At 41.5% G+C, this 57,671-nt stretch carries 40 protein-coding genes and 1 pseudogene (1 of these 41 running past the window's edge); 27 read left to right on the top strand and 14 right to left on the bottom strand.

Annotation, left to right across the window (positions count from 1 at the left end):
- Positions 1-122 carry the 3' end of a PLP-dependent cysteine synthase family protein gene (locus P6N53_RS15110; protein WP_304544632.1) on the top strand. 829 nt of this gene lie to the left of the window's left edge, so the window shows 122 of its 951 coding nt (coding positions 830-951); the start codon falls outside the window, past its left edge; its stop codon occupies positions 120-122.
- A 51-nt stretch (positions 123-173) separates the two neighbouring features.
- Entirely contained in the window at positions 174-410 is a 237-nt protein-coding gene (locus P6N53_RS15105; protein ID WP_304544630.1) for a SelT/SelW/SelH family (seleno)protein, read from the top strand.
- A gap of 320 nt (positions 411-730) precedes the next feature.
- On the opposite strand, the gene P6N53_RS15100 is transcribed toward P6N53_RS15105, so the two are convergent.
- Entirely contained in the window at positions 731-1,483 is a 753-nt protein-coding gene (locus tag P6N53_RS15100; protein ID WP_304544628.1) for a PRC-barrel domain-containing protein, read from the bottom strand.
- A 223-nt stretch (positions 1,484-1,706) separates the two neighbouring features.
- Between P6N53_RS15100 and glgP the strand changes: the two genes are divergently transcribed.
- The 7 genes from glgP to P6N53_RS15065 all read left to right on the top strand — a co-directional run bounded on the left by glgP (position 1,707) and on the right by P6N53_RS15065 (position 13,304).
- A complete protein-coding gene (gene glgP, locus P6N53_RS15095) occupies positions 1,707-4,250 on the top strand; it encodes an alpha-glucan family phosphorylase (protein ID WP_304544627.1) in 2,544 nt (847 codons plus the stop codon).
- A gap of 144 nt (positions 4,251-4,394) precedes the next feature.
- Entirely contained in the window at positions 4,395-6,281 is a 1,887-nt protein-coding gene (locus P6N53_RS15090) for a cell division protein FtsA (RefSeq protein WP_304544626.1), read from the top strand.
- A 48-nt stretch (positions 6,282-6,329) separates the two neighbouring features.
- On the top strand, positions 6,330-6,782 hold the full coding sequence (locus P6N53_RS15085) for a YaiI/YqxD family protein (protein ID WP_304544625.1): 453 nt from the start codon (positions 6,330-6,332) through the stop codon (positions 6,780-6,782).
- 318 nt (positions 6,783-7,100) lie between these two features.
- Entirely contained in the window at positions 7,101-8,480 is a 1,380-nt protein-coding gene (locus P6N53_RS15080) for an FAD-binding oxidoreductase (protein WP_304544624.1), read from the top strand.
- An 11-nt stretch (positions 8,481-8,491) separates the two neighbouring features.
- The gene (locus P6N53_RS15075) at positions 8,492-9,757 is read left to right on the top strand and encodes a (Fe-S)-binding protein (RefSeq protein ID WP_304544622.1); all 1,266 of its coding nucleotides are present in this window, start codon (positions 8,492-8,494) and stop codon (positions 9,755-9,757) included.
- Positions 9,758-9,993: 236 nt separating this feature from the next.
- Entirely contained in the window at positions 9,994-11,436 is a 1,443-nt protein-coding gene (locus P6N53_RS15070; RefSeq protein WP_304544620.1) for an amino acid permease, read from the top strand.
- 212 nt (positions 11,437-11,648) lie between these two features.
- Entirely contained in the window at positions 11,649-13,304 is a 1,656-nt protein-coding gene (locus tag P6N53_RS15065; RefSeq protein ID WP_304544618.1) for a Na/Pi cotransporter family protein, read from the top strand.
- Positions 13,305-13,408: 104 nt separating this feature from the next.
- Here the strand turns inward: P6N53_RS15065 and ehuA are convergent, their stop codons facing one another.
- The 4 genes from ehuA to thrC form a co-directional block, all read right to left on the bottom strand.
- A complete protein-coding gene (gene ehuA, locus P6N53_RS15060; protein ID WP_304544617.1) occupies positions 13,409-14,200 on the bottom strand; it encodes an ectoine/hydroxyectoine ABC transporter ATP-binding protein EhuA in 792 nt (263 codons plus the stop codon).
- Positions 14,201-14,212: 12 nt separating this feature from the next.
- Entirely contained in the window at positions 14,213-14,884 is a 672-nt protein-coding gene (locus P6N53_RS15055; RefSeq protein ID WP_304544616.1) for an amino acid ABC transporter permease, read from the bottom strand.
- 29 nt (positions 14,885-14,913) lie between these two features.
- Entirely contained in the window at positions 14,914-15,747 is an 834-nt protein-coding gene (locus P6N53_RS15050; RefSeq protein WP_304544615.1) for an amino acid ABC transporter substrate-binding protein, read from the bottom strand.
- 178 nt (positions 15,748-15,925) lie between these two features.
- Complete coding sequence (gene thrC / locus P6N53_RS15045) at positions 15,926-17,425, bottom strand: threonine synthase (protein WP_304544614.1); 1,500 nt, start codon at positions 17,423-17,425, stop codon at positions 15,926-15,928.
- A gap of 217 nt (positions 17,426-17,642) precedes the next feature.
- Between thrC and P6N53_RS15040 the strand changes: the two genes are divergently transcribed.
- The 8 genes from P6N53_RS15040 to P6N53_RS15005 all read left to right on the top strand — a co-directional run bounded on the left by P6N53_RS15040 (position 17,643) and on the right by P6N53_RS15005 (position 27,553).
- Positions 17,643-18,371, top strand: coding sequence for a hypothetical protein (locus tag P6N53_RS15040; protein WP_304544613.1), 729 nt, complete (start codon positions 17,643-17,645; stop codon positions 18,369-18,371).
- Between the two features lie 294 nt (positions 18,372-18,665).
- Complete coding sequence (locus P6N53_RS15035) at positions 18,666-19,178, top strand: hypothetical protein (protein WP_304544611.1); 513 nt, start codon at positions 18,666-18,668, stop codon at positions 19,176-19,178.
- Positions 19,179-19,327: 149 nt separating this feature from the next.
- On the top strand, positions 19,328-23,332 hold the full coding sequence (locus P6N53_RS15030) for a glycosyltransferase (protein ID WP_304544609.1): 4,005 nt from the start codon (positions 19,328-19,330) through the stop codon (positions 23,330-23,332).
- A gap of 16 nt (positions 23,333-23,348) precedes the next feature.
- Positions 23,349-24,416, top strand: coding sequence for a glucose-1-phosphate thymidylyltransferase (locus P6N53_RS15025; RefSeq protein WP_304544607.1), 1,068 nt, complete (start codon positions 23,349-23,351; stop codon positions 24,414-24,416).
- Between the two features lie 16 nt (positions 24,417-24,432).
- Entirely contained in the window at positions 24,433-24,894 is a 462-nt protein-coding gene (locus P6N53_RS15020) for a dTDP-4-dehydrorhamnose 3,5-epimerase family protein (protein ID WP_304544605.1), read from the top strand.
- Positions 24,891-25,745, top strand: a complete 855-nt coding sequence (rfbD, locus tag P6N53_RS15015; RefSeq protein ID WP_304544603.1) for a dTDP-4-dehydrorhamnose reductase — start codon at positions 24,891-24,893, stop codon at positions 25,743-25,745. The genes P6N53_RS15020 and rfbD overlap by 4 nt, the downstream gene beginning before the upstream one ends.
- Positions 25,742-26,731, top strand: a complete 990-nt coding sequence (gene rfbB / locus P6N53_RS15010; protein WP_304544601.1) for a dTDP-glucose 4,6-dehydratase — start codon at positions 25,742-25,744, stop codon at positions 26,729-26,731. Before rfbD ends, rfbB begins: the two co-directional genes overlap by 4 nt.
- Before the next feature lie 15 nt (positions 26,732-26,746).
- Positions 26,747-27,553 carry a class I SAM-dependent methyltransferase gene (locus tag P6N53_RS15005; RefSeq protein WP_304544599.1) on the top strand — a complete coding sequence of 269 codons (807 nt, stop codon included), beginning with the start codon at positions 26,747-26,749 and terminating at the stop codon, positions 27,551-27,553.
- A 565-nt stretch (positions 27,554-28,118) separates the two neighbouring features.
- On the opposite strand, the gene P6N53_RS15000 is transcribed toward P6N53_RS15005, so the two are convergent.
- The 4 genes from P6N53_RS15000 to P6N53_RS14985 all read right to left on the bottom strand — a co-directional run bounded on the left by P6N53_RS15000 (position 28,119) and on the right by P6N53_RS14985 (position 34,524).
- Positions 28,119-29,294 carry a glycosyltransferase gene (locus P6N53_RS15000; protein ID WP_304544597.1) on the bottom strand — a complete coding sequence of 392 codons (1,176 nt, stop codon included), beginning with the start codon at positions 29,292-29,294 and terminating at the stop codon, positions 28,119-28,121.
- Positions 29,295-31,253, bottom strand: a complete 1,959-nt coding sequence (locus tag P6N53_RS14995) for a glycosyltransferase (RefSeq protein ID WP_304544595.1) — start codon at positions 31,251-31,253, stop codon at positions 29,295-29,297.
- A 137-nt stretch (positions 31,254-31,390) separates the two neighbouring features.
- Entirely contained in the window at positions 31,391-32,281 is an 891-nt protein-coding gene (locus tag P6N53_RS14990) for a hypothetical protein (protein ID WP_304544594.1), read from the bottom strand.
- 113 nt (positions 32,282-32,394) lie between these two features.
- On the bottom strand, positions 32,395-34,524 hold the full coding sequence (locus P6N53_RS14985) for a leucine-rich repeat protein (RefSeq protein WP_304544592.1): 2,130 nt from the start codon (positions 34,522-34,524) through the stop codon (positions 32,395-32,397).
- Between the two features lie 255 nt (positions 34,525-34,779).
- On the opposite strand from P6N53_RS14985, the gene addB reads away from it, so the two are divergent.
- On the top strand, positions 34,780-38,238 hold the full coding sequence (gene addB, locus P6N53_RS14980; protein ID WP_304544589.1) for a helicase-exonuclease AddAB subunit AddB: 3,459 nt from the start codon (positions 34,780-34,782) through the stop codon (positions 38,236-38,238).
- Positions 38,231-41,929 carry a helicase-exonuclease AddAB subunit AddA gene (gene addA / locus P6N53_RS14975; protein WP_304544587.1) on the top strand — a complete coding sequence of 1,233 codons (3,699 nt, stop codon included), beginning with the start codon at positions 38,231-38,233 and terminating at the stop codon, positions 41,927-41,929. Before addB ends, addA begins: the two co-directional genes overlap by 8 nt.
- A gap of 60 nt (positions 41,930-41,989) precedes the next feature.
- Here addA and P6N53_RS14970 read toward each other — a convergent pair whose 3' ends face one another.
- Complete coding sequence (locus P6N53_RS14970) at positions 41,990-42,430, bottom strand: hypothetical protein (protein WP_304544585.1); 441 nt, start codon at positions 42,428-42,430, stop codon at positions 41,990-41,992.
- A gap of 57 nt (positions 42,431-42,487) precedes the next feature.
- Positions 42,488-42,763 carry a hypothetical protein gene (locus P6N53_RS14965; RefSeq protein ID WP_304544583.1) on the bottom strand — a complete coding sequence of 92 codons (276 nt, stop codon included), beginning with the start codon at positions 42,761-42,763 and terminating at the stop codon, positions 42,488-42,490.
- 196 nt (positions 42,764-42,959) lie between these two features.
- On the opposite strand from P6N53_RS14965, the gene P6N53_RS14960 reads away from it, so the two are divergent.
- The 5 genes from P6N53_RS14960 (at position 42,960) to P6N53_RS14940 (ending at position 49,699) form a co-directional block, all read left to right on the top strand.
- Positions 42,960-43,799 carry an AAA family ATPase gene (locus P6N53_RS14960; RefSeq protein ID WP_304544581.1) on the top strand — a complete coding sequence of 280 codons (840 nt, stop codon included), beginning with the start codon at positions 42,960-42,962 and terminating at the stop codon, positions 43,797-43,799.
- A 40-nt stretch (positions 43,800-43,839) separates the two neighbouring features.
- A complete protein-coding gene (locus tag P6N53_RS14955) occupies positions 43,840-45,636 on the top strand; it encodes a vWA domain-containing protein (protein ID WP_304544579.1) in 1,797 nt (598 codons plus the stop codon).
- 521 nt (positions 45,637-46,157) lie between these two features.
- A complete protein-coding gene (locus P6N53_RS14950) occupies positions 46,158-47,531 on the top strand; it encodes an IS1634 family transposase N-terminal domain-related protein (protein ID WP_304544578.1) in 1,374 nt (457 codons plus the stop codon).
- A gap of 171 nt (positions 47,532-47,702) precedes the next feature.
- Complete coding sequence (locus P6N53_RS14945) at positions 47,703-48,986, top strand: sulfite exporter TauE/SafE family protein (RefSeq protein WP_304544576.1); 1,284 nt, start codon at positions 47,703-47,705, stop codon at positions 48,984-48,986.
- Positions 48,986-49,699, top strand: coding sequence for a hypothetical protein (locus P6N53_RS14940; RefSeq protein WP_304544573.1), 714 nt, complete (start codon positions 48,986-48,988; stop codon positions 49,697-49,699). The genes P6N53_RS14945 and P6N53_RS14940 overlap by 1 nt, the downstream gene beginning before the upstream one ends.
- Positions 49,700-49,775: 76 nt before the next feature.
- On the opposite strand, the gene P6N53_RS14935 is transcribed toward P6N53_RS14940, so the two are convergent.
- The 3 genes from P6N53_RS14935 to P6N53_RS14925 all read right to left on the bottom strand — a co-directional run bounded on the left by P6N53_RS14935 (position 49,776) and on the right by P6N53_RS14925 (position 53,220).
- A complete protein-coding gene (locus tag P6N53_RS14935; RefSeq protein ID WP_304544571.1) occupies positions 49,776-50,564 on the bottom strand; it encodes an ATP-binding protein in 789 nt (262 codons plus the stop codon).
- Positions 50,565-50,585: 21 nt separating this feature from the next.
- A complete protein-coding gene (cooS, locus tag P6N53_RS14930) occupies positions 50,586-52,511 on the bottom strand; it encodes an anaerobic carbon-monoxide dehydrogenase catalytic subunit (protein ID WP_304544569.1) in 1,926 nt (641 codons plus the stop codon).
- A gap of 97 nt (positions 52,512-52,608) precedes the next feature.
- A complete protein-coding gene (locus P6N53_RS14925) occupies positions 52,609-53,220 on the bottom strand; it encodes a Crp/Fnr family transcriptional regulator (RefSeq protein WP_304544567.1) in 612 nt (203 codons plus the stop codon).
- A gap of 630 nt (positions 53,221-53,850) precedes the next feature.
- On the opposite strand from P6N53_RS14925, the pseudogene P6N53_RS18835 reads away from it, so the two are divergent.
- The 3 genes and pseudogenes from P6N53_RS18835 to P6N53_RS14910 all read left to right on the top strand — a co-directional run.
- Positions 53,851-54,040 (top strand): annotated as a pseudogene (locus P6N53_RS18835) (IS1634 family transposase N-terminal domain-related protein); the annotation flags it as partial.
- Positions 54,041-55,402: 1,362 nt separating this feature from the next.
- Positions 55,403-56,677: a sulfite exporter TauE/SafE family protein gene (locus P6N53_RS14915; RefSeq protein WP_304544564.1), complete on the top strand. Its 1,275-nt coding sequence runs from the start codon at positions 55,403-55,405 to the stop codon at positions 56,675-56,677.
- Positions 56,677-57,393: a hypothetical protein gene (locus P6N53_RS14910; protein WP_304544562.1), complete on the top strand. Its 717-nt coding sequence runs from the start codon at positions 56,677-56,679 to the stop codon at positions 57,391-57,393. Before P6N53_RS14915 ends, P6N53_RS14910 begins: the two co-directional genes overlap by 1 nt.
- Positions 57,394-57,671: the final 278 nt, after the last annotated feature.

The raw sequence follows: 57,671 nt of genomic DNA, 5'->3' as shown, positions 1-57,671 counted from the left end.
CTGCCGGAGGTAATGTAGCGGCTGCAATAAGGATGGCAGGATGGTGTGATCCAGGTACCAGAATAGCTACAATTCTCTGTGATAGTGGCATGAAATATTTGAGTACAGATTTATTTAAGTAATATTGTATAATGCAATAAATAAACATAATGAACTTTTGGGAGGGACTGGAAATGAACGAAATAAAACTATCTATTGAGTACTGCACTTCTTGAGGTTATTTACCCAAAGCGGCCAGTTTGGCCGAAACCCTGTTAAGGGCCTACCGCAATAGAATTTCTTCCTTTGAGCTTATTCCATCCAGTGGGGGAGTATTTGAGGTTAGGCTAAATGGTGAACTTATTTACTCAAAAAAGGAAATTGGTCGTTTTCCTGAAAAGATGGATATCATGAACAAATTAACAATTTAGTGTGTAACAAAAGGTCCTGGCAAAAAGCCAGGATCTCTGATTATTAAAAAGCTACAACTGGGTTTTAATAATCCCGAGCAGCGACATTCGGAGCAGTGGAAACAGCGCTTCGCGAAGCTGAGGATGCGAAAATGGGTGAGCGGACATGGACGTCCGCTCAAGCCTGAGGTAAACACGATGTTTACTCGAAGGCGGCCCATTTTCGCCCGAAGCAAGCGATTAGCGCTGTCCACTGCGGAGAGGGGAGTCGTGAGGGATTATTAAAACCCGAATATAGGTAGTTTCTCAGCAATCTGAGGTCCTGGCCAAAACCAGGACCTTTATTTATCCCGGGTATTTAGAGTCAGGTCAACATATTTGTCTGCCGCAACTGCCCGTTCAATCATCTCCTGGGTAACAACATCCCCTGATTGGGCAATTATATTACCATCCTCCGCAAGGATATCCGTTAGTACTAACCGGCCAACCAGGTAAGGTTTTGGCTTTGAAAAAGGGACAAGTTCTTTCACTTCAAGGGGGTTAAACCTGGATCCATAAGCCTTTTCTAGCTTAGTAACAACCTGAAGGGGAGCTATTTGATCAGGGGTGGTATTGGAGATAGATGACTCAAACTCATCATCAACAATTAGCAGATCCTTGCCAAAGTTAATAATAAGATTATTTGGGATAAAACCAGATTTTTTATTATCACTAATCCACCTGCATTCAGTAATCTTGCCGGAATTTTCGTCAATCAATATCTCATCAATTACACCGCTAAATCTGCCGCTGCGGGTCATCACCTTAGCCCCAACTACATTGACTCCATTATATAGCAGCCCTAAGGCATGTGGGTCGGAAGAAATATTTTTAACCTTTGCAGATGTTTCAACTGTTAAAGCATCTTGGCCAAAGCCAGCCACATCATTAAAAGCAACCAATCTATATTCAAGAAATTTTATTTCAGGCTCAATTACCAAGAAATCGATCATGCCACTGTCAGGATTTATCAACAAATCTGCAACTTTGCCCAGGAAGGCAACTTCTACAATGCTAAAAACTTCTAAGCCTGTAATCTGTCCCTTATATTTCATGCCAATACCCCTTTCACCCAAATAGGGCATGGTTTTTATAATACGTGATTTTATAAAATAATCCTGCGAGTAACACAAACATATTAATCGCCAACTTTATTTTTTATAATGCATAGCTTGTATATGTTCTTTGGCAAACTAGAAACGTATTAGTTTTTTGAAAAATAATAAAACATCATATAAAAACTTTTCCATTAAGAACTAAAGTATTGGAGGGGACGCCGTGTATTATTTTCGCACCATTACTGTAAGCCCAACCCTGCCTGACCGAATTGGAAGATTAAAGGAACTGTCATGTAACCTTTGGTTTAGCTGGAACCCCGAGGCCATTGAGTTATTCCAACGTATTAATAAAGACAAGTGGAAGGAGCTAAATCATAATCCGGTTAAACTGCTTTTGGAAGTAAATTCCCAAGAACTTGAAGGCGTGGCCAGTGACCCGGAGTATACTGCCCTCTATGATAAGGTTATAGCTGAAATGGATCAATATATGAAGGCTGATACCTGGTTTAATAATAAGTATCCAAATTTGTCAAATAGGGTAGTTGCTTATTTTTCTGCTGAGTTTGGCCTACACGAATCATTACCTATCTACTCCGGCGGGTTAGGAGTATTAGCAGGCGATCATTGTAAAGCCGCCAGCGATATTGGAGTTCCCTTAGTGGGGATCGGACTCCTTTATAAACAAGGGTATTTTACCCAGCATATAAACCGGGCAGGTTGGCAGGAGGCCCATTATCCCTTTCAAAATTATAACGAAATGCCTGTCAAGCCGTCCTTGAATGCAGAAGGAAAAGAGATCATCGTTGGAGTAGATTTGCCTGGTAAAACCGTATACCTTAAGGTATGGGAAGTTCAAGTTGGACGCATCAAGCTTTATTTAATGGATGCTGACATTACTTTAAACAAAACAAATGATCGGCAGCTAACGGCCCAGCTTTATGGAGGAGATCGGGATACACGGATTTCCCAGGAGATAATTCTAGGAATTGGAGGAGTAAAAGCCCTGAGACAACTGGGTATTAATCCGGCGGCTTGGCACATAAACGAAGGGCATGCGGCCTTTTTGTGTATAGAAAGGCTTAAGGAATTGGTGCAGTCTGGAGTACCTTTGGCAACTGCCAAAGAGGCTGTCAGAGCCAGTACAGTATTTACCACCCATACTCCGGTACCGGCAGGGCACGACGTTTTTGATACAGACAAGGTAAATTACTACCTTAACAGCTATTATGAACCCCTTGGTTTAGATAGGGAGGGGTTTATGAATTTGGGTTGGGACCCAAAACGACAGTCCTTTAATATGACTATTTTAGCCATGAATCTGGCCGCCTACTGCAACGGGGTAAGTAAACTGCACGGGGAAGTAACCAGAAAAATGTTTCACTACCTCTATCAAAGTATTCCGGTAGAGGAAGTACCGGTATTTTCAGTTACTAATGGCATCCACACCACCACATGGTTGGCCAAAGAAATCAGGGACTTGTTTGATTCATATTTAGGCCATCATTGGAGTGCAGATGTTAGTAATAAAAATACCTGGGAGTCAATAGATAAAATTCCCGATGAAAAGATATGGTCAACTCACCTAGATTTAAAGAAAAAAGCTATTAATTTTGTCCGGGGGATATTGCGTAATCAAAAGAACCGTAACCAAGAGTCTGCAGAGGAAATACGTGCTATAGAAGAGTATTTAAATCCGGAGGCCTTTACTATCGGTTTTGCCCGTAGATTTGCAACCTATAAAAGGGCTACTCTCCTTATGAGGGACCGGGAAAGATTAGCCAGGCTATTTTCTGACCCGGAACGTCCTATTCAAATTATTTTTGCTGGTAAAGCCCATCCAGCGGATCGCTCAGGCCAAGAGCTAATAAAACAGATTTTTGACTTATCCCGGGAAGAACCCTTTAAAGGTAAAATCATCTTTATTGAGAATTATGATATGAATGTGGCAAGGCATCTGGTACAGGGTGTAGATATGTGGCTCAATACACCCCGCTGGCCCATGGAAGCCAGTGGAACCAGCGGCATGAAAGCTGCTGCTAACGGTGTTATAAATTGTAGCGTGCTAGACGGTTGGTGGCCCGAGGCTTACAATAGGCAAAACGGCTTTTCCATTGGGGAGGAAACTGGTTATCGCACTGAGGAAGAACAGGATAGGGATGACGCCTACCACTTGTACTCAATCCTTGAAAATCAAATAATTCCAGCTTACTATAATAAATCCGATGGTTATCCCAGGGAATGGATAGGCATCATGAAAAACTGTATTAAAACAATAACACCTCAGTTTAGCACTGAGCGGATGGTAAAAGAATATACTGACCGTTTTTACAGCCAAGTGGCCAATCGAGGTGAGCAGTTTTCTGTAAATAATTTTCAGGTGGCCAGCCAACTACAGGATTATAAAAGGTTTATTAAGGATAATTGGCATTATGTAACGGTTAAATCTGTTGATGCTAATATTGATAAGAATATTAAAGTAGGGGAGACCTTGGATTTGGCGGCAAGTGTTTACCTGGGACCTATTCCGCCTAAGGATGTGGTGGTGGAAGTTGTGCATGGTTGTGAAGGAGATCATGCTCTAACTGAAATTAAAACCATTCCCCTTGATGTGCATGAAAAGTTTAGTGAAGGGGCCTATAATTACCGGGGGGGCTTTAAGCTTGACCAAGGAACCTGTGGCTTTACCGTAAGGGTAAGACCGGAAAATCCCTATTTAGCAACCAGATTTGAACTGCCCCTGGCAAGCTGGGCCAATAATTTTTAAAAGTTAAATTACAAGCTCCCTGGTCAGTGACCAGGGAGCTTGTAATTTAATCCTAACATTATCAAGGAATTTTTCTTTTTGGAAGGTAATATTTTAGAAATTGTCGAAACAATTTCTAATAAAATATCCGGAGAGGACTTTAGTATGCCTAAAATTAAGTATGATGAAGAAAACACCATATTTGCACTGGATATTGGCACAAGAACTGTAATCGGATTGGTTGGTTTGGTTCAAGAAGGTAGTATTAAGGTTTTACACCAGGCTATGGTGGAGCATCAAAGCAGAGCCATGTTAGACGGACAAATTCATGATATACCTAAAGTGGCCTCTGCTGTGGAAAAGGTTATAGCTGAATTAGAAAAAAAACTTAAATATAAAGTCAAAAGGGTAGCCATAGCAGCTGCCGGTAGATCCCTTAAGACTATCAAGTGCAGAGTAGACCAAGAGATACCAGATGCAGTTGAAATCGAGCCATTAATGATTAATACCCTTGAATTAACCGGGGTTCAGATGGCCCAGAGAATATTAGAACAAGAAGCCGAGCAAAGGGATAGTGAAAATTTCTATTGTGTAGGTCATAGTGTGATATCCTACTATTTAAATAATTATCCCATTGGGAATCTTGTGGGTCATCGGGGGAAAAACATTGCCGCCGATGTATTGGCTACTTTTTTACCTGCCTCAGTGGTAAATAGCTTGTATGCAGTGCTGGCCAGGGTTAACCTTGAGCCCCTATATTTAACATTAGAACCCATAGCAGCCTGTGAAGTGGTAATTCCCGAACAACTGAGACTTTTAAACCTGGCCCTGGTAGATATAGGGGCAGGCACATCCGACATTGCAATTACAAGTGACGGCTCTGTGAAAGCCTATGGTATGGTACCAACGGCTGGGGATGAAATAACTGAAATATTAATGGAAAACCTTATGGTTGACTTTATGACTGCAGAGCAAATTAAGAGGAGTATTAATTCCCAGGACAAAATAGACTACCAAGATGTACTGGGCCTGTCAATGACGATCAATAAAGAACATCTGCTTAATCTTTTGAGCCCTTCTATTAACAAGCTTGCCGAAGAAATAGCAGCCAATATAGTTACACTTAACGGGGGAGCAGCCCCAAAATCGGTAATGTGTGTAGGTGGTGGTTCACAGGTTCCTGATTTAACTAATAAGCTTGCAAATAAACTGGGATTGGCGCCCCAGCGGGTAGTCATTAGAGAGAGGTCCAACATTACTAATCTTACTGATGTAAAGAAAAATGTTTTGAGTGGACCTGAAGGAGTTACTGTGGTGGGAATTGCAGCAGTAGCTGCCAAGAAATTAGGCCGAAACTTTATAACAGTAACGGTGAATGAGAAATCTTTTACTTTATTTAATACAAGGCAGCTTAATGTGATCAATGCCTTAGCCTTTATTGAACTGAGCCCCAGGGAACTATTGGGGCAGAATGGTAAAGACATTAGGTTTACTCTAAATGGCAAGTCCCGAACTGTATATGGAGAAATGTCTAAACCTGCAGAAATAACAGTGAATAATAAACCGGCAAACTTACAGACACCTATATCCGACGGGGATATTATAAAGGTAGTTGAGTCTGTTAATGGAAAAGATGCCGTTGCTAAGGTGGCCGACTTTTTCAGTGAGATTTTTGGGGATATAACCAAATTGAATGTTAATGAAGTGGAATGTACCCTTAATGGGAATAGAGTTAATGGCGAACAACTTATAAAATTCGGGGATGTACTTGAATTAAACTTAAATGAAGTGCAGAAGCTTAAAAAAGATATCGGGACCAGTGGAAAAACAATTGAAAAGGCCCCTGGGAAAGATAATAAAATTCAGGTCACTGTAAATGGACAAAGGATAGAAATGAGCGGTGGTAAAGAATATATATTAATAGACATCTTTAACTACTTTAACATTGATTTAGCTAATTTTACAGGGAATTTTGAACTGAAACATAATGGGGAAAAGGCTGAATATACTGATGTGCTCCGGGATGGGGATAATATTGAGATTATATGGTAAGGTTTAAAGAGTGGTAAAACCAAGGCTGATAAAGAAGAGGAATACACCATGCTAAAAAAGGTAATTGTAGATGCAGATGCATGCCCAAAAAGTGTTTTGGCTAGTGCACAAAAGATTTGTCTGCAGGTTGGCCTGGAATTATGGACGGTAGCCAGCTTTAATCATAATATTTCTTCTGCAAACCATATAACGGTGGGAAATGCTTCCCAGGAGGCAGATATTCAGGTAATGAACTTAACCAAAAGGGGCGATATTGTAATAACCCAGGACTGGGGTCTTGCTGCTATGGTATTGTCCAAAGGTGCTGGGGCAATTTCACCCTGGGGAAAGATATTTAAAGAAGAAACCATAGACTTTATGCTGGAAGAAAGGGAAGCTAAGGCAAAATTTCGTAGAACTGGTGGCAGGACCAAAGGTCCTCGTAAACGGTCTGCCGAGGATGACCATCATTTTGAGTCGCAACTTAGAAAACTAATAAAAGAGATAGTTACTCATACTTAATAAGTTAAAGGGTATTATTGTTATTTGGTAGTATAATTATTAAAATTTGCCTGATAAATTTGATTAAGCAGGTATAGAAATTCTAAAACATCTATGCTAAGATTATTCTGAAAAATAAAAAGATACTAAAACAAAATTTTCAATTATTGAAGGTTTTGATATATTTATGTCGAAATCTTTGTTAGATTGTAAAAAATTAAGAAAATTGGGCAACGGTTGGGTCATACCACCATGCCGTCAGACAAATGGTTCCCTCCAACAAGTTGCCATAATTTTTTGATAAGATAGCAATAACTTTAATAAGTAGGGGGTAATGTTATGGTAAAGGCACAGGCTATGGAAGCATTAACCAAGGCATTGGGCAAAGAAAACGTAATAACTGAGGCAGAGGATTTGCTTTGCTATTCCTTTGATGCAACTGCGGATATGCCCAGTCAAGTCCCTGATGTAGTGGTAGTTCCCCAAAATATTAACCAAGTAGTTGAAGTAATTAAGGTTGCCAGGGAGTTTAAGCTGCCTATTTACCCCAGGGGTTCTGGGACCAACTTAAGCGGCGGAACCATTCCCCTTCAGGGTGGCATTGTCCTATCAATGAAGGGTATGGATAAAATTGTTGAAATTGATGCGGATAATCTTGTGGCAGTAGTTCAACCGGGAGTTATTATACAGGATCTTAATAATGCTGTAGCACCCTTTGGCCTAATTTATCCTCCTGACCCAGGCACTGTGGCCACCGCCACCATGGGAGGCAGTGTATCTGAGTGTTCCGGTGGTTTAAGGGGATTAAAATACGGAGTTACCAAGCATTATGTTATGGGTGTGGAAGTTGTTATGGCAGATGGAACTGTTGTCCGCTTTGGTGGCAAAACAGTTAAAAATGTAACTGCCTATGATATGGTTAAACTGTTCACCGGAGCAGAAGGTACCCTTGGTGTTATTACTGAAATTACCGTTAAGCTGATCCCGGCACCAGAGGCCAAAAAGGCTATGCTGGCCACCTTTGAGAGCTTGGCCGATGCTGGAAACGCTGTAACTGAAATCGTACGCAGTAAAGTAATTCCTGCTACCATGGAAATTATGGATAATGTAACCATACGTACCGTAGAGAACTTTGCCAAGATTGGTTTACCTACCGATGCTGAGGCACTGTTATTAATTGAAGTAGACGGCATTCCTGAAGTTGTGGAACGTGAAGCTGCAACTGTAATTAAGGTTGTGGAGAAGAATAAAGGTAAAATCAAGGTTGCTAAGGATGATAAGGAGCGGGATGGTCTATGGGCTGCACGCCGTTCGGCACTACCTGCCCTGGCCCAGGTTAAGCCCACCACGGTATTAGAGGATGCCACTGTGCCACGGAGCAGGCTGACCGATATGCTGGTTGCCCTTCAGAATATTGCTAAGAAATATAATCTCCAGATTGGTACCTTTGGCCATGCCGGAGATGGTAACCTGCACCCAACCATCCTGACTGATGCCAGAGATACCGAGGAAATGAAGAGAGTTCACCAGGCCGTGGATGAAATTTTCAAAGTAGCCCTGGAATTGGGTGGAACCATTAGTGGTGAACATGGAATAGGTATTGCTAAGGCTAAGTATCTACCCCTGGAATTTGGTGAGCAGGGTGTTGATGTTATGCGTAAAGTCAAGCAAGCCCTTGACCCGGAGAATATTTTAAATCCCGGCAAAATGTTTAAATAGGGGGGGAACATATGGCTATTTACGACGGAATAAAAGAGATCGAGGAAGAATTGCTAAAATGCATGAAATGTGGTAATTGCCAGGCTGTATGCCCCATATATAAAGAAACCAAAGCGGAAGCAAGTGTTGCCAGGGGGAAGATTAGACTGGCAGAGGCTGTATTAAAGGGAGAGATTGGATATACACCAGGCATAGCCAAACGATTTGATCTTTGTTTAACCTGTGAGGCCTGTGCGGCAAACTGTCCCTGTGGCGTTAAGCCCCATAAGATTGTCCTGGCAGCTAGGGCAGAGTTAGCACGCCAAAAGGGTTTGCCCACAGCAAAAAAGGCAGCCTTTACCCTTTTAAGACATCCCAAACTGTTTGATCTAGGCCTTCGAATGGGTGGAACCTTCCAGGGATTGGTCTTTAGTAAGAAAGACAAGGGCATGAGCCCGCGTTTTCCCATAGGTATTGAGTCACGCAGGGTCTTACCTCCCCTGGCCGCCCAACCCCTAAAGTCCCTGGTTGAGGAGAGTAATAAGGTAAAGAACCCACGTATGAAGGTAGCCTTCTTTAGTGGTTGTGTGACTAACTATATCTATACTTCTGTGGGTCAAGCAGTGATTGATGTGCTAAACCGTGAAGGTGTTGAAGTATTTTTCCCTAAGGGTCAGCACTGTTGCGGTGCTCCTGCGGTAATTAACGGGGATGTTGAGACCGGCCGGGAGATGGCCAAATCCCACGTTGATTTATTCAGTAAAGAAAAGGTAGATGCTATAGTTACAGTTTGTGGAACCTGTGGGGAATCCTTCAAACATAGATATGCTGAGCTTCTGGAAAAGGAAGGAGCATACCATGAAAAGGCCAAAGCCCTAGGAGCTAAGACCTATGATATTTCCCAGTTTTTAGTGGATGTGTTAAAGGTAGACTTCTCCAAGTTGGCCAATGTTCCCATGAAAGTAACCTATCATGAGCCCTGCCATTTAGGTAGAGGAATGGGTGTAACTAAGCAACCGATGCAGATTTTGACCTCTATACCTGGATTGAACTATCAAGCAATGAAGGCACCCAACAGGTGCTGTGGTGGTGCAGGTTCCTTCAGCTTAACAAATTATCCAGTATCCTACCAAATCCTTGGCAAGAAGCTGGATGATATATCAGGGACAGGTGCCAATACCGTAATAACTGCCTGTGGCTCTTGTCGGATGCAGCTGGAAGATGGTTTGACCCAAGAAAAAATGGGGCAAAATGTAATGCACATTATAGAGCTTGTACAAAAGGCATATCAAAAATAGTAAGTATTTAGTATTGAAGGGTCTAAAAGCACAGCCGTTTAGATAGCGGCTGTGCTTAATTATTTTCCTACATAGGTCGACAAGATAACGGAAAAATAGATTTTTAGCAAGAAGGATGATTGTAATTTAAGTCGAATAAATAATGGTATTTTGCCTAACTTTCCGTCTCAAACCGGGGCTAGGCTGGATTAAATTTAGTTAGCCCATTTGGAATGGGAAGGGAAGGGGAAAGGTATATGCAGGTCAAAGAAGCAGTACTTTTATCAAGGGACATGGTAGCCGGGCAAGAACTTCAGAGGGGTTTAAAGGCTAGGCATTTGCAATTGATAGCCTTGGGGGGAATTATTGGCAGCGGATATTTTTTAGGTACAGGTTATGTAATAGATTCTGTTGGGCCGGCGGCATCTTTGGCCTACTTACTTGGCGGATTGATTGTACTTTGTGTTATGCTCTGTTTGGGAGAACTGGCTGTGGCGGTACCTATTTCCAGTTCCTTTGTAACCTACGCCAATGATTTTATCTCACCCTCCTGGGCTTGTGGTGTAGGATGGTCCTACTGGCTTACCTGGGTCACCTATGTTCCTGCGGAAATGATTGCGGCAGGAATTATAATGAATTTCTTTTTTCCCTCTGTCGGAACCCTATGGTGGGCCGTATTCTTTGGTTTAATCATCACCATCATTAATTTATCCTATGTTGGCACCTTTGGAGAAATGGAATTTTGGCTGGCTATTATAAAAATAATGGCCATAATCATGTTTGTCATTATGGCGGGGTTAATTTTCCTTGGAGTAATTGGTAAAGAAGGTTTTATGGGCAGCTCTGTTTTATTAGGTGAAGGTGGCTTTATACCTAAGGGTTCCTGGGCCATATTTTTAACCATGGTGATAATTCTGGTTAATTTCCAGGGTTCCGAGATAATTGGCCTGGCCGCTGGGGAGAGTAAAGAGCCGGAAAAAACAATCCCTGTGGCCATTAGAAATGTAACCTGGCGAATTGTCGCCCTGTATGTTATACCGGTATTTTTATTGGTATGCATTTATCCTTGGAACAAAGCAGGTCTGGAAGAGAGTGTCTTTGCTGCAGCCCTCAATCACCACGGCTTTCAATGGGCTGGAGGATTGTTTTCCTTTGTGGTGCTTACAGCGGCTATCTCATGCTCCAACTCCGGTCTCTATGGCTGCACCAGGGCTGTATACGCACTGGCCCGTGAAGGAATGGCTCCTGCCTGGTTGGGCAAACTTAACAAGAACAGTGTACCGCAAAATGCCACCATACTTTCAGTCTTAGGCTGCTGGGTGGGTGTTATAGCCTACACCTTTGACACAAGTGAAGTAATCTTTACCTACCTATTGGCATTATCCGGCTTCACCGGAGCCATTGCCTGGATCTCAATTTGCTGGTCCCAGCTCAATTTCCGCCGTAGACTTGAAAAATCCGGCTATGATATTAATAAGCTCAAATATCGCACTCCACTGTTTCCTTATTTGACTCACTTTGCCATATGGATACAGGTAGCCTGTCTGGCAGTAATAGCCCTGAACGAGGAATTGCGTGCATCCTTTTATATCGGTGTGCCCCTGTTGATGATTCCGATCATCTGGTATAAAGTATGGGGACACAAACTCAAACCCATGGATGTAAAAAGGGTTAAGTACGAGGATTTATTTAAGGTATGATAATAGACTAAATGAGTCAAAGAACCGCCCCTGTCTCGTTTTTCACTAGATAAATTATTTATTACTTGCTTAATAGGTCTCATAAATATAAGGGCTGTGACGAAGCATAAACCTTCATCATAGTCCTTTTTCTATTTTAGTGAAAACTACTTTATTTATTTGCCTAGAAGAGATAACATTACCTAAAAGGTTTCTAATTGGAGGTGACAAAATTGAACTGGCATGAGGCGATTTTAAGTATGATTGGCGGAGTGGGATTATTACTTTATGGTATGTCGTTACTAAAAGATAATCTCCAAAAAGTGGCGGGGAAAAAACTTCGTGAAGTATTACTGTTGGTTACCAAGAATAAGCTCATAGGCGTTGCTTTAGGGACCTCTATTACATTACTATTTCAGAGCAGCACAGCAACAATGGTATTATTAGTGGGATTAACAAGTGCCGGGATTATTACCCTAATAGAAACACTACCGGTTATTTTGGGCGCTGACATTGGCAGCACTGTTACAGCACAATTAATAGCGTTAAAGGCTACTGAATTGTCATTGCCAATAATATTTATCAGCTCCTTTGTTTTTCTTTTTTCTAAAACAACTAAGAGAAAACGATTTGCCTTAATATTTTTGGGATTTGGACTCCTCTTCTTAGGACTTAAACTGATGGCTGACACAATGCATCCACTAAAGAATGATCCTTCAGTCAGTGCCATGTTACTTAAAGTTAGTTCATATCCGGTTTTAGACATATTGATTGCTGCAGTTTTTACTTTTCTTATCGCCAGCAGTGCTGCAACAATAGGGATTATAATGTTGCTGGCCATGCAAAATCTTATACTCCTCGATGCGGCCATATATATGCTATTAGGGGCTAATATTGGAACAGCCTTTACCGCTATACTCTCTAGCTTAGGGTCGTCGAAAGAGGCACAGAGGGTCGCTATGGCTCACTTACTGTTTAAGGTTACAGGGGTATTGTTGTTCTTGCCATTCATTTCTCATATAGGTACCATGATGCAAATGATCACACAGTCAAGGGGATTTCAGGTTGCCAACACTCATACATTTTTCAATGTAATAATAGCGACTCTTTTTCTTCCCTTTACACGGCAATTTGCTAGACTACTCGAGGTTCTTGTTCCAGATAAAAGTACAGCCGGTGTTGATATGGCACCCAAATACCTGGATGAAACACTTTTATCCAGTCCTGATTTTGCTATAGGTATGGCAACAAGGGAAACCGTTAGAATTTCAGATCTCGTGTCAGAGATGATAAAGCCTATATATTCCCTTTTTGAATGTTACAGTCAAGATCATGCTGACAAGATATACGAAAAAGAGGATCGTGTTGACGTGCTATCCATAGCTACAATTAAATATCTCACCCAGTTATTAAGGCATAATCTTGTGAAAGAAGATTTTGGCAGGGCCATGGGCTTAGTAAACGTTATTCGTGAATACGAATTTATTGGGGATGTTGTGGAAAGAAACATCTTAAGTAAGGCAGAAAACATGAATATCAGAAATCTAGAATTTTCCGTCAGCGGGAGAGAAGAGATTAAGGCAATTCACGGAAAGGTGTTAGAACTTCTACAAATTGTTAATGTTGCCTTAGCTACGAATAATACCGCTCTAATGCAAAAAGGCAAAATATTATATGATGACATTATTGATTTAGAGTTTCGCTTAAGAATGAGCCATATAGCCAGGATGAAAAAGGGTGCTCCTGAGACAGAAAAGACCAGCTTTATCCATATGGATTTAATTAATTCTTATTTAAGGATAAGCGAACATTTAAATCAAATCATTTTAAACCTTAGACGAGAAATAACAGGTACATGGCATGAGGATGCAAATTTCCAAACAGTATAATAGAATGGAGAACCTCACAATGGGGTTCTCCATTTTAATCATTTATAACATTATCAAAGGAGAACAGTTACTAAAAGACTTTCAACTGGCTAGATTTCTTCAAGCTAAACTACCTGGGAAGGAGACTGATTGTCGTAGTTTCTAATAACGTTGCTGAGAAATTCCCTGGTGCGAGGGTGTTTCGGTGAAGAAAAGATTTGTTCCGGTACGCCTGTTTCAATGATCCTACCTTCATCCATAAATACCACTCTGTCGGCTACCTCCCTGGCAAAGCCCATTTCGTGGGTAACTACCAGCATGGTCATGCCTTCAGAGGCTAAATCTTTAATCACATTTAGTACCTCACCCACCAGTTCAGGATCTAAGGCACTGGTCGGTTCATCAAATAACATCACCTTAGGATTCATGGCTAAAGCCCTGGCAATGGCAACCCGCTGCTGTTGTCCGCCCGAAAGTTGGCTTGGGTAGCTGTTTGCCTTGTTGGCTAAGCCCACCTTTGAAAGAAGGTTTTCAGCTAGTCGTCGAGCTTCACCCTTTGCAACACCCAGTACGGTAACCGGGCCTTCCATCACATTACTTAATGCGGTCATGTGAGGGAAGAGGTTAAATCTTTGAAAAACCATACCGATTTGTCTTCTGAGCCTATATACTTCATTTCCTTTAACAGGGATTCTTTTGCCTCCGGGTAATTCCTTGAAGGCCACTGGTTGCCCGTCGAAGATTATATTACCATCATCAATGGCTTCTAGATGGTTGATGCAGCGTAAGAGGGTGCTCTTACCAGAACCACTGGGTCCTATAATGACAACAACCTCACCCTGCTGTACCTCCAAGTTTACTCCCTTTAATACCTGAAGCTGTCCGAAGGTTTTATTTACGTTCTGAGCCGTAATCATTGAAGTTACCCCCTATTCCCCGTCAGAAACTGCCAACCTTTTTTCCAGCCGGTTGAATATGGCAGTAAAGAAGGTAGTCATGATGAGGTACATTAAACCGGCAGTGACAAATATCTCTATTGGTCTAAAGGTTGCATTTTGTAGAAGGGTAGCCGCCCTTAGAAGTTCTGTCATACAGATAACGGAAACCAGGGCACTGTCTTTCATCAGGGTGATAAATTCATTACCCATGGGAGGTAACAGCCTGCGATAGGCCTGAGGCAGTATAACCCTGCGCATGGCCTGGGCATAGGACATACCCAGGGACATGGCTGCCTCCATTTGACCTCTGTCGATGGAAAGAATACCTGCCCGGATAATTTCGGCTATATAGGCACCACCGCAAACTGATAATCCAATGATGGCCACTGTAAATTCATCCAGTAGGATTCCTGCAAAGGCTAAACCATAGTAAAGAAACATTAATTGAAGGAGCAGGGGGATACCCCTGATTACCCAGGTGTATATTCCCCCTGCCCATCTAAGTACCTTAATACCAGATATTTTGGCCAGGGCGACAAACAAGCCTATAATGGTCCCAAAGACAATGGCAAAGAAAGTAAGTTTGATTGTCATAAATGCTCCCGTAAGTAAGTTTGGGAGTATTGTTAAGATAAAGTCAATGTCCAGGGGGCCTAAATGCATGACTCCACCAACCTTAGTAATTATTTATGCTATTCTGCTTGAGTAGTGATATCCTTTTGGAACCACTTCATGGAAATGGCTGTAAGGGTACCATCCTTTTGCATCTCTGCAAGTGCTTTATCAATTGCTTCTTTAAGTTCTGGATCAGATTTGCGAATACCAATGGCCATAGGCTCTTTTGTCAGTTGGTCACCAACCACCTCGAAGGTGTCAGCACGTTTTCCCAGGTAGTGTCCAGCAGTCATTGCATCACAAACAACCACGGGGATACGACCAACCTGCAGGTCGTTGAAAGCATCAGGATAGGTTTTGTATAGTTTTGTATCCTTAAGGCCCTCCATCTTTTTGACAGCCTCTTCTCCGGAACTGCCAGCCTGGGTGCCAACTACCTTATCCATTAAATCTTCTGCGGTATTAAAACCGGTGGTACCCTTTTTAACTACCATTACCAGGCCGTCGTTTACATAGGGGGTAGAGAAGTTGATGGATTCTTTTCTTTTCTCGGTTACGGTCATGCCGGAGAGGATAATATCAAATCTTTTGGAATCAAGGGCTAAAATTACTCCATCCCATTGGGTTGGCTGCCACTCAATTTTCACACCAAGACGTTTGCCAAGCTCTTCCCCCATGTCAATATCAAAGCCAATCAGGTTATTATTTTCATCCCTATAACCCATAGGAGCGAAGGTATCATCCAGACCTGCCACTAAAACACCCTTTTCCTGAATTAACTCCCAGGTGTTCTTTTCTCCTTGCTTAGCCGGTTCTGCTGCCTTCTCATTTTCAGTTCCACCGCCGCAGCCTGTTACCACCAGGGTGAGGGAGAGGATAAGTACTAACAGCCACAAACCTTTCTTTTTCATCTCACATTCTCCTTCATTTATGTATTAATTTAATATTACTCTATCATTTTAACTAACTAAAGTGTACAGGTCAATATATCAAAAATTGTACAGTTTTGTCGCAATTGACGATGAAAAAAGACAGACAGAGCCAAGGAATGGCTCTGTCTAAAATATTGTCACTTATTTGACTGTAGGCTTAAGGGAGCAAAACCTTCTTGACTGCTTCGCCGATTTGCCCTTTGCCTGTTACTTCTTGATGCAGTACAGGGCGCTGATCTAGGCCCCTAAGGCCCCTGGGCACCTGCCAGCCGGTAAAGGAGGCCAGATCATTTAGCAGTTCAAAATCTGTTTTTCCCAGGATAGCTTCACTGCCCATGATAGCCCTGGCAACACTTTCATTAAACTTGAAGGGGCTGGCGGTTGAGGCAATGACAGCCTTAGTAGTGTCGCCTGTGGAAGTCCGGTATTTTTCCAGTACGTTTACTGCCACAGCAGTATGGGTATCCATCAGGTAGTTATGTTGCTCCCAGACATCCTTAATGGTCTCAAGGGTCTCTCGATCATCTGCAAAATCAGACCAGAACACACTAGTGATTAATTCCATGGTTTCGGGATCTACTGTGTAAGCTCCCTCATCCTTTAATAAATTCATCCATTGTCTTATTTTTTCAGCATTTCGTCCTGTGATTTCGTAAAGTAACCTCTCCAGGTTGCTCGAAATTAAGATATCCATTGAAGGTGAGTTGGTTTTGAGAAAATCCCTATTTCGATTATAGGTTCCGGTTCTGATAAAGTCGGTTAATACATTATTTGCATTGGCTGCACAGATCAAGCGATTTATAGGCAAACCCATTACACGTGCATAATACCCGGCCAGGATATTGCCAAAGTTGCCAGTTGGGATAACAAAATTAATTCTTTCACCATCGTTAATAGCGCCTGTTTTTAGCAAATCTGCATAGGCAGAAAAATAATAGACTATTTGGGGCACCAGTCGTCCCCAGTTAATGGAGTTGGCGGAAGAAAGGCTTAAGCCCTCGCTGTTTAATTTTGCATTAAAGTCTTTATCACCAAAGACCTGTTTTACTCCACTTTGGGCATCATCAAAGTTGCCCTTGACAGCGATGACGCTTACATTCTTACCTTCCTGGGTAACCATTTGCATTCTTTGAACTTCGCTAACGCCTTCCTGGGGAAAGAAGACGATGATGCTTGTGCCTTTAACATCGGCAAAGCCGTCCAAGGCAGCTTTGCCGGTATCACCGGATGTAGCCACCAGTATAACGATTTGAGCCTTTTCGCTAGTTTTAGTTACTGCCCTTACCAGGAACTGAGGTAGTATTTGCAGGGCCATATCCTTAAAGGCGCAAGTTGGCCCATGCCATAGTTCCAATATAGATAGATCCGGGGTTAAAAGCTTCACTGGAGCAACATCCACCGAATCAAATTTACCTCCGCCATAGGCAGCCTCAACACATTCTAATAATTCCCCTTCGGTGAAATCAGTTAGATAAGGTTTAAGAATTGCTAAAGCTCTTCCGGTATAAGAAAGGGGTACTAAATCAAGAATCTCCTGCTGGCTTAGGGTTGTGTTCTTTTCAGGCACAAATAATCCACCGTCTGGTGCTATACCAAGCTTTATAGCCTCAGCAGAAGAGACAGCCGGCGAATTCCCCCGGGTACTTTCGTAATTCATTAAGTCGGCCTCCTAAACAGGTATGAGTAATTATAACTTACATTAAACAATAAAATTGCAGCTTAGTAAAGAAACAATGCAATTGTATACATTATGTACTGAAATCTTAATTAATTATTTACAAATTAACATAATTATGGAAGAATGCCGTAACACAATAAAAGATGTGGAATATTATGGTAGGGAAAACACATTTATATTTAAAGGAGGAACTAGTGTGAGCGAAGAGTGTAATTTTGGTTGCTCATTTAAAAAAGGCTCCCCCATAGACATCTGCGTTCCCGTGGTATTTGGTATTCACAGACAGGTGGGAAAGAATGCATTTAAGGATACCAACATTTTTGCATTTCCATCTAATATCTGCCGGGCAGAATGTGAGAATGTAGAAGTTATCAAAAGGTCTATAGCCTTTGAGTGCGACAAGGTACTTTTGTATGTGGACTATATAATTTCTTTAAAGATCTTCCCTAAGGTTGGTGCCCCCTACTGTAAGACTTTTCAATCCTGCTTTGTCAAGGAAATTAAGCATAGGGAGTTTTTCTCAACTCTTAAGTATGGGAAACATGTTTCCCTCGAAGACTTTCAGAAGGCACAGGGTTCCTGTGTAGAGGTAGAGCCTTGCGCATGCTTTATTAAAGTCTTTAATCAAAAAAAATTAGATCCTCGCTTAACTTTAATCGTAAATCTGGTTAAATTTAATGTTAGGGTTAAGCTCTTCCAGGAACGCGACGTTATAATAACTGGTGTAATGGGAGGGCCAGTTGTAAAGCTTTCTAAAGAAGATAAATGCGGCTTTATTTCTAAAGGAAATGGCATTATTAGGGATGAAGTTCAGGGCTTAGGAGTCGATGACAGTGAATTTGAGTTGGTGCAGAAGCTGGATGAGTATGTTGAGCAGGCAGTAGCGGAATTTGAAAGGGATTCAAGTTCTTTAGATGAAGAATAATTAATTGGGCGAGTGTGTTGCGGGACAATATATCCTTTTCTTATTCTGGGAGTTGCTTTGATATGCTCTCTTATGGTAATAGTTTAAAAGCTGTTAACCTAAGGGGGCATTTTACATAGGTGTAAGGGACTTGGTGCAAATCAAGTTTTTTCTTGGTTACTTCACGATTTCCTGTCACTATATTCCCAGGGTATAAATATTATGTAAAAGCAGATTTTGTAAGAAAATCACTATTTTGTAAATACCCACAGCAATAATTATTGTATTTACAAAATACTTTTGGGGGTGGTGATTATGGGTTTTATAGATGACATTGTAAAAATAGTTGATCAAGTTGTTGAAGAGAATTTAAACAATACATTAGATAACGGGGAACTTCCTCATACTGAGCCTAAGAAGGCAAAAGTTAAAAAAACTAAAAATAACACAAGTTTTTGTGATGGGGTTTTCGAATTGGGACCGGGAGAAGATAAAGAGTGGTTGGAGGAGTTTGACAATATAATCAATGAGGCAGGGGCAGAACCTAAAGCTCCAAAGAAGCCGATAAATATGGGATTTATGGAGAGCCTGTCAACTAAGCCTACAGCCATAGTTATTATTGCGGGACTACTTATCCTTGGCCTGGCTGCCGCAGGAGTTTCTACATTAGTAATGAGAAAACGTTCTACAAAGGTTAATATAATTACCACTTTACCAGTCAGCACTGATCCTGTTAAAGAAATTAATGAGACTGAAAAGCCTAAGGTTAAAAGTGGCTTTAAGCAGAGGGCGATATTACAGCCTTTATTTGCGTATCAGAAAGTATAAATACTTTCTGATACGCACAAGGGCAACTAAGGCTTCCGCCGACGCCTAAAGGCTTTGCGGAAGCCAAGTTTTCTTTGTAAAAATAGTTCCCCGGGCTTACAAGTCGGGGTTTTTTTCTTAGTCTAATTTTCTAAAAGGAAGATAAAAATATGTTATTTAGGTTTAGTCATGAGTTTAGTAAATTTCAAATTTACGACAAAATTCCTGAGGCACAATGGCAGGTCTTAGCCTTAAATATTAAAAAAGTTCAAAAAAGAATTTTTTTTGATTTACTCTTGGCAAATTTAGAGTCAAACCTAGTGATTCCAGTATTACTTAATGAACTGGTGGTAGAAAATAAAGAGACTTCTCCACTAATTATTTTTGATTCTATTCTTATGGATTTAAACAATAACGTTAAATTGCAAATTTATATGCAGAGTATTAAGCTAATTGCACAAATCCTCCAAGATAACAAGAAAATAGATTGGCAGCCCCGCTATAGGTTTACAGAAACTGCAAGGAATTTTCCAGTTTTTGATCATATTAAAAATGGCAATCCTCATCGGAGGGCCGTTATAGGACTTGAGGATTATGTTCTAACCTTAAAGTTTATGGATATTTATCGTGAGGTAAAAAAATTTATAGATAATAGGTTCCCGGAGACTAATATTTCTATATTAGACTGCGCCTGCGGCAGCGGTTATGGGTCTGTAATACTGGGGGATAGCAGTCTTGTAACTGTAACGGGCGTTGATATGGATAAGGAAGCAATTGAGTATGCAACACTGTTAAATTTAAAGAACAATGTTAATTATATACAAAATTCCCTCGAAGAATTTTCCTTAAATAAGCAAGGTTGTAAATATAATGCCGTTGTAAGTATTGAAACAATGGAACATGTTGAGGATGCCGAGGGTTTTCTTTTTCGGTTGTTAGATGTCCTTGACGAAGATGGTTTATTGGCCATATCCTTGCCTGATGCCAGGGTTCATGGCATTGAATACAACTCAGATCATGTTACCAATTGGACATTAGAAAAGATCAAAAAATTCTTTACTAAATACTTTTATTCCTTCGAGCTATTGCTAATGGAATCGAGAAATGTAAATAGTCCTTTTGGATTTCATTTTTCTAAAGAAGAAAATACAAATCTTAAAAACACAGATCTTTATTTAATAATTGCTTCCCCAAAGGATTTGAGAAAACAAGGTGAAATAGACTTAAAAAATAAGGAATTGGTTAACCGGAGACCATTAAGAACCCTATTTGTTTCTCACAATATCTACCCCCTAGAAAAAAGCGGCGTACCTATTGTGACATACAATCAGGCCACTGAACTGAGACAAAGGGGACATAGTGTAGCTGTAATGATTCCTCAGTCCCAAGAAAAGGCAGAAAGGATAATCCTTGATCATTTAACAATTTACAAAATCCCTAAAATCGAACATTCCAGTTGGCTTCAAAATGATTTTTTTAAACAGCATAGTGATTATTTCGAAGAGGTAGAGAAGGTAATTAACGATTTTAAACCGGATCTAGCTCATATAAACAACCTTCTTTTTATGAATCCAAAGGTTATACAGATATTTTCAGATAGGGGAATACCGGTAGTTAGGGAAATGCATGATTTGGTGGATTTTTGTTATTTTGCAACAACACCTGTTAATTCATTTTTTAGGGTAAATGAATCAAATGAACTAAAATTATGCATGGGTGCAAGTGCAGAAAAGTGTTCGGATTGCTTCCTCAGGAAACGATATCCCACAAATGAAATATACTCTATTAAAAACAAAGCTAATTTACTTGGCAAGTTTTATGCACGGCTAAGCCATATTAATTATTTATATCAAAAGCATATTAGTTTACTATTATTCCCCAGCTTAAATTGGCAAAGCTATCTGCACAACTTCACTGGCCCGAACAAAAAAGAAACCGTTTTACCCATTGGGATTAGAACTGCCGGGAAAGAAGATGGATATTGTGATAATAGAACAGAAGAAACCAGGTTAGTATTCATTGGCAGTATAGCTAAACATAAGGGTCTGGATATTTTATGTCAAGCATTAAGGGATGAAGAAATTCTTCAGGAAAATTTTACGTTAAACATTTATGGTCAAGTGCATCATTCCACAGAAATGAAACAAATAAAAGAACTAGAAAAGCTATCAAAAGGAAAAATCAAGTATGCTGGAACTTACACCCCTGATGATATTGGGGCTATTATGAAAACTGCCGATGTGGGGATAGTTCCGTCATATTTTGAAACCTATTGTCTTACTGCAAGGGAATTCCTCATTTACGGTAAACCCATAATTGCTGCAGAAACCTTTGGTATCAATGAAATAGTAAAGGATAATATTAATGGTTTGTTATTTCCGGTAGGTAGCTGGCAAGAATTAAGAAATGCAGTTCACCGGATAATCACTGACCAAAATCTATTAAATAGCTTAACATTGGGAGCGGGCCAAACAAAGGTATTTACTTTAAAAGAAGAAGTAGAGCAATTGGAAGAACTATATTATGAAGTTGTAGGTAATTGGATTCATGATGAAGGTGTACAGCCCCAAAAAGATGACATAGATCAGTTTGAATCTAATCCCCTGGTATCTATAGTTATACCGGTTTATAACAAGCTGGAGTATACCAGGATGTGTATCAACAGCTTAAATAATACCCTTGATCTTAGGGGAATTGAAATCATTATAATAGACAATGGTTCAAGGGATGGTACAAAGGCATATCTTCATGGGCTACCGGCAAATTTCAAAGTTATTTATAATCAAGAAAACTTAGGCTTTGCCAGAGCGTCTAATCAAGGTGCGAAATTGGCTAAGGGTAAATATCTTGTCTTCTTGAATAATGATACTGTCTCTCTTTCGGGCTGGTTAGATAATTTAGTTAGTATTATTGAAAATCAAAGTGATGTAGGCATTGTTGGCAGCAAGCTATTGTTTCCTGACGGAACTATTCAGCATGCCGGGGTAGCTATTGCTGAAAATGCACCCTGGCCCCTTACACCCTTTCATATTTTTCACCGTAAACCGGGAGATTTTCAAGAGGCCAACAGGTTTAGGGAGCTACAGGTTGTTACTGGTGCCTGTATCCTGATAAGGAGAGAACTTTTCTTTGACGTGGGTTGTTTTGATGAGGCCTACGTTAATGGATACGAGGATGTGGACCTGTGCTTAAAAGTAAGGCAAAAGGGGTACCGGGTTATTTACTGTCCCCATAGCGTATTATACCACTATGAGTCAGTGAGTGAAGGAAGATTTAATCATATAGATTCTAATATTTGCCATTTTCACGCTAAATGGTTAGGAAAAATAGAACCTGATATAAAAACAAGTGTTAACCCTCTTACCAGTATTGTCATACCCTGTTATAACCAGGTTGAATATACGAAACTTTGCCTGGCTAGCGTTTTTGAGCATACCAAGGAGCCCTTCGAGCTGATATTGGTTAACAATGGATCAGAAGATGGAACCAATGAGTATTTTAATTATCTAGCTGGGGTTCACAAAAACATACAGATAATAAATAATTCTAATAATCTCGGCTTTGGAGCCGCCTGTAATCAGGGAATGGCTATTGCTAAGGGAGAGTTTGTGTTAATCCTTAACAATGATGTTGTAGTCACTTCTGGTTGGCTGACTAGAATGCTAAAATTGGCAAGTTCCAGTGAGGAGATAGGTATAGTAGGGCCCCGATCCAATTGGATTGCCGGAGCACAATTAATAAAAGAGGTCCCTTATCAAGACCTGGAAGGAATGCATTTGTTTGCGGCTGAGCTGGCAGCAAAATATGCTACTAGCAGTTTTGAAATAAATCGTGTTATTGGACTATGTATGCTCATCAAAAAAGAAGTGGTAGACCATATTGGTGGTTTTGATTTGCGCTTTGGGATTGGTAATTATGAAGATGATGACTATTGTATCCGAACCCGCCTAGCCGGTTATAAAATTGTTGTTTGCAGCAGTGTTTTTATTCACCACTTTGGTAGTAAAACCTTTACAGGGGCTAAGATTGATTACAAAGAGTTAATTGAGACAAATTGGAATAAATTTGCAGAAAAGTGGAATTTAGCCCTGGATGTTTATCCACCTATGAGCTATAACCCCTTGGATATTATTACCGGGGGATTTAATAAGGAGCAGCACTATTGTCCTTTATGACAGCGGAGGGAAGATTATGAAGGCATTAATACTTTCCGGTGGTACTGGTACGAGGCTTAGGCCCTTGACCTATACTACCGCAAAACAACTGATCCCGGTGACCAATAAACCTATACTTCATTTCGTTTTAGAACAGATTCTTAATGCAGGAATTAAGGATATTGGGATTGTTGTTTCTCCTGAAACAGGAGGCAGTGTAAGGGAAGCGGTGGGAGACGGGGCCAACTGGGGAGCTGGCATCACCTACATCCTGCAGGATAAGCCTGCAGGGCTAGCCCACGCTGTGACAACTGCCAAGGACTTTTTGGGGGATTCGCCCTTTCTCATGTTTCTGGGGGATAATTTGATCCAGGGCGGCGTCCGTGAATTGGTTCAGGATTTTATCAATTCCCCGTCAGATGCCATCATTCTATTAAAAAGGGTGAAGGATCCCAGGCAATTTGGGGTAGCAGTACTTGGGCAGGATAGCCGGGTTATCAGACTATTGGAAAAACCTCAGCATCCCCCAAGCGATTTAGCCTTAATAGGAGTCTACCTGTTCAGGCCGGTTATCCATAAGGCCATAGATAGAATTAAGCCCTCCTGGCGTGGGGAATTAGAAATAACTGACGCGATTCAGGAACTTATTAATATGAATTTTATTGTGGAGGCTAAAATTCTGCACGGCTGGTGGTTGGATACTGGCAAAAAAGACGATATTCTTGAAGCAAATCGTGTGGTTTTGGATGAATATGCTACCTATAATATTCAGGGGGAAATTGATGATCAAAGCATCATTTCAGGCCGTGTCGAGGTGGGTATCGGTTCAAGGGTAAGCAACAGTATCATACGGGGTCCCGTTATTGTGGGAAGTAACGTAACAATAAAAAATTCCTTTATTGGTCCCTATACGGCCCTGGGCAATGGGAGCATAGTTGAGGATGTGTCTGTTGAGCATGCAGTGATTCTAGATAACTGCCATCTGAAAAATGTGGAGAGAATCGAAGATAGTCTAATTGGCTATAACAGCAGAGTTTATCGTAAGGAAAGTAGGGGAAGGGCATTAAGGCTTTTAGTTGGAGATGACTCTGAAATTACCCTGTAGAATAGGAGAAGATGATATGAATTTGATTGAAGGGGTCATGATAAAAAAATTACCTGTAATCCCCGATCAAAGGGGTTACCTAATGGAAATGCTCCGGTCAGATTGGCCGGAGTTTGAACGTTTCGGCCAAGCCTATATGACTGCTTGCTATAGCGGGGTCATTAAGGCCTGGCATTACCATAAGCTGCAAACAGATCACTTTGTGTGTGTTTCTGGTATGGCTAAAGTGGTTCTTTGCGATTTAAGGGATGATAGCCCCACAAAGGGATTAATTAATGATTTTCATATGGGGCAGCTTAACCCAATACTTTTGAAAATCCCTCCCTTTGTTTATCATGGGTTTACAGCAGAGGGCAACTCCACAGCCTTAATAATAAACTTTCCTACGGAACTTTATAATTATCAGCAGCCCGACGAATACAGGCTGCCCTATGATGATCCCTCCATTCCTTATTCCTGGGAGGTAAAGCATGGATGAGAATTTTAATTACCGGTGCTGGGGGTATGCTGGGAAAGGATGTTCTCGAAGTATTGTCCCAAAGGGGCTGTGAAACTCTTCCCAGATACAAGAATGATTTAGATATTACTGAATTAAAGCAGGTTTATCAATGTGTAGAAAATGCTAAGCCTGATTTAATAGTTAATTGTGCCGCCTATACCAATGTAGACAAGGCAGAATCTGAAAGGGAGCTTGCCCTTAAAATTAACGGCCTGGGTGTGCGAAATCTTGCCCTAGCCTGTCAAAGCACACAAATACCACTTATGCATATAAGTACGGACTATATTTTTGACGGACAAAAGGAAGAACCCTATAATATCTTTGACCAGCCAAGCCCGGTAAATACCTACGGCTGGAGTAAAAAGGTTGGGGAATACTATTTAACTTCCCTTCTTAGTAAATTTTATTTAGTTAGGACCAGTTGGCTATTTGGGACCGGGGGTGGTAATTTTATCGAAACTATCATTAAACTTGGTCAACGGCAGGAAGAGCTTAAGGTTGTGGATGATCAGCTTGGCTGTCCTACCTTTACCAAAGATTTAGCCCGGACCATGGCCGATTTAATTGAGACAGGTTATTACGGTACCTATCACGTAACCAACCAAGGAAAGGCCAGTTGGTATCAATTAGCCAAGGAAATCCTAAATAAATGTGGCAGTCCTGCCCAAATTAGGGCTGTAAAGACTTTCAAATACCCCCGTCCAGCTAAACGACCTTCCAATTCAGTGTTAGATCCTTTTCCCCTTTATGAAACTTTGGGTTATTTACTGCCTCATTGGCAGGATGCTTTAGAAAGATACCTTGAACTGAGAAGGGAGGGTGTCCAATGAATTTGTTAGTAACTGGAGGATATGGATTTATTGGCAGTAATTTTATCAGATATATTTTGAATAATCATGCCCATATCAGGGTGATAAACCTGGATAAAATAACCTATGCTGGTAACTTGGAAAACCTCAAGGAATTCGAAGCAAATCCTAATTATACCTTCATTAAGGATGATATATGCGAGGTTGAACATGTCCGTTGGATCTTCAGCACCGGAATTGACGCAGTCGTAAATTTTGCGGCAGAATCCCATGTTGATAGGAGTATCAGGGATCCTAATATTTTTGTTAAGACTAACCTGGAAGGCACCCAGGTACTGCTGGAAGCGGCAAGGAGTAATTGGAACTCTTCAACTGACACGGAAATCGGTGTGAAATTTATTCAGGTATCAACGGATGAGGTATACGGTTCACTTGGAAGCACCGGTTTTTTTACAGAAGCTAGCCCCTTGGCCCCGAGCAGTCCCTATTCAGCCAGCAAGGCCGGAGCTGACCTGATGGCCAGGGCTTACTATCAAACCTATAGATTTCCTGTGGCCATAACTAGATGCTCCAATAACTACGGACCCTATCAGTTTCCCGAAAAGCTAATCCCTCTAATGATCATTAATGCCCTATCAGATAAACCACTTCCTGTCTATGGTGACGGTTTAAGCATTAGGGATTGGTTGCACGTCGCAGATCACTGTCAAGCAATTTATGAGGTCCTAACTAAGGGTAAAGCCGGTGAAACATACAATATTGGTGGTAATTGTGAGAAAACAAACCTAGAGGTAATTAAGGGGATACTGGACTTACTAAACAAGCCAGAATCATTAATAACCTTCGTTAATGACAGGCAGGGCCACGATAGGAGATATGCCATTGATGCATCGAAAATTTCCAGCCAACTTGGCTGGAAGCCTCAACATTCCTTTGAGCAAGGTTTAAGGGACACAGTAGCTTGGTACATTAATAACTGGCAGTGGTGGCAGCCGCTTTTGACTTGATGCGGGGGGAAATAGATGTATATATATTTAGATTATCCGGTTCGTTCTAGACCAAGGTACGGATATGGAAAGCCACCCCATCCAGCCCTCTACAGCATTATTGAGTCCCACAGGTCAGTATATCAAAAGTATATAAATGATTTTTTTGACTATAAGGAGCAGCTTCATAAAATAAATCGTCACGAGGATAAGGTAAATTCGAAAGCTCCCGGTTGGATGAATGGTTGGTTTTCTGGTTTGGATGCCGTTGTTTTATATTGTTTTATCAGTATATTTAAACCTAAAAGGTATTTAGAAATAGGCAGTGGTAATTCAACTAAGTTTGCCCGGCGGGCTATCTCGGACCAAGGGCTGGATACCAGTGTTACATCAATTGATCCTAACCCCAGGGCAGAGATCAATGACATTTGCGAAAAAATAATTAGGGAACCGATAGAGGAACTGGACCTTACAATTTTCAAGCAACTTCAAGCAGGAGATATATTATTTATAGATAACTCTCACAGGGTTTTTATGAATTCAGATGTGTCTGTTGTATTTTTGGATATCTTACCCTATCTGCCGACCGGAGTATTAGTTCACTTCCACGATATTTTTCTTCCCTATGATTATCCACCTGAGTGGGGGGCAAGGTATTATTCTGAACAGTATCTACTGGCAGCCTATCTCCTGGCCCAGGGGAACAAGTGTGAAATTGTAATGCCAAATGCATTCATTAGTAATGATAAAGAACTTAGTGGAGAAGTTTTACCTTTGTGGGAAAGTGCAACCATGGAGGGAGTACAGACCTCGGGGGGATCTTTTTGGATTAGGACGAAATAGAGTATCGGAAATGGCCTGGTATTTTTATACCAGGTCATTTTGAACTTGCTTGTAAAGTAAACAATAAACTAAACTTGGTCCCAGTCTCATTAAATGGCTTTGATAACCCATATAACTATGGTGTTAGGATGCATTTCTCTCAGAAAACCAGGATCTTTATTTGGGAACAGCTAACCCTTCCAGGGTTGCCAATTATGGGTAAAAACAAAATGCTCAATACAGTCAATTATAAATGATTGGCTGGGCAAATGCTGTGAATAGCAAGAAACAAGCCCTTCAGTTTGAAGGGCTTCAGATTGTCGAGAAACTACCAATATTCGGGTTTTAATAATCCCTCACGACTCCTCTCTCCGCAGTGGACAGCGCTAATCCCTTGCTTCGGGCGAAAATGGGCCGCCTTCGAGTAAACATCGTGTTTACCTCAGGCTTGCCCGGACGTCCATGTCCGGGCACCCATTTTCGCATCCTCAGCTTCGCGAAGCGCTGTTTCCACTGCTCTGAATGTCTCTGTTCGGGATTATTAAAACCCAGTTGTATTTTTTCAACAGGCTGAAGCCCTTCAGTATCAGTTTGAAGGGCTTTGTTTATTACAGGTATTTTCCACTGAGTTAATCAGAAGTAGATTAAGCTCGATCAATTTCTCAAATAACTTTTCGTCGGGTTGCTTCATTAGTTGTTGATATGCATGAACTAAGGATCCATGAGCGGCTATTCGATCACCTTGATTAATTAACATTTCTCCTTGTTTAATAAAAGCTGCTATTATATTTTTTATATAAATAAGGGGTTTTTCTGCTGCTATGCCATGGGAGGAAAAGTATCTGTTAGGTGGTGGTCCCATGGTAAGACACTTGTTCATACAATCCAATGAGCGAATTAGCTGGCCTTGGTTAAAATAAAGAGCTCCTTTTAAGTAAACCAGGTCGGTATACTCTGGATAGATACCTTGGTATTTTTCACACATTCGAATTCCCTCATCAAAACGATTAAGTGCCATGTTGCAATAAACCATACTCCGTACCATAGCTGGTGCATAAGATTCCCCTAAATTAGATTTTTCTAATGAGATTGTGTAATAATCAAGGGCTCTCTGATACTCGCCAAGCTTCTGGTATTCAACACCTAAATAGAAGTAAACAAAACCGTATTCCCCGTATTTATCAAGGGACTTATTGAGTAATCTTAGATTGCGTTCACATTTAGCTTTAGCTGCTGCTTTATCGGTATCATAGCCATAATGAAAAATTGTGACATCAAGTTGACCAATTTTATCTAATGAGGAGTATTTTACCACCGACGGAAGTACCTGCTCATGAATTGGACATTCAAAGTGGTAAGCTGGATTATTTCTAAAAAGTCTGAAGCCTAAAAGGCTAGTGCCGGGTTGGTTATTAAAGATATTTATAATCTTAACCCAGTAGCCCTCATGCTCACTTTTGAAAAGGCTGCTCCTCAGTAATGGGGCTGTGTTGCTATCCAATTCCTCATCACAATCTAAAAACAAAATCCATTTGCCCGTTGCGTATTTCAAAGATTCATTACGGGCATGGCTAAAATCGTCTTGCCAGTCAGCTTTGTATACTTCGGCTCCCAGCTCTTTGGCAATATTAACTGTATTATCAGTGGAACCGGTATCTACCACAATTACCTGGTCCACAAAAGGACGGGCGCTATTAATGCACCGCTGGATCCTAGTCCCTTCGTTTTTAGAGATCATGCATAAACTTATTAAGCCGGACATTTAATGCCCTCCCTTCAGACCTGTTGCCGTTAACAAATCCTTTTGAAGGTCAAGTAATTGATCCAAAAACATCTGGTTGTCAGGATGATTTTCCAGGGCTGACTGTATTATTTTTAAGGCTTGCTTGCGGTAAATCATCAGCAGAAGTTTGCGGAAGTGAACTGCATCGGGCAGGATGGCTAGGGCGTTATTGACCATAAGATGGGCCTCAGTCAAAGCATCATGATTTACAAAGTACCAGCCCAGCACATAGAAATAATCTGGCTTGGCCTGGCCGTTTTTCAATTCTTGGAGGGATAATCGAGCTGCTAATTCTAATTTATCCCTCCCAGGCTGATGGTTACTTAAATAGGCTACCTTACTAAGGGCGGTATCTAAACCGGATAAATTTAAGATATCTATTACCGGCGCCCAGCATTTTTGAGTTAATAACCCGCCGATAAGTTTGGTAACAGTAGGATGTGAGATATCAATTTTGTTAGTAGACCTGGTTAATAAACTGTCGTTGAAAGACCTAAGGGTAGTTAAGAATTCTTGATCAGGGTGTTTTATTCCCTGGAGAAATTCTGAAGCTGCCATGGGGGAATTGGTACACCAACAGGAGATTAATACATCAAGTATAAAAGTATCCAAGGCTGTATCCTGGATATAGTCAAAAACCTTCAGGACGTGGTTAATCTTACCTAGCCTTGCCATGCACAACCCTTTTATATAGGCTGTATCGTTGGAGTCTGGAAGGTTTATAAGCTCAGATAAAGCCAGGTTATATTCTTTAAGCTCATATAGTACCTGGGAAATAATTAGGGAGCGCCTGGGATTTTCAAGGTTTTCCAGTAGTTTACACAGGCTTTCCTGAACTTTACTAATATCTAAGGATAGTTCGCCAAGGAATTGGCAGTATCTAACCAGTTCATTTATAGCATAATTTTTGAGTTTAAGACCCTGGGCCTGATAATGTGCCGCCTGATTAACATCACCCAGGGTTTTATGGATTTGCGCCAGCTCAAATAAGGGCAGAAAGGTACCTACTCCAGTTCTGGTTGTATACTTGCCGTTGGTCTGTTCGCCAAACTCTAGGCACTTTTTAAAGCTTTTAATGGCTTTTTTGGGCAGTCCAATTTTCTGGAAGAACTCGCCTTCTATGAAGTGAATATCTACATAATCAGGAAACTGTTTTTTGCAGTCTGCTATTTTCCCATAGGCTTCCTTAAGTCTACCCATTGCTAAAAGGCAAGAAATATAAGAAATGTAAATACTGGGTGCATATATGGCCATTGGATCAACATTATCTAATGACCTTTCATAGCATTCTGCAGCCCCTGCATAGTCTTTTAAATTTATACAGGTGCCACCTAAGGTGTACAGATAAAAAGGATTATTTGGTTCCGAGTCCACTAATTTTTTATTGATTCGATAGTTACGACTAATTTTATCTTTAGTGAGAAGTTGTGAGCTTAAATAACCATAATGAAAAATATTAATACCTGAATTGACCACTGTGCCAAAATTATAAGAAGTAATTATATGCGTGATCTGTTCATGGAGTTTACCTTCAAAACGATACTCAGGTCTGTTTCTGAACATGCGCAAATTTATATGTCTCAGAGGGTCGTTGGTATCAGATAGGTTATTGATTTGAAAAATGTAACCCTCTATACCAGGTAAACTTTCTAATTTTTTCAGGCGAGCACAACAATTTTGCTCCAGTTCTTCGTCAGCATCCAGGTAAAGAATCCAGTCCCCCGTAGCCTTTTTAAGGCTAAAATTACGAGCTGAGGCAAAGTCATCATCCCAAGGGTAATAAAAAATTTTAGCTCCATGCTCCTCAGCTATTGCTATTGTATTATCGTGGGAGCCTGTGTCCACAATGATGATTTCCTCAACACAGCCTTTCACACTATTTAAACATCTGGACAAGTTATCTTGTTCATTTTTTACGATCATACATAAAGAGATCATTATTTGCCTCCCGGAAACTCTTCTATGGCACTATATGCCTAAATTAAGGGCTGTGTGCCAAATGGAGGGAGCAAAAAAATAGCCGGCAACTAAATGTTTCGGCTGAAAAGATCTCTATAAAATTTAATAAGTCTCACCTAACCACAGAAGGTGGTTAGGGGTGCCCACTCAGCATGTTTAAATTCATTGACCTTGGTACCCTGACAATTTGGCAGGCCGGTTTTCGTGGCAGCGTATATTAAGATACCCTGGGAGGCTGCACTTAACTCAGCCCTGATTTCAAGATTTCTTTCTCCTTCACCAGGCAGTGGGACTTCAACAAAGGCCGCGCAGCAGGGAGGTATATTAATTAGGGGAACGGTAATGGCACCAATGGTAATGGGACAGTTGGCTAAAGAGTGAATAATGAAATTGACACTTTGAGAGCTTGTTGTATAATTTAATACCTTCAGGTGGAGAGTTTGCTCTAAACAATCAACAAAGAATGGACCGGTGGAAAGATAAGGAGCTATACCCTGGTTTGCTAAAATTTCTATAATCTCTGTCTTTATTTCCTGCAAACCAAAGGTAGGGCTGAATACTGCATCCTCAATGCCGGCAACCTCAGATTTAATTTCCTGCAAACCAAAGGTAGGGCTAAATACTGCATCCTCAATGCCGGCAACCTCAGATTTAATTTCCTGCAAACCAAAGGTAGGGCTAAAAATTGCATCCTCAATACCCGCCACTTCGGTTTTAATTTCCCGCAGGCCAAAGGTAGGACTAAATATTACCTCAAGGATGGTCTCCACATTGACCTCAATCTGCTTTACCTCTGATTTGATTTCCTTAAGGCCAAATTTAGGGTTGCACAGTATTTTTTCGCATTGTTCAAGCTCTCTTTTAAGGATGCAAAGACATTTAACTAGTTTCATTAGAAATTGTTTATCCGGAATACACTTATCCTTGTGGCAGGGATTTGACATGCATTTATCTGGGAAGCATTCAGAATCGCTTTTGTCCCAGGGAAAACCTCCGTCAAACCACATACATAAACCCCCTTTAATTTCATATTTATACATAATATGCCAATTTATCCAATGTGTTCATTATATATTTTCAAAAGAAAAACCGGCAAATATTTTTGCCGGCTTGATAGCTTTTATATGTCACAGAAGGTTCCTAAAGGTAGGAAGTTACCAGAGAATATCTCTGTAAATTTTGTGTCCTGATCTGTTGTTGTAGTTGCTGCATAAAGGAAGATACCAAAAGTGGAAGTGGTTTGTGCATTTATTAGGATATTTCTGGCAATTGCAGTAGCTATGGAAACGTTAGTGCTGGCTGTGCAGCAAGGCTCTATATTAGCAAAGGTCACGGATGTTATCAGAGAAGGTGGACAATCATCCACGTCATGTACTCTATAGACAACATCCTGGAATTCTCCAGTGGCATTAAAGGCCTTAAGTTCCAGGTCGCTTTCCCCTGGTGTTTGTAGGAAAGGCCCTGTAGTTAGATTCTGGGCAGGTCCCCTGGCTTCCAAAAATTCTTCAAATCCAAAAAGCAACTGAGCAATCTCAGACTCAATTTCCTCCAGGCCGAAGGTGGGACTGAAAACAGCAGACTCAATCAGAGATACTTCAGACTTGATTTCCTCGAGACCGAAGGTGGGACTGAAGACAGCTGATTCAATGTGAGAGATTTCCGTCTTAATATCCAGGAGCAATTCCGTTGGGATTGCAAAGTCACTGACGAGATCAAGAATGATGGAGACCTCGGATTTGATTTCTTCCAGTCCGAAGGTGGGGCTGAAAACAGCAGATTCGATAAGGGAAACCTCGGCCTTGATCTCAGGCAAGCCAAAGGTAGGGCTGGTGATTTCATCGAAGATACCGCCCACAAAGGATTCGATCAGAGATACTTCAGACTTGATTTCCTCAAGACCGAAGGTGGGACTGAAGACAGCTGATTCAATGTGAGAGATTTCCGTCTTGATATCCAGGAGCAATTCCGTTGGGATTGCAAAGTCACTGACGAGATCAAGAATGATGGAGACCTCGGATTTGATTTCCTCCAAGCCGAAGGTGGGACTGAAAACAGCGGACTCGATAAGGGAAACCTCGGCCTTGATCTCAGGCAAGCCAAAGGTAGGGCTGGTGATTTCATCGAAGATACCGCCCACAAAGGATTCGATCAGAGATACTTCAGACTTGATTTCCTCAAGACCGAAGGTGGGACTGAAGACAGCTGATTCAATGTGAGAGATTTCCGTCTTGATATCCAGGAGCAATTCCGTTGGGATTGCAAAGTCACTGACGAGATCAAGAATGATGGAGACCTCGGATTTGATTTCCTCCAAGCCGAAGGTGGGGCTGAAAACAGCGGACTCGATTAGGGATACTTCAGACTTGATTTCCTCAAGACCGAAGGTGGGACTGAAGACAGCTGATTCAATGTGAGAGATTTCCGTCTTGATATCCAGGAGCAATTCCGTTGGGATTGCAAAGTCACTGACGAGATCAAGAATGATGGAGACCTCGGATTTGATTTCCTCCAAGCCGAAGGTGGGGCTGAAAACAGCGGACTCGATTAGGGATACTTCAGACTTGATTTCCTCAAGACCGAAGGTGGGACTGAAGACAGCTGATTCAATGTGAGAGATTTCCGTCTTGATATCTAGGAGCAATTCCGTTGGGATTGCAAAGTCACTGACGAGATCAAGAATGATGGAGACCTCAGATTTGATTTCTTCCAGTCCGAAGGTGGGACTGAAAACGGCAGATTCGATAAGGGAAACCTCAGCCTTGATCTCAGGCAAGCCAAAGGTAGGGCTGGTGATTTCATCGAAGATACCGCCCACAATGGACTCGATCAGGGATACTTCGAACTTGATTTCTGCCAGACCGAAGGTGGGACTAAATATTGCATCTTCAATACGTGCCACCTCGTTTTTAATTTCCTTAAGGCCAAATCTCTCGTGCTTGATTAAGCAGAGAATGATTTTTAGCTTTACGCAGGTCAAAATAAAACATTTTAACAACCCATTAGAGGGAAATGGTGAACAAGGATCTTGGGGAAAGCAGAGATCTTGCTTACATCCCCCCATATTTGGAAAAAATAATTCCTCAATTCCTTCGAATTTATCAGATTCAAAAAGTTCCTCAAAATCTGACATATCGCCAATGCCAGATATGTCTCCAAATTCGGAGAATTCATCAGAGTATGGTTGTTTTTGTGTTTTTTTGAAAATTGATTTAACAAGTTCATTGATATATTCCTTAAAACTATCAGACATAGTAGCCCTCCTCACATAATTTCATTCCAATATATTCCTGAGGTGACAACAATGTTAGGATTTTTGTAAAAAAAGAATTTAGATTTAATTTTGCATAATCCCTTCACCTACAAATTATGGATAAATTTAAAAAAGTGCTACAACATTGGGTAAAAAAGGTTAATAATGGCTGGGGATATAATTGATATGCTTGGAAGGTTTTATTTGTAAAAGTTCCGAAGTATAAAGTAGTTTTTATAAACGGGGGTATGTCAAATGGGCCTTAGATTTGTGATCGGGAGAGCTGGTAGCGGCAAGAGCTATACCTGTCTGGAAGAGGTTAGAGAGAAATTGCGGGTTAATCAGGAAGGGAGACCGATTATTCTCCTTGTACCTGAGCAGGCCACCTTCCAATATGAATATTTACTCTCCACCACTCCTGGTCTAAAGGGCACTATCAGGGCTCAGGTGATTAGTTTTAGACGGTTAGCCTTGCGAGTATTTCAGGAAACAGGAGGGGCTGCCAGGGCCCATGTAGGTGAGCTGGGTAAAAGAATGCTAATAAGAAGGATACTAGAGCAGAGAAGGACTGAGTTTAAGATATTTAACCGGGCGGCTAAACAGCCTGGTTTTGCCGATAGCCTGGCCAGTATCCTATCAGAGTTTAAAATGTATCAAATTTCGCCCGATGTGCTGAGTAAAGGCCAAGGTTCAATCAAGGGCGAAGATGATAAAAGTGATTTGGCAGAAAAACTTGATGATTTAAAACTAATATATAATGACTTTGAAGACTATTTAAGGGGGAGATTTACTGACCCGGACGACTATCTTAATTTACTTGCTGAGAAGCTGGGTAGCTGCACCCTTGTTCAAGATTCAGAAATATATATAGATGGTTTTAATGGGTTTACACCCCAGGAGTTTAGTGTTATAGATAAGCTGCTTATTACGGCCAGAAGGGTGACTGTTACCCTGTGTTTAGACCCGATGTTGATAACTGATGGGATTGACCAAGCTAATATGTTCCATCCCACTGTAGAAACCTATAACAGGTTAAGGCAGATTGCCTTAAGACAAAATATCAAAGAGGAACCAAGCATTAATTTGTTCCAGTCCTATAGATTTAAGTGTCCAGGAATAGCCCATCTTGAAAAAAATTTTTTTCTACATCCCACAGAAACTTGTAACACCCATTCAGGTGTGGAATTAGCAGCATGCGCTAACAGAAGGGCAGAGGTTGAGGCGATTGCAAGGAAAATTATTGGTTTAGGTCGTGATTGTGGCTATCGTTGGCGAGAGATCATTGTTGTATCAAGGAGCCTAGATAATTATCAGCACCTGTTAAACACAGTTTTCCAGGATTATGGGATACCCTTTTTTATTGACCAGAAAAGAACTGTACTGCATCATCCCCTGGTGGAGTTAATTCGTGCGGCCCTTGAGGTGGTAAACCAGCAGTGGACATATGACCCAGTATTTAGATACTTAAAAACTGACCTGATTCCGGTGGAGCGGGAAAGACTCGATAAGCTAGAAAATTATGTTTTAACCTATGGAATAAGGGGTTCCCGCTGGACTGATAACAAGGATTGGAGCTATAAACAGAGTCATAATCTAGGTGACCAAGAGCAGGGGGATGAAAAAGCCATTGTAGAGTTGGCTGAAGTTAACGCTACAAGATTCATGTCAGTTGAAGAACTAAAGAAATTCCATACGAAGGTTGGGCAGACTGCTAATGTTAGGGAGCTTACCACAGCCCTTTTTGAATTACTGGAGGATTTACATATAAATAAAAGTTTGGAGCAATGGGCTTTTGCAGCTGAGAAGGACGGTAGATTAGTTGAAGCAAGGGAGCATTTGCAGCTCTGGGATAATATTATTTTGCTTCTGGATGAAATTGTAGAAATTCTTGGGGAAGAAAACTTAACCTTGGAAGAGTATGCCAGGATTTTAGATACCGGCCTTGAGGGTCTTAAACTTGGAGCCATACCTCCGGGATTGGACCAGGTGGTGGTGGGGACCTTGGAGAGATCCCGTAATCCTGATGTAAAGGCTGCACTGGTATTGGGTGTTGGAGACGGAATATTGCCGGCAAGACCAGTGGAAGATGGATTGCTTTCGGATTTAGAGAGGGAATTTTTGCGGGAAAAGGGCTTAATGGTAGCACCAGGTGCCCGGAGAAGGTTGTTTGACGAGCAGTATTTGGTTTATATTGCCCTGACCAGAGCCAGTGAACTGTTATGGATTAGCTATCCGTTAGCAGATGATGAGGGAAAGGCTCTAGTTGCTTCAAATGTAGTTTCCCGAATAAAGGAAATGCTGCCGGGTCTGAAGGAGGAGCTTTTGCCCGTAGAACCGGTTTATGGACAAGATTTAGAATTTGTTGCTGGTGTAGATAGAAGTCTTACCTACCTTGCTATTATGCTAAGGGAACTGAAGGCCGGACATGAAATCCATCACCTATGGCTTGATGTATATAATTGGTTTGTTCAGCAGCCAGAATTAAAAGAAAGATGTGGGGCAATTATATCCGGGTTATTTCACGTTAATCAGGAGCAGTCGTTAAGGAAAAGCACGGGACATCGGTTATACAATACCAGATTAAAGGCCAGTGTTTCCCGTTTGGAAAAATTTTCACGGTGTCCCTTCTCTCATTTCCTTTCGCATGGCCTAAAACTTAAGGAAAGAGGGCAGTTTCAATTGGCTGCTCCAGATCTAGGTCAGTTCTTTCATGCAGCACTAAAATTATTTGCAGATCGCACCAAGGAGCAGTCTTTAGACTGGGCCGATATAAATAATCAACAGGTAACAGCTTTAACCAGTGAGATAGTAGAACACCTGGTCCCCCAATTGCAAAACGAGATTTTGCTTAGTACAGCCAGGTATAGATACCTAATAAGAAAGCTAAAGAAAATTGTCGAGAGGGCAGCCCAGACAATCACTTTACATGCCCGTAGGGGGAATTTTCGCCCGGTGGCTGTTGAGTTGGCCTTCGGCAGAGATGAACAACTACCTCCGATTCAATATGATCTGGGTAACGGTTGTGTCATGGAAATGACTGGACGTATTGACCGGATTGATGCTGCCTGTGAAGGAGGACAGCAGTACCTAAGGGTAATTGACTATAAATCAGGAGAGGCTGACCTGAAACTGGTGGAAATAATCCATGGTTTGAAATTACAACTACTAACCTATTTGGATGTTGCCCTTCGCCATTCGGAACAATTGATTAACCAACCGGCATTGCCTGCGGGTATTTTATATTTTCCCGTAAAGGACCCTTTGGTTGTCAGCTCCGGTCCCATGGAACCAGAGTTAGCCGCCAAGGCCTTGCTTAAGCAATTAAAGCTTAGAGGGCTGCTCCTTGCAGATCCACTGGTGGTTAGTTTAATGGATAACCAGATAAAGGGCTATTCTGAAATACTGCCTGTGGCTTTAAATAAGCAGCAGGAATTTTATAATTCAAGTGTTATTACCCATGAGCAATTTACGGAACTGAGAAAGTACCTGGTCTGCAGATTAGAGGAATTGGGTAGGCAGATTATAGATGGGGAAATATCAATTAGCCCCTATAAAAGGGGTAAGGATAAGGCTTGCACCTATTGTGTCTATAAATCAGTCTGTCAGTTTGACCCAACACTGGAAGACAATCTTTTTAGGCTGCTGTTCGACCCAGATGAAGCTGCCCTATGGAATATGATTAATAAATATAGGGGAGGGGAAAGCGGTGAGTAATAATTGGACCAGTGAACAGTTGACTGCTATCTCTACCCATAACACTAACTTACTGGTGGCCGCAGCCGCAGGAGCCGGTAAGACTGCTGTATTGGTGGAGAGAATAATTCGTATGGTTATTGACCAAGAAAATCCAGTGGAGATTGACAAATTGTTGGTGGTTACCTTTACCAATGCTGCGGCAGCTGAAATGAGAGAGCGCATTGGCATCGCCCTGGCAGGCCAATTAAGTAAAAATCCCCATTCAAAACACTTGGCCAGGCAGGTGGCTTTGCTAAACAGAGCTCCTATAACCACCTTACACTCCTTTTGCTTGGATATTTTACGCCGGTATTTTTATAAATTGGATCTAGACCCAGGTTTTCGAATAGCCGACCAGGTAGAGGCAGATCTACTTCGCTTGGAGGTGTTGGAAGAACTGTTAGAGGAGTGTTACCAGCATGAAGAGGAGTCTGACTTTACCAAACTGGTAGACGCCTATGGAGGACAAAGGGACGATAGTAAATTACAGGGGCTGGTAATGGAGCTTTATCGTTTCTCTTCCAGCAATCCCTGGCCCAGGGAATGGTTAGCAGGGTTAACTGACAACTTTAATGTACTCCCTGAACAATCTCTGGATGATTTAGGATGGATAAAGGATATAAAAGGGCAAATTGCCCAGGAGCTTACCTCTGCCCTGGCAATGCTCAGGGAGGCGTCTGAAGTGGCCGGTCAGCCGGGAGGGCCAGGGGCCTATTCTAGCAATCTGATTCAAGATATACAACTGGTCAATGATTTACTAATGAGCTGCAATAAGGGTTGGGAAAACATGTACCAGAGCTTTTCCGCCGCCTCGTGGGGAAGGCTGCGCCCTGTTAAGGGAGATATAGATGAGGCATTAAAGCTAAAGGTGCAAGAGCTTAGAAATAGAGCTAAAGAAAGTATTAATAATCTTAGCAAGACCTACTTTTGTGCAACCATGCAGGAGATTATATTTGATCTTAATAATCAAGTTAACCTAATAAAATCACTGGCCCAATTAACCATAAATTTTATGGATGCCTATCAAAAAAAGAAACGCTCTAAGGGTTTGGTGGATTTTGGGGACCTTGAACACCTCTGTTTAAGGGTGCTGCTGGATCAGGAGAAAAGCGGCCCAGGGCACCCAGTGCCATCCCAAATAGCCCGAGAACTGCAGGAACACTATACAGAGGTACTGGTTGATGAGTATCAGGATATTAATGAAATTCAGGAGACCCTCTTGCAGTTAGTTTCCAAGACAAATAACCGCTTCATGGTTGGGGATGTGAAGCAGAGTATCTACCGATTTCGTCTGGCAGAGCCGGAACTTTTTCTTAAGAAGTACGAAAGCTATTCGACCTTGCAAGATGTCGGGGGTAAGCGAGTTGACCTCAGTCAGAATTTTCGCAGCCGTCAGGGCGTTATTAATGCTGTTAATTTTGTCTTCAGGCAAATTATGACCCGTTCGGTAGGGGAAATTGACTATGATGAAGGAGCAGAACTTAAATTTGGGGCAAAATATCCTATTCTGGGAGAAAACGGAGAAAATGAAAATGTAGAGCTGCACCTTATAGATGGTAACGGCCTCTGGGAGGAAACAGATAATCAAGGGGACTTATTGCCTGATAACGAGGAGCAGGAAGAGCTGGATACGGACCAGGCAGAGGCCAGACTGGTGGGAAAAAGAATTTTACAGCTGATCAAGGGATATAATGTTTGGGATAAAAACCTTGGGTCACAACGCCCCTTAGAGTTTAGGGATATTGTAATTCTACTAAGAGCAACCACGGGCAAAGCCAACGTTTTTGTTGAAGAGCTCCGCTCCCTGGGTATACCTACCTATGCAGATTTGGGGACAGGATATTTTCAAGCCATAGAGGTTGAAGTTTTTTTATCTTTGCTAAAAATAATTGATAATCCCAGACAGGATATCCCACTGGTCAGTGTTCTTAGGTCCCCAATTGTTGGACTTAAGGCAGAGGAGCTGGCCCTGGTCAGGATGTCAAAGGGAGATGGGGATTTTTATGATGCCCTTTGTTCAGCAGCCCTTTTAGATCTTGGGTTACTAACCTCTAAAATCACCAGGTTTTTAGAACGCTTAGATAATTGGCGAACCCAGGCGCGCCGGGTTTCGCTGGCGGATTTGATTTGGGAGCTTTATCGGGATACAGGCTATTACGATTATACTGGCGGAATGCTTGGAGGAAGCCAAAGGCAGGCCAATCTTAGATTACTCTACCACAGGGCCAAGCAATTTGAGAATACCTCCTTTAGGGGATTGTTTCGCTTTCTAAGATTCATGGAGAGGATTAGAAATACAGGCAACGACCTGGGTGCGGCTAGATCCCTTGGCGAGAATGAAGATGTAGTAAGGATCATGAGTATCCATAAGAGTAAGGGTTTAGAATTTCCAGTTGTATTTGTGGCTGGTCTTGGTAAGAAATTTAACCTTCAGGATCTTAATAAGGATGTATTAATGCATAAACAACTGGGTGTTGGTCCACAAATTATAAATACCGAGACCAGGGTATCCTACCCCAGCCTCCCTAAACTGTTGCTAAAGACTAGCCTTAAACGTGAGGCTCTGGCGGAAGAAATGAGGGTATTATACGTTGCCCTAACTAGAGCTAAGGAAAAGCTCATACTAGTTGGTTCTGTCAGGGATTTGGATAGGGCTATGGAGAAATGGACAGCACATAGTGGTCAGGGAGAATGGCAGCTTCCTGAAAATGACTTGCTTAATGCAAAAAACTGTCTAGACTGGCTTTGTCCTGCCCTCGTAAGGCACAGGGATTTTCAAGCCGGTCAACTCCAGTTTGCTGATAAGACTACCTGTGATTTGACCAGAGATCCGTCCCGGTGGCAAGTTAAAATTACTAGTGTTTCAGAGATACAAGCAAATGTTGAGAAAGCAATACAGGTTGAGGATAGTATCATAGCTCGGATTAAGGTGTTAGAACCAATGGAAGAAAAGGAGTGGCTTCCCGAAATTGCAAGACGTTTAGGATGGCAGTATCAATATATTAATATAGCCTCTAGGGCTGCCAAAACTACTGTAACTGAGATGAAAAGAAAATTTGATCATGAGGTTTTGGACGATGCTGATACTGTTAAGAGAAGAAATCTAAATAAGCAACCAAGATTCCTCCAACAGGACAAAGGCCTAACCCCTGCAGAGAAAGGGACTGCAATACATACTGTTATGCAGCACATCAGTTTGGAAAAAGCACCTATCCTGGAAGAGGTACAGGAACTTCTTGAACTTTTAGTCCATAGGGAGATAATTACCCCGGAGCAAGCTACTGCTGTAAGCCCCGATATTATCTTGGATTTCTTCACTGGTCCATTGGGTGAGCTAATGCTAAAGGCTAAGAAGGTTATTCGGGAACTGCCCTTCAGCTTAGCCCTTCCCGCCCAGGAGGTATACCCGGAGCTGACCGAAGCAGAGACTGATAACCAGCAGGTACTAATCCAAGGAATAATAGACTGCCTAGTGGAACAGGGTGAGGATGGGGGCTTGGTAATAATAGATTATAAATCGGATGCTGTGTGGCCGGGGCAGGATTCGCCGGCCGAACGCTACCGACTGCAAATCAACCTGTATGCCAGGGCGGTGGAGGAAATCCTGGGCAGGGAGGTAGAGGGGAAATACATCTATCTCTTTCATACTGGAGAGGCCATAAAAATGTAACTAAACAACCGCCCTAATCTTTTATTAGATTAAGGGCGGTTTGTTTATTGGCAATATTTATTATTGGGGCCAGTTGGCCTGGGTGGATTTGGAGAATTTGTTATCCCAAAGAACCCTCATTCTTAGGGTGTCGTCCTGTTCAATATTGCCGGATAATTGCTTGTTGGCGATCATGATATCAAAGGGTTGGTGGACATAGGGGTCAAAAAGTAGTTTTCCCGCTGTTTCCTTTTCAAAGGCAATGGGTAGGCGAATGCCATTCTGCCACTTAACAAGTAGAAAGTACATATCCAGTTCTGGGTCATAGGCCCAATTGGTAAAGTACTCGCCACCGGCCTTTTCCAGGGGCTCAGCCCAGGCGGGGTTAACCAGGACCATGGTTGTACGGGCCATATCCTGGCCATTTTCATCCTCATATTGCAGGTCTGCCCAGGCCCCGAAGTCTGGACTGAAGGCAGATGACCCATATTCCTTAATAACGTCTAAATCTGATTGCTGCATTTGAAATTCCCTCCTAAATCTTTATAATAAATAGTCCTTTGGACAATTATTCCCGGCTTAGAAGAATTCAATTTGCTCATACTTATTTTTTATGCTTAAATCCAAGCGTTCCTTTAAATCAGGCTGACCTTCCTGGAGCCATAATTTATAACCCTGGGATTGCCTGATAATTTCAGGTCGCTTACCAGCCGTCATACCAACATATGAGCCATCCAAACGCCAAATATACAGGTAGATTAAATCCGAAGAGGGACTAACCTGAACTTTGGCAATACACCACCGGTTTTTATGCCACCAGTAAATATAGCGTTGGTCGATCTCCTTCAAGTTCAAAGCGATACCCCCCAACGTAATCCACTTTTCCAAATTCGCCAAACAAAGGAAAAATCCTGTTAAAGTTCAGATTGTTATTTTTGTAGAGGAGAGTTTTTAGGAAATTTGATAAGACCTTGCATTTTTCTTACACTGCAGGGTATGTATATTTAGGTGTAGAAATAAAGCACAAGAAATTTTATTGGGAGGGTTTTTTATGACAACTCACCAGATAATAAATGAAAATTCATGGGGGATAAACGTAGACCTAATCCCAGAATTCTGGGTAGAACAAGAAAAACTAGCCATCATACAGGACTTTATGTTTTCTGGAATCAATGTAATGCTCACGGGTGATCCAGGTACTGGAAAAACGGAGCTGACAAAGCGCCTGGCTAGGGCACATGGGCTAGCCTTTCATCGGGTGAATGTGGGGGCCATTAGAACTCCGAGGGATTGGTTTGGTCACTGGGAATTTATCGGTGGTCAGACAATCTTTGTACAATCAGAATTTGTAGATGCCATTCAAAGGCCAGGCATTGTAGCCCTGGATGAATTCAACAGGGTTACCCCGGATATACACAACTCCATATATACAATTTTAGACCATAATAGAGAGGTATTCATTGAAGAAACCAAGGAGCATATTTCAGTCCACCCACGCTGCATATTTATCGCCACTGAGAACCGTGGGCGTAGCCATACGGGAACATTTATGGAAGATACCGCAGTGGACGATCGCTTTGAGTCCCTGAGGCTGGAGCTACCACCGGTGGAGCTTATGGCAGGCCTTTTGGAAGAAGTATATGGAGCAAAGGAAGAGCATGCCTTGTTACTGTCAAGAATTACCCATAAGCTTAATGGCCTCTTCCACGAGGAAAGCCTGAGCAGGCCAACCGGCTTTAGACCGGCCATTTCTGCAACTGCTTTGCTGAAAAGGGGACAGCCTTTAAAAACTGCCCTAAAATATACTTTTGTGAATCGCTTTTCTCCAGAAGGAGGGGTAGATAGCGAGCAGACAACGGTACTTCAAGTGATTCAGGCCTATCTTAAGTGAATAAAAATATAAATGGTTTTATTGACAGGGGGTGAACCCTTTGACATTACAAATTAGCACTGAGACATGGAAAACTAAGAGTCTCTCTGATTTTTGGCTGACGGGTAAGGGCTTGGATGGTAACGGAAGGGTTTCAGGAAATAATTACGCCATGTTTAGTCATAAATTATTAGCTTCCGAGGATATGGATGCCCAGGCCATGGCAATGACCGCAATTCTAGGGGCAGTTTCCAGGATAGTAGATATTGTTCATGGTCGAAATAAATATACCATTAATTTTAGCTCTAAAGAGACCAGAACTGACTTTGGAAGAAAGCAGATTGCCTTAAGTGCTGAGCCCTTAATGAATCCACCACCGGGCTTTTTAATAGGGGATATTGTTGATGTACTAACGGGCATGGCCCTGCATGAGGCTGCCCATGCCCAATTTAGCTCACCCGAATATTATACTGAAATGCCGGGCAATCCCTTTATGGCTACAGTTAGAAATGTGGTGGAGGACGTTTATATTGAACACCTAACAGCCCTTCACTATCCAGGATACCAGGGTTATTTTTGGAAGCTGAGACGTTATGAATATGATTTAGATCCTAACAAATGGGCCCATGTCCCCAAAAAGGATCTGATGGAGAACGAGCTAAACCTGAGGGCAACGGAATTTCTACTTACAATGAGATCTACAAGGGGATATGTTTCTAAGGTGCCCAGGGTAAATAAGGTGGTTGAGCTGCTGCACAAAATAATTTATATAGATAATCCGGTAAGACTAGGGAAGCTAAATACCCGCAGTGTGGCCAAGAAGGTTTATGAGGAGTTATTCGGCAACCTAATCCAGCATGACATTGCCTACTCACTGCCCAGTACTTTATTGGATTATAACGGCAGGGGTAATCATCAGACCGATACAAGTGGTGGTTCGAAGGATAAGACCAATATTCCCGGAGATCTCCAGAGTCTAATTCAAAATATGAGGCAAGAGCAGCTTCAGGTTGCCAATTTGTCGGAATTGATGGAGGCAGGGCTTGACCCGGATTACCCACCACCACCACCACCCATGGTGGTCTTTAGAAAACCCGTGATAGATGAGGGAGCAGCAGAACGCTATGAACTGGCCAGGACAGTGGTAAAGCCCTTTATCATTAGGCTTAGAAATCGTCTAAGCTGGGCCAATACCCGTCAGGTAATAAACCAGTATAACTTGCCAAGTGGGGAATTGGACGAAGACTCCCTTTATCAAGCCTACTATTCCAATAAATTATTCAAGCAAACAGAAGTTATCAATACTCGAACCAGAAATATGGATATAGGACTATTAATAGATACCAGTGCTTCTATGGTATATCCTGCCGCCGAAGGAATCTCCCGGGTGGAACTGGCTAGAAACCTGGCTGTTCTCTTCCTGGAGGCCCTTGAACCGGTAGACTCAGTCAAGACCTGGATTTTTGGCTTTAACCTAAAGGTGGCTGTGAACATGACCGAGCTATATTCACCAACATTGACAAGCAAAGCACGAATCGGCATGACCGGAGCAGAGGGAACCACCCCCGAGGGAAGTGCCCTGAAGTACTGCGCCTTAAGGTTAATGTCCGAGGGTAGGCGTTGGGTGCAAAAGGTAATAATTGTAATAACCGATGGCAATCCTAATCCGGGACCAGAAACAAAGCTGGTCAAGGAGCAGGTGAGGCGCTTAAAGAATATGGGCTTCAAGACAATTAATATATCGGTGGGTGATAGGCCGGCGGACTATGGTTACGAGAACAGCATACCCTGGACCGACTATAATACGGTAATAACAAGCTTTGGAAGGCTTTTAAAGCAGCTTGTAGAAAAAGAATAATACGATGCTTACCCACAAGGGCTACTCCTTGTGGGTAAGCTTTTTATAATGGATATATTTTTTAAATAATGTCAATACTTTTTTTGCATAAGACAATAAACAAAGGAAAAAAATAATTTTTTCGGTATATAATTGCCCGGTGTGTTTTTGATAACAACTTATAAGATTTTTTGACACAAAAAACGTGATGACAAAATATTTTTGTCACACTGAAAATACCTTGATTAGATGGCTGAAAACGTAATGAAAACTATAAAAAACAGAAAAATATTTTTGATTTTGTGCAAGAAAGTACTTGCAATCAAAAAGGCCATTTGATAGCATTACCCCCAAGTAAGGGTGATGACAAAAAATAATGTTACGAGATTAGATTTGTTTTAGAGTAAACAAACTGTTTAATATATTGATACAGGGATGAGATTTTATCTTTATTAATTTTTGTGATAGATGGTAGTTTTCTCGGTAGGGATGAAAAAATACTAACTTTATATAGGTTGCGGAAGTAGCGGGGGGTGAAGATTGTGTTTTTTCGCAAGATAACTACTAAGAAAAACGGGAAAGAATACGTTTATGTGAAACTTATAGAAAACTACCGTTCTGATGGTAAGGTAAAGCAACGGGTTATAGCTAATTTTGGAAGTATTGAGAACCTCTCTCAAGAAAGAATAAACTACCTGATGGCCAGCTTAAAAAAACTACATAATGAAATTGGGTCACAGGGCAATGAAACAATAATCCCCAATGATTTAAGGATACAAGTTCAAATCATTAAACAACTATTAGTTGATTTAACAATAAAAAGAACAATTAATAAAATTGTTAACCAGAAGCAGCTCTATGAAATAGCAGAGGCCTTAATTATTAAAAGCATCCTAGCTCCAGAGGCAAGTAATCCTATTCAAGAAGTATGTAAGGATTTAGGTCTGATGGATGCCCCCAGTGTTCAGTTTTACAATGCGATAAAAAGACTAGGAGAAGATGAGGCTAAAGAAGAATTTTTAGCAATAAGGCTGAAAAGGATCAATGAATCTGAAAGCATTCACAATCCCATGTTTGTTTATATATTCTCCATTAATTTTGAAGGAACCGCCTTTGATGTGGATGTTCCTGGCAACCTTTATTTACCCCAGGATTATCACAAACAGTTAATATTATTGATAGCTTGTGATGCTGAAGGAAATCCCGTTGATTATGAATTTACTGAAGAAGTAAATGAGGTTCAAGAGCAAATAGAAATATTGGTGGAAAGATTACAAAGGAATATCAGTAATACCATCATTGTTCTTGATGAGGATAGTTTATTAAAGGCAAATAACCCAAATTTTTTAATGGCAAAGCAAGTGGTAAATTTGCCTAAGGATTTAATGGAACGGGTTCCCTATTTCAATACCATCCGCTATGAGCAAAAAAGTGAATTAGAAATTAAAGAAATCAGGGCAAACATGGCAAAGGTAACTGCAGGCTTAGAAAATATTAAAGCAGATGTCTTATTGGGCAAATTAAACAAAGATTCAGCTTTGAGGAAAAGGGCAGAGGCAGTGATTAAGGCAAATGGCTGCCAGGATGTGGTTTCCTACAGTTTTAATGAAGCCAGCCAGGCCTTTAATTACAGCATTAATGAAGAGGTTTTAAGGGAGAAAAATCAATCGGTAGTTACTACAGCCTGGCAAATCGAAGGAATAGATAAGGATTTAGACACCCTAAACCTACCAAGTACAGTTAAACTTAAAATAGACCAGTTCAATATAATAACTGATCAACTTAAAATTCCACCAATTAATATGTATGTTGATTACCACTATTCACCGGATGTGATCTCGGGACATATTCAACTCGAGATAATCAAATATCAAATATCAAGGGCTATGGATATGCCACAAGGAGGTGGAGTTTAAAGAAATATAAAATTTTATTTTGTCACTACCGTTCATTTATGATTGTAGCACTTTTTAAAGCAACATTCAATAAGTATAGGAATTAATATTCTGAATTTTTGTCACTATTATCGCGAACTAGTTAGTTAGAAAAAGCACATTCTCAAGATTTTAATAAAGGGGGTTACTCAATTGAGAGCCTTGTTCGAAAGTATGATGGCAGCTTCTAGGGCCCATGCTAAATGGGAAATGGAAATGTCAAATAACATCGTTCGCAATAGAAAACACTTATTTATTTTAGCAATTATGATGCTTCCTTTGATTATCCCGGCCATTGGTCATGCAGCGGATCTGCCTGGCTTTATCGGTGGGAAAACTGCCTATGGGCCTTCTCACTACAATCCCACCATGTTTTATGGCTCCATGGCCGTAGGCGTTTGTGCCGGCTTGATTACCGGCTGTATTGGTGCAGGTGGCGGTTTTGTAATCACACCAGCCCTAATGTCCCTGGGTGTAAAAGGTATCCTGGCTGTAGGTACTGATATGTTCCACATCTTTGCCAAAGCCATTATGGGTACAGTGATACACAAAAAATTAGGCAACGTAAACGTTCCCCTGGCTATCGCCTTCCTGTGTGGTTCCGGTATTGGTGTAACTGCTGGTGGATCATTAAACCGTGCTTTGTTTACATCAAACCCGGTAATGAGTGACTTTGTAATTAGTGCCATTTATGTTGTAATGCTTGGTTTCTTAGGATTCTACTCCTTGTATGACTTTATCAAGACTAAGGGTCAAAAAGATAGTGGGGATGCCCATGGTGGTCCTGCGGGACTTACTCCCCTTGCTGTTAAGCTGCAAAAAGTCAATCTGGCTCCCATGATTAAGTTTGATGAGGATATTACTCCCGGAGGTCGTAAAATCTCTGGCTGGTTTGTGGCAATATGCGGTGCTGTTGTTGGTTTTGCAGCAGCTATCTTAGGTGTGGGTGGTGGCTTCCTGACCTTCCCCATGTTTGTGTACGGTCTTGGTGTTTCTTCCTTCACCACTGTAGGAACTGATATTCTACAAATTATCTTTACTGCTGGTTATGGTTCAATTGCCCAGTATGCCATCTATGGCTATATTTTCTACACCCTGGCCATGGGTATGCTGGTTGGTTCTCTGCTGGGTATCCAAATCGGTGCCGCTACAACAAAGGTTGTTCCTGGTATATATATCAGAGCCTTCTATGCCCTGGCGATTTTGGCTGGTTTTGTGAACAGATTGTTTGCTCTGCCGGAAAAACTAACACAAATGGGCTATATTTCACTTAGTGCAGAGGCCGGTAAATTAATTGCTGACATCGGAGCCTGGATATTCTTCGGCTTGGTATTAGCCTTTGCTGGTTGGATCATTCTCTCCTTCATACGCGGCATTCCCACATTAAGGGCTGAGAGTGCCAAGGGTGCAGTGGCTGGGAAAGGAGGGAGCCATTAATGATTAGAGATAGCAAAGCATTTATCATTGGACTATTAATGATGTTATCCTTCGGCGTCATCTATGCCTATATGATGAGCCCATCCTTTGGGGATGGTCGAAACGGCTTAGAGTATGCTGACGACATGTTTAATTCCATCTCCAAGGGTTCTGCCTATGAGATTGTACTTGGTGAAGCTGCCAAGGCTGATAAATGGAACGGTACTGCCTTTGATGTTGAAATTAAGGCTAAGGACCAGGCAGAAGCTGCAGATTGGGCCAAGCTTTATCAAACAGCCGGTGTTAATGTGGCTCAAAGCGGAGAAATGCTAAAGATCAGTGGCGATTTGGGCAAGGTTTTCGCTGCCATTGTTGTTGACAGTGATGCTATGTACCAAAACAAGGGTAACGAACTACAGGCCAAATATGGCCTTGATCCCAGAGTAGCTACCTATGGCTGGTATAATTCTACCAAGCAGGTAACTAGAGCCCTTGATAACCAGCATAATTTCCCCGAATCCCTGGCTATTCAGAGCTTGCAGAAGAAAAACATTGAGCCTGCTTATAACTACTACGGTGTTGAATCAAAGCCGGTTGGGGAAAATAAAGGTGTAATGACCTTTATGATGGTATTCTACCTCTTCTATACCCTCTGGTACGGTTTCGCAATTTACTACCTATGCCAGGGACTTGGTATCACCATGAACAAGTCTGCTAAAAAGGCAGAAGCATAGGTATTATCAGCTATCTAAAAAGGTAACCCTGGGCTTCCATGATAGAAGCCCAGGGTCATTTTATTTTGCTATATGACTAGACGTTGTTTTCGAGCTTGTCCTTTATTTGCTCTGCCAATTGAACCATTTGGCCATTGGTTTCAAATACAGGAGTACCTGTTAGGTCTGCTTCAATGACTGAAGGGTTGAAGGGAAGAATGCCTAACAGTGGCAAGAAATCAAGGAACCTGCAAACACTTTCCTCCTGTCCGGGATGTACCTTGTTAATTACTGCAAAAACCTTTTCCACGCCCAAATCTTTGGCCAGCCTCACAGTTGCTGCAGCAGTTTGAAAGCTCCTTTGACCCGGCTCCACCACCACTATAAAGGCGTCAACTGCACGGGCAGTTCCCCGACCCATATGCTCTAGACCTGCCTCCATGTCAACTACAACGGTATCGTTTGGCGCTAAGACCAGGTGGTTTAGCAGTTTCTTCAGAAAGGTGTTTTCCGGGCAGTAGCAGCCACTTCCCCCGGCGGCACTTTGCCCCAGTTGCAGGAGACGTATGTTGCCCTTATTAACAATATACTTTTCAGGAATATCGTCAACCCTTGGGTTAAGACAAAAAAGTGAACCGGGTGTACCTGGCTCAGCACCGGTACGCTCCTTAATCAGTTTTCTATCCTCGGCAATGGTAGTGACTTGTGCCAATTCATCTGGGCTAAATCCCAGGGCCATACCAAGGTTTGCATCCGGGTCTGCATCCACTGCCAGTACAGATTTACCTTCCTTGCTAAAGAGATGACATAGTAGGGCGGCCAAAGTGGTTTTGCCCACCCCGCCCTTGCCTGACACGGCAATTTTCAGACCATGTTTTTCTGTCATTAACATCACTCCGCTGTAGAATTAAATTCCTAAAGCTTTGCGTTTCATTTTGATTCTCTCAATGATTAGTTCCGCTGCTTTAACGGAATCTTCTTCATAGATTATTTTTCCACCGAAGAGGGCGTCAGTTGTAATTGGGAAATCCTCTTTGGCAGCTGTTAAAACATTGGTGACAAGCTCGGAACCTGTTACCTGGGGGTTAACCCCCACATGAACGTCTACACCGCTGGCCAGGAAGTAGGTTCCAATGGCCAAGGCTTTGGGATGGTGGGTTTCGGGACAGGATCCCGCCACGGGCAGATCCTTTACACCCACATTTAGATAGCCGGCTAAGGCCGAAAGTAAATCAGCTATACGGGAATTGTCCACACAACTACCCATATGGAGGGCGGGAGGCAGAGCCGGCAGTCCATTGGCTTGACCTACCGCAGTAAGCACCCCACGTAGTCCTTCGCCGCAATATTTCAGACCATCGGGGGATAATAAACCAAATTTACCCAGGGAATGGGCCGAGCAGCCTGTGGCTACCACCAACACATTATTCTTTATTAATTCCATAACTAATTCAACATTATACTTGTCTTGCTTTCTTCTAGGATTTGTACAGCCCACAATAGCCACAGCACCTAATATGCTGCCCGAGGCGATGGAATCAACTAAAGGCTTTAAAGGATCACTTTTGTTAACTGCTGACAAAGCCTCGACAATTTGCTCCACGGAAAAACCGGCGTAGGCTTCGGTAATTTCCTCAGGAATGCTTATTTTGTTTGGATCACGCTTGGTGAAATTGCTAATGGCTCGCATAACTATTTCCCTTGCAGCCTCATCGGCTTTCTCTGTGGAAAACTCAATATGGGTGGCACCTGAAATCTTGGAGTAGGGGATGGTAGTAATAAGCTCAGTATGGTAGCACTGGGCCACCTGCTGTAAACCGGGCATGATGCATTGAATATCCACAACCATGGCATCCAGGGCACCGGTGATAATGGGCATTTCCTGGCTGGCATAATTGGTGGCAACATTTACACCTTTACGCATTAAAAGCTCGTTGCCGCTGCAGCAAACACCTACAATATTAATACCCTGGGCGCCTACCTTGGGAGCTTCGCCTTCCAGCTTGCCGGCCCATTCCACCACCTTTTCGGCTAGAAGGGGTACGTGGCCGTGGACTGCGATATTAACCATATCTTTTTTAATTACACCTAATCTATACTGGGCCTTAACTGCCCTTGGTGTGCCAAACATAACGTCCTGTAGATCCGTGGACATGTGTAGTCCGGCAAAACCATCAACAAGACTTAATTTAACGGTTCCCATCAAGAGATTGGCTGGGTCAGAGTCAGCACCCATTACGGTTCTGGCCAAAGACTTAGCTATTTCGGCATGGGCATTTTCAGGCAATAGGTTCAATGCTTCCCAATTTTGAAAGTTTTTTTCGTGGGATTTAAGCTTAAGCCAATTGAGGGTGCCATGCTGTTTCTGAAAATCTTCAAGGGCCTTGGCTGTAACTTCTTTAACCAATTGGTTAATTTCTTTACCTTCAATATCTATTCCTAAACCCTGGGCCAGGCATTTTAACTTATCGGTGCCTTGAATTTGGTATGGCGCATGCCCTTCAATTGTTTCAATTAAAGCATGGACAATTTCCCTGGCATGTTCAACGTGGCTGGATGTTCCTTGCATGACATGCTGGTAGAGGTTTCTCGCAACTATGGTGTCAGCATCAGCACCACAGACACCCCTTTGTGGACCTTTACCCTTGGGCGCAATACGGCATGGCCCCTCCAGGCACAACCTGCAGCAAACTCCCTGGGAGCCAAAGCCACACTGGGTCATCTTAGCGGCCCGGTCAAAGGCAGTTTCAATCCCTTCCTCCCTTGCCTTTTCCAGCATTTGCTGAACGCCAGTATCCATTGTTAGATCTTTTACATCCGGTTGTCCCTTCATGCATAGTACCCCCTTGTATACTTTTGATCCTATTTTACCAGCCAGTTGGTTAAAAAAATGTAAAACATTTTACAAATATTAAGAAAATTTATACTGATTACTTATAGAAAGCTTTCAATCCCTCAAAATCCTTGATAAGGAGTTTTTTTTGCTTTAGTTCAACCAGTCCAGCCCTGGAAAGTTCCTTGAAGATATTTGCCAGGGTCTGTCTGGTGCTGCCTATCATGCTGGACATTTCTTCCCTGGTTAATTCTAACCTAATAAGAATACCCTCATCGGTTGTTTCACCATCCCGGGACCACTCCTGTAATAATGCAATCAGTCTCATACCGGCTTCATCAAAAACTAAGCCTTCAATTACATCGATGGATCCCTTTAGGGCATCACCTAATACATTTACCAGGCCAAAAACCAGTCCAGGAAGATCGGTAAGCATAGCTCTAAAAACCTCAATAGGTATTAAGGCTATTTTTACGTCAGTTATAGCCTGACCAAAGGCCCTGGTATGCCCGCTGTATACATCTCCTGACTCTAATACGGTTAATGTAAATTCCTTACCCAGGTTGTAGTTTAAAAATACCCTTACTTTACCATCAAGGATCAAAAAAATTGAATTTGGATACTTTCCCGGATAGAATACGATGTCCTTTTTGTTAAAAATTAATTCCTGGAAGTATTTCCTGTATTTTTTGATCTCCTTAGGTTGCACAACCCCAAACATATCTGCTTTTTTTATTTTATCAATCTCTTTGATAGTAACTCCTCCAAGCTATAATGTTCTGTCATATATTTGTCCTGGAATTTGGATATTCCTGTACGGCATCAAAAATAATATAATTTATTTTTAATGTAAATGCACTATGGCTTTGCAATATATTAAGGGGGTAGGCAGCACCATGGGCAAGCAGTCCCAAAAGCCGAAGTAGAATAGTCTGGATAACCCCAAAACACCCTTCGTTGAGAGGGTGTTTTTTATTTCAATGAACACATTATCATATATTGTCAACTATTTTTTACAAAAAATAATAAAGAAAGAAAAATTTGTGACACATTAATGAAATGACAAATAAAAATATTTAGTTTAGCTATTGGACTCTTTTGACAAAGATTTTTGACACTCTCTGATAATCAGCTTAAATCAAGGATTTCAATGTTTAGAGCTTGAAATAATAAAAAATTTTTCATATTGTGCAAAAAAGTACTTGCAAATAAAAAGCTCATTTGCTAATATTTGCCCAAGTTAGCAGCTAAATAAAATATAAACCAAATTTTAAATAAAATATAAGGGCTATGTTTATGAAAACTAAAAGATATGCTTTATGCAGGGCGGAGGTGGAAAATGTTCCTGCGCAAAATCGTTACCAAGAAAAACGGAAGAGAGTATGTTTATGTAAAATTAATTGAAAACTATCGTGAAGATGGAAAAGTTAAGCAGCGCGTATTGGCAAATCTTGGTAGTATAGAGAACCTTTCTCCTGGTAGATTGGATTACTTAATAAATAGCCTGCGTAAGTTGCAAAATGAGCTAGTGCCCCGTAGTAATGAGCAAAATCTTATTCTACCACCAAAGGGTAAGGTGACAAGAATTTTAGAAGAATTAAAGAGAATTGATTTTGAAGGGTTTATCAATCAATTGCTTGCAGATAATAAGTTCCGAACTTTGGTTGAGTCCATGATTGTTAAATCAATATTGGCGGCTGAATATAGTGGGCCAATACAAAATGTTTGCAAACAGATGGGATTGATTGAAGCTTCAGGATTAGATTTTTATAAGGTTGTAAAAAAGCTAGGAGAGACAGCTAGTAGGGAAGTTCTAAATAAAATGCCACTTTATCTTAAATATAAAAGAGAAAAAAATCACAATCCCATAATTGTATGTGTTTTTGATGGTGTCTTTAAAGGAATTTCCTTTGACGGAATGATTAAGGATATTGATTCAATGCTCAGCTATGAGAAGGACCTTTGCCTGATAATTGCTTATGAGCTCAATGGTACAGCCCTAGATTATGAGTATGTGGAAGAAAGGAGTCAGATAAAAAGCCAGCTTGATAGATTGCTAACAAGAATTGAACAACACTCCACCAATAAAGTAGTTGTAATGGACCTGTTGAAAAGTCTAGATGACTTGAAGGAAGGTTGTTTGTTAGCCCATCAAGTTGAAGAAGTGCCAAAACAGATTTCTAAAGAACTAGTAAAAGAAAGTATCCATTTTTACAACAATGCCTGGTATTTCAGTACAATCACATATCAACCAATAAGCAAATCCAAAATGAAAGAAATTCAGGCAGGTCTGGCCAGGGTTTCTGCCGGGCTAGAAAACATTAAGGCAGATATTATCCTAGGTAAATTGACTAAAGGTAACTTTATTAGAAAAAGGGCTGATGCAGTAATAAAGGATAACGGATGTCAAAACATAGTTAATTATCATTTTGATGAGGCAACTCAAAATTTACTCTATGTAATCAATGAACAAGAATTACAGGAAAAAATAAGGTCTAAAATTGTTTTAACCTGGAAGGTTAAGGGGGAACAGTTGGAGCAAGAGGTTATTAGGAAACTCAATGGCATAAGTGTTTTTACGGATAGGTTTTCTATAATTAGGGACCAATTAAGAATTCCTCCCATGAGTATATATGTTGATTATCATTACTCACCGGAAATAATCTCTGGTCATATTCAACTTGAGATTATTAATCAATTAATTGCCAGGAGAACTGGACTATCCTGGCGAGGGGGTGAAGCTCTAGAAAAATTACCTTAAGAGATATAATCCTATAGTTTTTTACTAAACACAAGAACCTTAAAGGAACTAAAAACATTGGAAAAAGCAGGGGAACCATTTATTTTTTAAAGCACCTTTATAATATAAAAAAATGAAAGGGGTTGCCCACATGAGGGGAGTATATGAAGCCCTAATGAGTGCCTCCAGGGCCCACGCCAGGTGGGAACTGGAAATGTCAAATAATATAATTAAAAGTAGAAAGCACTTGCTTATCTTGGCGGTAATGCTATTGCCTATAATTATTCCAGCCATTGGTTATGCCGCTGACTTACCTGGGTTTATTGGAGGGAAAAGTGCCTATGGACCTTCTCACTATACACCCACCATGTTTTATGGTTCTATGGCCATCGGGGTTTGTGCGGGTCTAATTACCGGATGCATCGGTGCCGGTGGCGGTTTTGTTATTACTCCTGCCCTGATGAGTCTTGGTGTTAAAGGTATTCTGGCAGTAGGTACTGATCAGTTTCATATATTTGCTAAAGCTATCATGGGAACTGTAATACACAAAAAATTAGGTAACGTTAATATACCCTTAGCCATTGCCTTCCTCTGTGGTTCTGGTATAGGTGTTACGGCTGGAGGCACCTTAAATAGAGCACTCTTCAACATGAATCCGGTGTTTAGTGATTTTGTGATTAGTGCCATCTATGTGGTTATGCTAGGATTTCTAGGTTTTTACTCACTATATGATTTCATTAAGGCAAGGGGAGCCAAAGATAGTGGTGATGCCCATGGTGGCCCTGTAGGTATGACTAAGTTAGCTATCTACCTTCAGAAAATTAATCTTAAACCAATGGTTAAGTTTGATGAGGATCTGGGTGGACGCCAAATCTCTGGTTGGTTTGTGGCTATTTGTGGAGCAGTGGTTGGTTTTACTGCGGCTATCCTAGGTGTAGGCGGCGGGTTTCTAACCTTCCCCATGTTTGTATATGGTCTTGGTGTATCCTCATTCACCACGGTGGGAACTGACATTCTGCAAATCATTTTTACAGCAGGCTATAGTTCCATAAGTCAATACGCCATTTATGGCTACATTTTCTACACTCTAGCCATGGGTATGCTTGTAGGTTCCCTACTTGGCATTCAAATTGGTGCCGCAACCACGAAGGTAGTTCCTGGTATCTATATCCGTGCCTTCTATGCCATAGCGATTTTAGCAGGTTTTGTTAACAGACTCTTTGCCTTACCGGAAAAAATGGGACAGATGGGTTATATCAAGCTGACAGCTGAAACGGGTAAACTACTTGCTGATATTGGAGCCTGGATATTCTTCGGATTGGTGCTGCTCTTTGCTGGTTGGATATTGATCGCCTTCCTTCGCGGGATACCGGTCTTGCGCGGTGAAGCAGAGGGAAGTGCCGGTGGGAAAGGAGTGTCACACTAATGATAAGAGATAGTAGAGCTTTTTTAATAGGATTGGTAATGCTAATATCCTTCGGCGTAATCTATGCCTATATGATGAGCCCATCCTTTGGAAATGGCAGAAATGGGCTGGATTTTGCAGATGATATGTTTAATGCTATATCCAAGGGTTCAGCTGCTGCTGTTGTTCAGGGAGAGATTAAAAAGTCCGAGAAATGGAACGGTAGTGAAATAGATGTAACCCTTACCTGCAAAGATGAAGGTCAGGCGGAACGTTGGGCTAATCTTTACAAGAAGGTAGATGGTGCCACCATAGCCACAGATAAAGAAAAACTGTTCATCAAGGCTGATCTGGGCAAGATATTTTCAACCCTAGCTGAAGATTGTACCGCTATGTATGATAATAAGGGCGAAGTTTTACAGCAGAAGTATAGTATTGACCCCAGGGAGGCAACAAATAGCTGGTACAATTCCCTTAAGTCTGTAACAAAGTCATTGGATAATAAAGCATTATTTGCTGAATCCCTGGCCATCCAAAACTTTTCTAAAAAGGTAATTGAGCCAGCCTATAATTACTATGGTGTTGAGACTAAGTATGTGAAGGATAACATGGGTATAATGACCTTTATGTTAGTTTTCTATATGGTTTACACCCTGTGGTACGGTTTTGCCATCTATTACCTCAGCATAGGTTTTGGCATAACCATGAATAAAGCTGGTAAGAAGGTTGAAGCATAAGCAAAACGAATAATTTCCAACATAAAACACCCTACGGGGTGTTTTATGTTGCAGTCTGTTGAAAAAGATTTAACTGGGTTTTAATAATCCCGAGCAGCGACATTCGAAGCAGTGGAAACAGCGCTTCGCGAAGCTGAGGATGCGAAAATGGGTGAGCGGACATGGATGTCCGCTCAAGCCTGAGGTAAACACGATGTTTACTCGAAGGCGGCCCATTTTCGCCCGAAGCAAGGGATTAGCGCTGTCCACTGCGGAGAGAGGAGTCGTGAGGGATTATT

It is taken from the genome of Desulforamulus aquiferis, assembly GCF_030577015.1.
Lineage (GTDB): Bacteria > Bacillota > Desulfotomaculia > Desulfotomaculales > Desulfotomaculaceae > Desulfotomaculum > Desulfotomaculum aquiferis.
The sequence above is the reverse complement of the archived record's forward strand: the minus strand, read 5'-3'. Positions and strand labels throughout refer to the sequence as shown.

Bases quoted from the DNA above. Each gene is read 5' to 3' on its own strand.
- P6N53_RS15100 (WP_304544628.1), bottom strand. From the start codon at position 1,483: ATGAAATATAAGGGACAGATTACAGGCTTAGAAGTTTTTAGCATTGTA.
- P6N53_RS15090 (WP_304544626.1), top strand. From the start codon at position 4,395: ATGCCTAAAATTAAGTATGATGAAGAAAACACCATATTTGCACTGGAT.
- P6N53_RS15085 (WP_304544625.1), top strand. From the start codon at position 6,330: ATGCTAAAAAAGGTAATTGTAGATGCAGATGCATGCCCAAAAAGTGTT.
- P6N53_RS15080 (WP_304544624.1), top strand. From the start codon at position 7,101: ATGGTAAAGGCACAGGCTATGGAAGCATTAACCAAGGCATTGGGCAAA.
- P6N53_RS15075 (WP_304544622.1), top strand. From the start codon at position 8,492: ATGGCTATTTACGACGGAATAAAAGAGATCGAGGAAGAATTGCTAAAA.
- P6N53_RS15070 (WP_304544620.1), top strand. From the start codon at position 9,994: ATGCAGGTCAAAGAAGCAGTACTTTTATCAAGGGACATGGTAGCCGGG.
- ehuA (WP_304544617.1), bottom strand. From the start codon at position 14,200: ATGATTACGGCTCAGAACGTAAATAAAACCTTCGGACAGCTTCAGGTA.
- P6N53_RS15055 (WP_304544616.1), bottom strand. From the start codon at position 14,884: ATGCATTTAGGCCCCCTGGACATTGACTTTATCTTAACAATACTCCCA.
- P6N53_RS15050 (WP_304544615.1), bottom strand. From the start codon at position 15,747: ATGAAAAAGAAAGGTTTGTGGCTGTTAGTACTTATCCTCTCCCTCACC.
- thrC (WP_304544614.1), bottom strand. From the start codon at position 17,425: ATGAATTACGAAAGTACCCGGGGGAATTCGCCGGCTGTCTCTTCTGCT.
- P6N53_RS15035 (WP_304544611.1), top strand. From the start codon at position 18,666: ATGGGTTTTATAGATGACATTGTAAAAATAGTTGATCAAGTTGTTGAA.
- P6N53_RS15030 (WP_304544609.1), top strand. From the start codon at position 19,328: ATGTTATTTAGGTTTAGTCATGAGTTTAGTAAATTTCAAATTTACGAC.
- P6N53_RS15025 (WP_304544607.1), top strand. From the start codon at position 23,349: ATGAAGGCATTAATACTTTCCGGTGGTACTGGTACGAGGCTTAGGCCC.
- P6N53_RS15020 (WP_304544605.1), top strand. From the start codon at position 24,433: ATGAATTTGATTGAAGGGGTCATGATAAAAAAATTACCTGTAATCCCC.
- rfbD (WP_304544603.1), top strand. From the start codon at position 24,891: ATGAGAATTTTAATTACCGGTGCTGGGGGTATGCTGGGAAAGGATGTT.
- rfbB (WP_304544601.1), top strand. From the start codon at position 25,742: ATGAATTTGTTAGTAACTGGAGGATATGGATTTATTGGCAGTAATTTT.
- P6N53_RS15005 (WP_304544599.1), top strand. From the start codon at position 26,747: ATGTATATATATTTAGATTATCCGGTTCGTTCTAGACCAAGGTACGGA.
- P6N53_RS15000 (WP_304544597.1), bottom strand. From the start codon at position 29,294: ATGTCCGGCTTAATAAGTTTATGCATGATCTCTAAAAACGAAGGGACT.
- P6N53_RS14995 (WP_304544595.1), bottom strand. From the start codon at position 31,253: ATGATCTCTTTATGTATGATCGTAAAAAATGAACAAGATAACTTGTCC.
- P6N53_RS14990 (WP_304544594.1), bottom strand. From the start codon at position 32,281: ATGTGGTTTGACGGAGGTTTTCCCTGGGACAAAAGCGATTCTGAATGC.
- P6N53_RS14985 (WP_304544592.1), bottom strand. From the start codon at position 34,524: ATGTCTGATAGTTTTAAGGAATATATCAATGAACTTGTTAAATCAATT.
- addB (WP_304544589.1), top strand. From the start codon at position 34,780: ATGGGCCTTAGATTTGTGATCGGGAGAGCTGGTAGCGGCAAGAGCTAT.
- P6N53_RS14970 (WP_304544585.1), bottom strand. From the start codon at position 42,430: ATGCAGCAATCAGATTTAGACGTTATTAAGGAATATGGGTCATCTGCC.
- P6N53_RS14960 (WP_304544581.1), top strand. From the start codon at position 42,960: ATGACAACTCACCAGATAATAAATGAAAATTCATGGGGGATAAACGTA.
- P6N53_RS14940 (WP_304544573.1), top strand. From the start codon at position 48,986: ATGATTAGAGATAGCAAAGCATTTATCATTGGACTATTAATGATGTTA.
- P6N53_RS14935 (WP_304544571.1), bottom strand. From the start codon at position 50,564: ATGACAGAAAAACATGGTCTGAAAATTGCCGTGTCAGGCAAGGGCGGG.
- cooS (WP_304544569.1), bottom strand. From the start codon at position 52,511: ATGAAGGGACAACCGGATGTAAAAGATCTAACAATGGATACTGGCGTT.
- P6N53_RS14915 (WP_304544564.1), top strand. From the start codon at position 55,403: ATGAGGGGAGTATATGAAGCCCTAATGAGTGCCTCCAGGGCCCACGCC.
- P6N53_RS14910 (WP_304544562.1), top strand. From the start codon at position 56,677: ATGATAAGAGATAGTAGAGCTTTTTTAATAGGATTGGTAATGCTAATA.